The organism is Roseovarius sp. B-10 (genome assembly GCF_056859295.1).
Genome location: NZ_JBSXOE010000041.1, coordinates 1 through 44,070, shown reverse-complemented (window position 1 = coordinate 44,070; position 44,070 = coordinate 1). Strand labels below are relative to the sequence as shown.

The window sequence follows — 44,070 nt, the reverse complement described above, 5'->3', positions numbered from 1 at the left end:
GCGGATCCGGGCAGCAATGCCAATGACACCTATGGGCACATGATGTGGGGTGGCGGACATGGCTGGTGGGCAGGTTTCGGCATGATCCTTTTCTGGGGGTTGATTATCGCAGTTGCCGTTTTCGCCTTTCGAGCGCTTACCAGTAACCGGGTTGGCGAGACCCGCGATCCGATGGAGATCCTCAAGGAACGCTACGCGCGCGGTGAGATCGACGAAGACGAGTTTCGGCGCCGGAAGCAGGAACTTCAAGGTTGAGCCATCAGGCCCCTGCCTACGTCGCCTCAAACGCCCGAATGCCAGACAGGCGGGGTAAGGTTGCTCTTTCTCTGGTGTATCTCATCAATCCTCTGCCAAGCGCGTATCGGTAGCGCTTTCCAGGGCGTTCAGAACCGCCTGCGTCGTCAACAGCTCTGGCAGAACGATGCCTTCCGGTGTGCTTGGTCCGTAGTCGGCGGCGGTCACAGCCCGAATCTCGGCACTGAGCTGGCCGCCGCGTGTCAGCATATCCAAGTCGTCCTGAGCAAATCGAACCGTGAGCCCTTGATCGATCGCGTCGCCAACCGTTCCACGGCGGTCGGGCCATTGATGGCGCGTTCGATATCGAAGTTCGCGTCGATCCGGGCCACAACCTCCAGCGCGACAGGGGAGATGTCATGGGCGGGCTTGCCTTCCGGGCATTCCCCTTGATGTCGGCGATCTCGAAGAACTTGCGCCGGGCATGGCTCCAGCACAGAGCACTCTCGACCGACCCAGAATCGCGGTCGGCGCGGTAGAGGTCGTTGTAGCCCCCATAGGTATCCGCTTGCAGGATGCCCTGCCATCCGGCGAGATACCGGTTCGGATTGGCCATCCCACGGTCGCGGGAAAAGGGGAACAGCGCCGCAGGAGGGTTTCCGCCGGCAAAGGGACGATCGTCACGGACATAGGTCCAGGGTGTTTAACGTCAGCACCTATGGGACAGATTTGATGTTTTCGTAACGGACGATTTCTGGTTCATCGCAGCCACCAAGGAGCGAATCTATGGACGCCCCTTGCGCAAGGTGTTTTGGGGCGACGGAACCAACGGCATTGGATGCGTGAATCTATCCGGCCTTTTTTCGAAGCTGTTTCGCTTCTGACCTCGATGGGATCCGCTTGTTTTCATTGCCTTCTAAGATGACCGGCCTTTTATGGCCATCGCTCCTTACAGGCTGTGAATAGGCGGCCCGAGCCGTTACACCATCGTCATTCACCTCGCATTCTTGAACGTCTAAACGACCTGCGCTCCGTCTATGCAGTTTTGTAGCTCTCACCGCTGCGCAACACCGCCCAGGCAATGCGTGCTGTCTTGTTGGCAATTGCCACGAGCGTTTTGTTGTGCCCCACGCGTGCAAGCAGGTCTTGCGCCCATTTGGCACGCCGATCATTGCGGCCAGCAATCCTGATCAGCACAGACCTGGCACCGTGGATGAGCTGGCGGCGCAAGTATTGGTTACCTCGTTTACCTATGCCGCCAAGCCGTGGTTTGCCTCCTGTCGTATATTGTCTGGGGACAAGTCCGATCCATGCCGCGAGTGCCCGACCTGACGAGAAGTGCCGGCCATCATCAACTGCAGCGATCAAGGCGGTGGCGATCACCGGCCCAACGCCTGGAAGGGTCGATAAGCGTTTGCACCGATCATCGGTGCGACATATCGCAACGAGCTTTTTGTCGATCTCAGTAATGCGTTTGTCCAGTGCTTCAAATTCAGCGATCAGAGCGTTGAAGTTCTGTTTTGCCAGAAGTGATAGGCTGGCTTCCGCAACGACGTTCCTGACGTCCTTTCGAAACCGAAAGGCACCGGCGGCAATGACAATGCCATATTCTCCCAGTAGGCCCCGAATATGGTTTATCAGTCCGGTTCGTTGTGCAATGAGCCGGTCGCGTGTTCGGTGCAGCATCTGCAAATCCTGTTGCTCCGTCGTCTTCACCGGCACAAACCGCATAGTCGGGCGCAGCGCCGCCTCGTGGACTGCCTCGGCATCGACCGCGTCATTTTTAGAGCCTTTCACGAACGGCGTGACGAAGCGTGGATGAATGAGACGAACCGGATATCCCATAGCCTCGAAACACCGACCCCAATGATGCGCGCTTGCGCAGGCTTCCATGGCGACGGTTTCCGGGGAAAGTTTCTGAACGGCGGCTTCGAGTTTTGATCTGCTCACCTTCTTCGAGATCACCTCGCCTTCATCGGTAATCCCGTGGATGTGGAACGACTGTTTGCCTAAATCGATCGCAAGTAGCTGCATTTTGTGAACTCCTTCTGCTTGCCATGTCTGCCGAAGATTATTGGCTTGGGTGCAAGGGGCGTCCATTCCATAAGATGAACAAGAAACCCGGAACATCGAAGGACGCAGCCGACAAGCTGGTCAAAGGGATCAAGCGCAAGACGCGCAAGCAGTATTCTGTGGAAGAGAAGATCAGGATCGTGCTGGCGGGCCTGCGCGGCGAGGATAGCATTGCCGCGCTGTGCCGCCGGGAAGGCATCAGCGAGAGCCTGTATTACACGTGGTCGAAGGAATTCCTCGAAGCGGGCAAGCAACGCTTCGCCGGGGATACGGCCCGCCAGGCGACATCGCCTGAGGTCAAGGAGCTGCGCTCGGAATCGGCTGCACTCAAGGAGGTCGTTGCCGACCTGACTCTGGAAAACCGTTTGCTCAAAAAAAGCATGATCGGGGATGGGGAGTGCGAGGCATGAGGTATCCTGCATCGGAAAAGCTGGAGATCATCCGCACCGTCGAAGCCTCGCATCTGCCCGCTCGTCAGACGCTGGCCATGCTCGACATCCCACGCACGACCTATTACCGCTGGTATGATCGCTGGTCCGAGGGTGGGCTTGACGCGCTCAAGGACACGCCGTCCCATCCGGGGTCTGTGTGGAACCGCCTCCCGGATGAGACCCGGGCGGAGATTATCGAGTTCGCGCTCGAGCATGAGGATCTGACGCCCCGTGAGCTAGCGGTGAAATACACAGACGAAAAGCAGTATTTTGTCTCGGAATCATCGGTTTACCGCATCCTGAAGGCGGAAGACCTGGTCACGGCACCGGCGCATATCGTGATGAAGGCGGCCAATGAGTTCCGGGACAAAACCACGCGGCCCAACGAGCTGTGGCAGACCGACTTCACCTATCTGAAGGTGCTGGGTTGGGGGTGGTTCTACCTGTCGACCATTCTCGACGATTACAGCCGTTACATCATCACCTGGAAGCTCTGCGCAACCATGAAGGCCGAGGATGTGACTGCCACGCTCGACCGGGCGCTGGAGGCTTCAGGATGTGACTGCGCGACCGTTGTCGCCAAGCCAAGACTTCTCAGCGACAACGGCTCGTCTTACATCGCGGGGGACTTGGCGGATTACCTCGACGAAAAGGGCATGGATCATGTCCGAGGCGCGCCATACCACCCCCAAACACAGGGCAAGATCGAGCGGTGGCATCAGACCATGAAGAACCGTGTCCTGCTGGAGCATTACTTCCTGCCCGGTGATCTCGAGCGCCAGATCGGGGCCTTCGTCGAATACTACAACAACCAACGCTACCACGAGAGCCTTGGAAACCTGACACCGGCCGATGTCTACTTCGGCCGCGCTGAACGGATCCTGAAACAGCGAGAGGAGATCAAACGGAAAACCATGATCAAGCGGCGCTTGCGCCACCAAACTGAAAACGCATAAACTCAATCGAGGATGAGCCAGAGCCTCCAAACGGAAAACCGCTCAGCTGTCCCAAATTATCTGACGACGGACACCACCATGGCCGCGCGGTTTGCGTGCCGCCCTTTGCCGGCAGTTGCACCGTCGTGTCACTGCTCGAAAAGGGCGGCGAGCAACCGAAGAGTAAAACCGTAAAGAGGATCGCCCAAGCCAAACTCTATTACTCGGCTAGGCCGTTCTCTTTAGCTGCTCTTCGTCGTGTTGTTTCGTTGCCAAATCGGCGAGGATCGGACAATCTGGGCGGTGATCCCCGGCACAGGCGTCCACCAGGTGAGCCAGCGTCGCACGCATTTCCTTTAGTTCCGCGATTTTCTCGTCGATCCGTTCGAGATGTTGCTCGGCAATCTCCTTGACCTCGGCGCTAGCGCGTTCTTCGTCCTCATAAAGAGCAAGGAGATTGCGACAGTCCTCTATGCTGAAGCCAAGCGCACGGGAACGTCCGAGGAAGGCAAGCTTGTGTGCGTCGCTTTCACGAAATATGCGATAGCCGTTCGTGCTGCGAAGAGGCTTCACAAGCCCAATATCCTCGTAATATCGGATCGTTTTGGCTGGCAGGCCAGAAAGGGCGGCGACATCTCCAATATTCATGATCAGGTTCTCCTTATTCAGCGGCGACAGGGGTAGGAGATAGCGAAGCGGACGCATCACGATCTGGCACCTTGGCTTCATCCATGACGGGACGGACCCGGCGCAACCGCAGGGCATTCGTCAGCACAAAGACGGAACTGAGCGCCATGGCGCCCGCGGCCAGCACCGGCGACAGCAACAGCCCTAAGGCCGGAAAGAGTACGCCTGCCGCCACCGGGATCAACGCGACGTTATAACCAAAGGCCCAGAACAGGTTCTGGCGGATATTGCGCATGGTCCGGCGGGATACTTCGAAGGCGTTGACCACGCCGCGCAGATCGCCGGACATCAGCACGACATCGGCGGATTCGATGGCAACGTCGGTGCCGGTGCCGATCGCAATGCCCACATCGGCATGGGCGAGCGCCGGCGCGTCGTTAATGCCGTCGCCGACAAAGGCGACCTGTTCGCGGTTATCGCGCAGAGCGTCCAGCGCGGCCACCTTGCCGTCGGGCAGGACGCCCGCGATCACGTGGTCAATGCCGGTTTCCTGCGCAATCGCCTCAGCCGTTTCGCGCTTGTCCCCGGTGATCATCGCGACCTTCAGGCCGAGGCCGTGCAGCGCAGCGATGGCGGCAGCGCTGGCGGGCTTGACCGGATCGGCCACGCCGATGACCGCCGTTACCTTCCTGTCCACAGCCGCAAACAGCGCCGTGCGACCCTGCTGCGCAAGGTGCCGCTCGGAGTCTGCCAGTTCCTCGATGCTCAGCCCTTCGCGGACCATCAGGCGGTCCGCGCCGACCAGCACCTCGCGTCCTGAGACCGTGGCCTGCACTCCGTAGCCGGTGTATGACGTGAATGCCTCGACATCGAGGCGTGCAGCACCCTCGGCCTCGCCCGCCCGCACGATCGCTTCGGCAATGGGATGTTCGGACTGCGCTTCGACTGCGGCGATCAACGCCAGCACCTCCGCCCGCTCGAATCCGTCGGCCAGAACGAGGTCGGTCAGTTCGGGGCGGCCTTGGGTCACGGTGCCGGTCTTGTCGAGCGCGACGACATCCACCGAAGTCAGTTGTTGCAGCGCGTCGCCCTTGCGGAAGAGGACTCCCATCTCGGCCGCGCGACCGGTGCCCACCATGATCGAGGTTGGCGTGGCAAGGCCCATGGCACAGGGGCAGGCGATGATCAGCACCGACACGCCGGCCACCAGTGCGTAGGATAGGGTAGGGGAGGGGCCGAAAAGTAGCCAGACCAGAACAGTCACGGCGGCCAGTGCCATAACCGCCGGCACAAACCAAAGCGTGATCCGGTCCACCAGGCCCTGGATGGGCAGCTTTGCGCCCTGCGCCTGTTCCACCATGCGGATGATCTGCGCCAGCGTCGTGTCGGCACCAACACGTGTAGCCCGGAACTGGAAGCTGCCGGTTCCGTTTACGGTGCCGCCGGTCACGGGATCGCCTTGCGCCTTGGCTACGGGAATCGGTTCCCCGGTAATCATGCTCTCGTCCACATGCGCGGTGCCCTCCGTCACCTCGCCGTCCACCGCGATGCGCTCGCCCGGTCGGACAAGCAGAATATCGCCCGCGCGGATCCGCTCGATGGCAACGCCCTGTGGCTCGCCATCGACCAGAACCCGCGCGGTGCGGGCCTGGAGGCCGAGCAGTTTCTGAATCGCGGCACCGGTGCGGCCCTTGGCGCGCGCCTCCATCCAGCGGCCCAGAAGGATCAGCACGACGATCACCGCCGCCGCCTCGAAATAGACGGCGCGTGACGCCTCGGGCAGCAGCGCAGGCGCGAAGAGCGCGGTCACGGAATAGAGATAGGCCGCGCCAGTGCCGACGGCCACGAGGCTGTTCATATCCGGCGCGCCCTTCAAGAGCGCGGAAAACCCTTTGGTATAAAAGTGGCGCCCGGGCCAGAACAGCACGATCGTCGTCAGCACGAACTGGATCGTCCAGCTTGTCTGGTGCCCGATCGTGCGGCCGATCATCTCGTGCATCCCCGGCACCAGATGCGCCCCCATCTCGAGCAGGAAGACAGGCAAAGCCAGGCTCGCCGCGAACGCTGTCTTTCGTCCCAGATCGCGCGCTTCGCCTTCCTTGCGTGCGCCACGATCCTCTGCGGATGTATCGGCGGCGGCCTCTGCCGGGTAGCCGGCCTCTCCGGCGGCGGTTAGCAGCTCAGAGAGCTCCACCGCGCCCTCGACATAGGTCACGGTTGCGGTCTCGGAGGCAAGATTGACGTCGACCTCCAGAACCCCGGGCACCGCCGTCAGCGCCTTGCCGACACGGCCGACGCAGGAGGCGCAGGACATGGACGAGACGTTCAGGCGGACTGTCTGCGTGCGGGCCGGGTAGCCAGTCCGCTCCAGCGCCTCAATCACCTCGGGTATCCGGGTTGACGAATCGATCCGGGCCTGTACCGTCTCGGCCGCGAGGTTCACGCTTACCTCCTCAACGCTAGGCAGCGCCGAAAGCGCGCGTTCGACCCGTCCGACGCAGGATGCGCAGGACATGTTCTGAACAGAGACCCGCAGGTCTTGGGTAGTTTGCATGAAGGTCTCCTTTGTCTCTCGGGAAGACATCTAGGGCTTCCCCTTGCTGGAAGGTCAAGCTTCTCGGCGCACTTTTTTCGCGCTTGACCTTACCACGCTGGAAGCACTCACCTGACGATGAGAATGAAGGAGACGGATATGAACAGCTTCACTATTCCGGAAATGAGTTGCGGGCATTGCACCGCGGCAATCGAAAAGGCGATCAAGGCAATCGATCCGACCGCGACCGTTTCGTGCGACCTTGGAACGCGAACCGTTGCGGTCGAGAGCTTTCTCAGCGACCGGGCAGTGTCCGAAGCGATCCGCGATGCGGGTTACGATTTGGCGGCGCCAGCCGCGACCTGAGACGCGATCGGCGCCGGAATAACCGGCGCCGATTCCGCTCGAATATGCTATTCGGCCGTCTCGCGCGTCTCTTCCACCAATGCCCTGAGCTGGTCTACTTCAACGAATCCGGGCACAAGGTTGTCCCCGATCACGAAGGACGGGGTGCCGCTAAATCCAAGCGCCTGTGTCAGGCGCATGGAGGTCGCGATATGCTCCTGGATCTCGGGGGCCACCATGTCTTCACGCAGCCGTTCGACATCGAGTCCAACTTCCTCCGCAATTCTCATGACGGAAGCTTCCTCGGCGCGCCCTTGCATACCCATCAGAGCCCAGTGGAACTCCTCGTACTTGCCTTGTTCCCGCGAGGCCAAGGCAGCCTTGGCGGCGAAGACTGATCCGTCGCCAAGGATGGGCCATTCCCGATAGACCAGCCTGACGTTGTCATCGCCGTCCAGCAGCCCTTGAACTTCGGCCATGGCACGTTTGCAATAGGGGCAATTGTAGTCGAAGAATTCGACTACGGTGACATCCCCGTCCGGGTTTCCAAGAACCGGCGCATTCGAATCCCGGTCGAGCAATCGGCGCTCGTTGTTCAGAACTTCGGCCTGCGCCTGAGACTGGGCGGCGGCCTGCTCGGCCTCCAGGATTTGCACCGCTTCCATGATGATCTGCGGATTCTCCCGAATGGCTTGCAAGGCAAGCTCCTTGATCCGCTCGTCTGTCAGATCTTGAGCGATTGACGCGAAGGGGGCAATCGCCAGTCCAATTGCCATTACCATTGTCGGAAAACGACGCATTTCAGTTTCCTTCCTGCTGTCGCGGGGCAGCACTGCGTGTGGCTTGGATGGCGCGCTGTCGCTCCGGCCACGTCGATTTGATATAGGCGATGATGTTCCAGATCTCGGCATCAGACAGCTGGTCGCCGAATCCAGGCATGCCGCTTTCAAACTCGACGCCCTGGAGAGCGAGCGCGGCCTTGCCGCCCAGCCTGGTGTAGTCGAACAGCACACTATCGGAGTGATGCCAGGTATGCCCCGTCTCGTCATGCGGGGGGGCAGGCAGAATGCCATCGGGTCCGGGTGACCGCCAGTCCGGCTGGCCTTCCAAGTCCGCCCCGTGGCAGGAGGCGCAGAATTCACCATAGAGCTTTTCGCCCTGAACAATATCGGCATCTTCCGGCATGGCTTCGGTCTGCGCACCGGCCGTGCTCTCAAACCAGCCAACGGCTCCGGCTGCACCCAGAACAATCACCGATAATGTCAGGTACTTTCGCATCACGTCACCCTTATCCAGGTCATCATGCCGGAGGCGGCATGACTCAACATGTGGCAGTGAAACAGCCAATCGCCCGGATTATCGGCCACGAAGCCGATTGTCCGCGTCTCACTGCCGAACATCAGAAGCGTGTCACGGAGAGGGCCAAGGGCACCGTCTTTCTCGATCTCGCGGAAATGCATTCCATGCAGGTGCATCGCGTGCGGAAAGGAAGTGTCGTTGTAGATCTCGAGCTTCACCGCCTGTCCGGCCTCCACATCGGCAAGCGGTGTTTCGGTCATTCCGATCGTACCGTTGAATGCCCAGAATTCGTTGGCCTCGACAAGTTCTCGGAACGTCTTGCGCTCGCCGTTCAGGGTCGCGGCATCCAGCGTTCCCATCGCGCCACCCTGCATGTTCAGCCGCACGGAAACGGCCCTTTCGAGACCCGGCACTTCCATTTTCGGATTTCGGGGCAGAGGGGCAGGGGGGTCACGACGAGAGGCCAATGCCAGACTGCTGACAGGGAAGGCCACTTGTGACATGCCTTCCTGGTCTTCAATCCGCACCAGATGCGCCGTCTCTCCAAGCTCGGCGGTGACGTCGACGATAAGGTCAGCGCGCTGACCAGGCCCGAGAATGAGTACGTCGTCCAACGGCTTCGCCGAGTCCAATGGCATCCCGTCAAGGGCAATTGTCCAGCCCTCCATTCCGGCGAGCGACAGGAGGAAGATCCGCGCATTGGCGGCATTGATCAGTCGAAGGCGCAGGCGTTCGTTCTGCCGCACATCGAGCGCCAAATCATGTTTCCCATTCGTCGCGATGAAGTTGCCGCGTCGGCCCGCGTGACTGCGATCGTGTCGCGACGTGAAATCGGAATCGATCTGCGCGGTCTCGGAATCGAGAAGCCAATCGTCCAAGATCAGAACTTCGTCGCGATCCACATCGGGAGCGTCCGTCTCCTCAACGATCAGCGCGCCGTAAAGTCCGCGAGCGACCTGCTCAACCGATCTATTGTGCGCGTGATACCAATAGGTCCCGGCATCGGGTGCGACAAAGTTGTAATCGAAGCTCTCGCCCGGTTCGACGCCTGCTTGGGTCAGCCCTGCGACGCCGTCCATCGCGTTGTCGATCCGCATACCGTGCCAGTGGACAGAGCTTGCCTGCGGCAATTCGTTCAGGAACCTTCGCTGAACCCGTGCGCCCTGCGAGATCCGCAACTCCGGGCCGGGCATCAGGCCATCATATCCCCAGATTTCCGTCTTCGGATAGGTTGGTGGCGCCAGCTGGACTGCAGCCGATCGAGCCTTCAATTCGTTAAACTGCGGCGTCACGGCGCGCGCGGTTTTCGGCAACCCAACGGCTACGGCCGCTGCCGCGCTGTGCGAAAGGAAATCCCGCCGAGTCTTCATCGTGTCCTTTCCTTCCCTGTTACCGGCCAGCTCGGCGAGAATGTGTCCGCGGCCTGCGGCGGATTGCGCGCCGCGGGGCATCGAGTGCGGCGTCAGGAATGGTCGCCAGTGAAGACAATGCCGGCTTCCATGCCCCCGGCGCGGTGGCCGGGCACGTTGCACGCGATCAGGACATCCTCGGCATCGCCGCTGAAGGTCCAGACCAACTCGGTTGCTTCACCGGGTTCCAGAAGCCGGGCATTCGCGTCGGTATGCATCATGCCCTGGCTGCGCATCTTGTCATGGTCGAGGCGTCGCGTCGTCATCATCCCGCCCTTCATCATCGCCCGCATTTCGTTGGCATGCGCATCGTGCATGTCATCAGTGGCGATTGCGAATTCATGGACCACGCGCCCTACGTTCTTGAGCACGAATTTCACCGTTTCGCCCTTCTCGATTTCGAAGTCGTCGGGGTCGAAATACATCTCCCCCAATTCGACTTCGATCTCCCTGTCGATGTGCGAAATATCACCTGTCTGGCCAATATCCGCATCCTCACCGTGGCCAGGGGACGCGTTTGCCGCGCCCGCTCCCGCAAGCAACCCCACAACCGCCAGGGTGGTCCAGTTTCCAAATTGCGCGCAAGTCATGTGCTTCGTACCTCCGAGAAGATTTCCGTGGACCCAACGATACTTGAATACGTGGTAACTCGAAACGTTTTTGGCAATCTCGTAGCCGGCCTGCACGTCACGACCGTGTTCGTGCCACCTTGCCCTTCTTTCCTCCGCAACTGGGCGGAACGGCCAATAGACCGTTCCGCCGCTGCGGTCAGCCGCTGACTCCGTCGTCACCGAATTTGAATGTACCGACCATCCCCGCCTCGCGATGTCCCGGGACGTTGCAGGCGAAGCCGACCTCTTCTTCACCGCTGAAGGTCCAGATGATCTCGGCGGTTTCACCCGGCTCCAGCAGGACGCTGTTGGCATCGTCATGCATCATCCCGGCCTCCATCATCTTGTCGTGGCGCAATTTGCGCATGGTCATCAGGCCCTTCTTCATCATCTCGCGCATCTCGCCCCTGTGGTTGTCCCACATGGATTCGGTGCCGAGATTGAACTCATGCACGGCGCGCCCATCATTCGTCACGATGAATTTGACGGTTGTACCTTTCTCGATCTCGATCTCTTCGGGGTCGAACGCCATCTCGGTCATACCGACTTCGATCACCTGGTCGATTTTCGAAACGTCACCGACCTGGCCGATATCGGGCTTTTCGCCGTGACCGGGACTCGCTAGGGCGAACGACGAGGATACCGCAAGCGCGCAAGCGGCCAGTGCGGTGCTAAGGGTGGTTTTGTACTGCATCTTTCTACTCCATAGTTTCACGTTCCATTTGCCTGCTTTCAGGCCTCTGCGGACGGTCGCGGAGGCGGCGTTCGAGGCGAAAACGTGATGGAGCCAGGCCTTTCCTCAGGCCAGACTTTTCGGGCCCGCTGGACAAGCTGGGACATCCGGAACATCGGATCGGGCGCCAGTATGGCGATCAAGAAACAATCAAGCCCCGAGTGGCAATGGCTCTCCGGCAGATCGTGTCCGGACGTCGTGGCAAGAGCGGAACCATCGAGGTAATCGGCCGTGGCGTGGTCCTGATGAACACCAGGTACAGCCTCGGTCCCGGCAGTCGCCATGGCGGAGAACGTGACATAAATCACAAGCAAAACCGCGCCGGAAAAATCCCGCCAGGGCCGTTCTGTCAGTGCCGCGCGCATCAGTTGATCCCGTTTTCCCGCTGCAATTCGCGCACATAGCGTGCGATCATTTTCACATCGGCATCGGTAAGGCCCTCTACCGGTGGCATGTTCCCGAATTCCCAATGATGGGTCCTGACCCCGTTCTTCGCGGCGAGCACGAAGGCCATGTCGGAATGATGCGAAGGTTCATAGATCTTGTGTACGAGCGGCGGTGCAACACCATTCTGACCCGCCGCGTTGGCACCGTGGCAATCCGCGCATTTCGCCTCGAAGGCGCGCTTGCCGATTTGCGCTTCGGGCGACAGCTCCGCGGGCAGCGAGACCTCTACGATGGGCGCACCTTGCGCAACACCGCTTGTATCCGGCGGCACCATCGAGTGACCGGCGGACTCTTGAGCGGATTGGGTCGCGTTCCAATAAACGGCAAAGCCACCGACCAATAGAAAGGCGACAATGGCCAAAAGCGTCTTGTTCATTCTTTACAGTCCCTCGCGAGCATCTACTCGACTCAAATCAACTTCACCTGCGTTCCCACCGGCGTTCTGTCGAAGACCTCCTCGATATGTTCGTTGTAGAGGCCGATACAACCGTTCGACGACCTGCGCCCAATCTTTCGCGTATCCTGGGTGCCGTGGATCCGGTAGTACTGCCAAGTCAGGTAGAGCGCGCGGGTGCCCAGCGGATTGGTGGGGTCTCCGCCCGCAATACGCGCTGGCCATTCGGGGTTTCGCTCGCGCATCGACGGCGTCGGCGCCCAGCTGGGGTCCTTTCGTTTCTCGACAACCTCGGTATAGCCCCGCTTCGTCAATTCATCCGTTAGCGGAACCGATGTCGGGTAGATGCGCATCTCGCCGTCGGCGGTCCAGTGCTGAAGCACCCTCGTGGTCGTGTCCGAAATGATGACGCCCTTGCCCAGGTTATCAAAGTGGTCCCGCCACTCGTGCGTTCGAAACGACGATATGTTGCGACGCGTCGGGGCAGCGTCCTGTGCCCGAAGAATCGACGGCGCGGCCAAGGCGATAGTGACGCCGGTGACGGCCACGAGAAAACGCCGACGATCAATCGAAATTGATGCCTGCTCGGACATTGCCTGAGTGCTCCTAGTTTCTTGCCTGTTGACGAGCGTAGACCACCTTCCAGTGCTGGAGGGTCAAGCAGGTTCTCTCTGACATAACGGTGATTTTTGTATCGGTTTGTAATGTTGACCTTCCCGTGCTGGAAGCCGGTAGCCACGCCATACATATTACCAGAGAAGCGAGCGGAGATATCATGGAAGACAAGAAGGCTGCCCAACCGGGATCGGAAAAGCTTATGAAATACGGGATGTGGGCCTGCTGCGCGGTAATGATCCTGCCGATCATTGCCTTTCTCGCGGCGGGGCGGGTTTCCGGCGTGTCCAGCAGCCTCATCACATTCGCGCCGCTCCTCCTCTGTGTCGGGGTCCATTTGGTCATGCATCGCTACATGGGAAAATCCTGTCATGGAAAGTCGCGTGTTGATGACAACAAGCACGAGGCGCCCGAAGACCGAGCGGGCACAAGAATTGCGGCCGAATAGACGCCGCGCGTTGCTGTTCCGAGGCACTCCCGTCCTTCTCCTTGCTGTGCTGGGCGGTTGTTCTACGACACCGAAGGAGTGCTTCGCGAATGACACGACACGCCTATCAACCAGTGGAAGCGAAGCGCTGATCCCGCAGGGTTGTGTGGTAACCGAAACCAGAGCGAACGGACTGGCGGTTCTCGACTGTGGAGGCGGCCGCGTCGGCTTCATGGTTCGTGCAAAGCCAGACTAGAAAATGATGCAATACGGAATGAAGGCTGACCCAAAGAAATGACATCTCAGAGACGAAGGACATTTCTGGTCGTTTCCGGGCTGGCCATTTTGTATGCCGGCTTTCGAATTGTTCCCGGTTTAGGGCGCGAATATCTCGTCTTTGAAGAGATTGACGATCCGGTTGAATTCCGTCGGTTGACAGCCGGAAAAAGCTCGGTGGGTTTCGATCCATTCTTCGGCTTGGAGGATCCAACAGAAAACAATCAAGCGAATGCCGAGAGCAGGGTGAGGAATATCATCTGCGCCTCACTGTACGGCGATGCACTCGGTGCTGGGGAAGACGTCCCGGTAGCGTCCTTTTCAGACTCTTATTGCCTGTATTGCCGGGTGCAGACCAAGCGGCTCGCCGACATGGAAGCGCGTCCGGCCAGCGGGATCCGCGTTGCCTGGCACGAGTTGCCGCTATTGGGAGAGACGTCGACACTTGCCGCGAAGGCAGCTCTGGCGGCAAGAAACCAGGGGTCGTATCCCGCTTTCAACGAACGTCTTATGAAATCGCCATTTCAGGCGACACCCGAATACCTCCAGGCACTCGCGGATGATATTGGCATCGATCATTCACAATTGACTGCCGACATGAACGGTGAACGTATTCTTCTCGAATTGGAGAACAGCGCGGCAGTTGCGCGTATCTTTACGTTCATCGGCACGCCGGCGATGGTGATCGGTCGGATCGTGATCCAAGGAGAAATCAGCGAGCGAACGATCCAGGACGTGGTCGCGAGGGAACGAGAGGAAGGCTGGGTATCGGTATGTCAGCAGATTTGAGAGAAAGGATTTTGGTCCATCTTGACTGGGTTTTCATCTACCTGGTTTCTGCAATCTTCGCAAGCCTCGTTGCCGCAACGTCAGTCGTGGCTGCCGGATCGGAGAGTTTCAGGAATCCTGCGGTCGATGCCCGCCTGATCACAGCGGAAAACGGCATCAATCCGGACGCGACGTCGATCTCAGCTGGTCTCCATCTGCAACTCGGCGAGGGTTGGAAGACCTACTGGCGCTCGCCGGGTGAGGTCGGTCTGCCACCGTCGATCGTCTGGGCGGGTTCCAAGAACATCGAGGAGGCCGAGTTTCTTTGGCCGGCACCCGAGCGGTTCACTGCCTTCGGGATCGAGAATTTCGGCTATCATGACGAGGTCGTCTTTCCGATCCGGATTGTGCTTTCGGACCCCGGTATGCCCGTCGCGCTGCGCGCGCGCGTGAGCCTGCTGACCTGCTCGACGGTTTGCGTTCCGCAAGAGTTCAATCTCTCGCTGGACCTGCCGAGGGCCAGCGGGATCGACAACGAGGCGGCAGGGCTGATTTCGGCCTATTCTGCGCGCGTACCGGATGATGGCACGGAAAGCGGAATCAGGATCACCTCCGCCCATCTGGATGACGAAGAGACGGTCCTGACCCTGACCGCAAGAAGCGATGAGCCATTCGAAGCTCCCGATGTCTTCCCCGAACTGGGCGAAGGGACCGCGTTCGGCAAGCCTGACATTAGGTTGGGGAAAGGGGGGCAGTTGCTCTGGGCGCGGCTGCCGATCCTGACCGCTGCATCTGACCCGCCCGAATTGCAGGTAACGGTCACCGATGGCACCCGCGCAGCCACGCTGAACCCCGTGTTGTCCGAGGATGCGCCCGCACCGCCTTTCAGCGTCGCCGCGGTAGTGCCAGGTCTGGGCGAACTGGCGTGGATCGCCGCCCTCGCCTTTCTCGGTGGGCTGATCCTGAACGTGATGCCGTGTGTGTTGCCGGTGCTGTCCATCAAGCTTTCGTCCGCCGTCAAGTCCGGCGGCCTGTCCCCGGCACGCATCCGCACCGGATTTGCGGTCTCCGCCCTCGGCGTCCTGGCATTCATGTGGGTTCTCGCCGGTGCGACGATTGCCGCGCGGGGTTTCGGGCTGACGGTCGGATGGGGCATGCAGTTCCAGAACCCGGTCTTCCTGGCGGTGATGCTGGTCGTGCTCGTTATCTTTTCGGCCAACCTCTTTGGCCTTTTCGAGATCGCGCTGCCATCCTCATGGCAGACCCGTCTCTCGCGCGCAGGCGGGGGTGCGGGTTATGGCGGCGACTTCGCGACCGGCGCCTTCGCTGCCATTCTGGCCACGCCATGTTCGGCACCCTTCCTCGGCACGGCGATTGCCTTTGCGCTTGCCGGGCGTGCCGTCGACATCGCGGTGATCTTCACTGCACTGGGGGTCGGCTTATCCCTTCCATACCTCGTCGTCGCCGCGGTTCCGCAACTTGTGCGGCGCCTGCCCAGGCCGGGTCGCTGGATGATAGTGATCAAGATCATTCTGGGACTGGCGCTCGCGGCCACAGCGGCTTGGCTCTTCTGGGTTCTGAGCGGCGTGGCAGGCCAAAAGGCCGCCCTCTGGGTCGGAGTGACCAGCATCGGTGCCGTGGCGCTGCTGTCGCTTCGCCGGATACCGATCATCGCGAGAATTCCAGGTGCTGCGGTCTTGGCCGTGGTAGCGCTGGCCCTGGCCGGATATCTGCCGGAGACAGGCACGTCGGTGACAACGGCAGCAACCGATTGGGCCAAATTCGACCGGTCCGAGATCGCCCGCCATGTCTCGACCGGACAGGTCGTCTTTGTGGACGTGACGGCTGACTGGTGTCTGACCTGCAAGGCAAACAAGGCGCTGGTTCTTGACCGGGAGCCTGTCGCTTCGCGATTGCGTGAACCCGGGATCGTTGCCATGCAGGCGGATTGGACGCGTCCTGACGAGACCATCTCGCGCTATCTGGAGAGCTTCGGGCGCTACGGGATCCCGTTCAACGTAGTTTATGGTCCCGGAGCCCCGGATGGGGTCGTCTTGCCGGAACTGTTATCGACGGCAGCTGTGCTCGAGGTATTGACTAAGGCTGGATCGGGGCCGGATAATCGCGAAATAGTATTGGATCAGAGCTCCCTGGAATAGGTCCTCCACCCTCTGGCCCGGTCCAGGAAGGAACTTTCGATGAGGATGGCCGAATAGAAATCAGCCAACACAGCGGCTTGACCTTCCAGCGGTGGAAGGATGCATCAGTTAGAAAAAATGGAGCAGAGCATGCGATTCAGTCGAGGGTTAGTCGTTGCCCGTGCGCTGGCTGCGCTTTTCCAGATAGGTCGGCCGGCCGTTGCTTCGCAAGACGAGAACGTCTTCATCCGCAACAATATTTCCTCCTTCAGAGTTTACGACTGGCGGGATCGCTTCGACTCGCTCGGTCCTGGGGCCACCATTTCGGATCCGGCGTCAGTATCGTTGACGAACGAGCCAGTGTGCATGGGCCACATGGAAGTCGATGAAAAACGGATCGACCATCTGACATGATTGCGCCTACTGGCACCGTCGCATTCCGAAAAGACGCCACACCTCCGCGTGTGGTGCAGCGGTGTCTGTCTGCGCTGTTGCTAACACTTGCTCTCCTTCTTGGCTTGCTTGCTGGTCAGTTCGCCGATGTGGGATCGGTCGCGGATCACCACTCTGAAACCTCCATCATCAGCCCCACTGAGGCTCCGGACGCGGTTCCATCCTGTCATCCGGCCCTCATTTGCTCGGCCTTTGTGATCCCGTCGGGTCCGCTGACACCTGTCGTCTCTGAGCTTGGGCTCTACCAGGTTCCAGACCTTACACGTTCTCAGCTACGATTTGATGGCCCTCCCATCGATTTGCCGCCCCCCCGACGCCTGACCTGAATTGTCGGACCGGGGGGCGTCGCCCAATGCTGCCAAGCATTGCCTTACTGGCCATGCCTGTGCGTCGTTTCAGCTTTCCCTGATGTGCGTTCCGAGCAGGTGAGCAGCCCGCAATCGGCCTTCAGAGTCGTTTGGGGCGTTGGGCACAATACAAAAACAATAGGCAGGCAACAAAATGGCAATTCGAGCAACAGTCACAATTACGGTTACCGCTTCTGCAATGGCGGCGTCGGCAATGGCGCACACGGGTGCGACCGGGGTCGTCCTGGACCGCATGAACGGGATGACAGCGATACGCGACATCGTCGCGGAACTCGCCCCGATGATGCAAGGGACTGTGCCGTACGACGCCTTCACAGTCTCGGAAGGCGCGCGCATAATCTCCAGCCACGCGGGCGACAAGATGTTATCGTTCTTCCCGGAGGACAGCCTTGAAGGTGTTACCTACGCCAGGTCGGAGATTTGGGAAAGTTGGCAGGATTTCGCATCTCTGGCCAAAGACCTTGAAATCTATGCCGACGCGTTGTCAGCGGCTGCATCGAACGGCCTACAACCTGCGGAGAACATGGCCGCAATGGACTACTCCGCAATGGCGGCGCAACCTGCGCCACCAGCGGAAAAGGTGTTCACAATCGCCGAATTGATGGGATTTGCAGAGAAACCGAGGGAGATCGCGGCATCCCGTGCTGTTGCCGACCCCACTGAACCCGCCCTCGACCTCACAACGCTTGCGGCGGACGACCTCTTCAATCGGATCAGCGGCACCTGCTCATCCTGTCATGCGCAATTTCGTGCGGGCCGGAGCTGACGATGCGCGGTCTGATCCGGCTTAGCCTGGTCTTCCCCGCCCTGTCCGCAAGCCTTGGGGCAGGGGCGCTTTCGCTATGGCCTATAGGCAATGCGGAACCCGCCGCATTTCCGACGGGCGATGCCGCGCGCGGAGCCTACCTCGCCCGCGCGAGTGGTTGCGTATCTTGCCACACCAATACTGCCGCCGAGGGACAGGCCCTGGCCGGGGGCGCGCCGCTTAACACGCCTTTCGGCACCTTCGTTCCCCCCAACATCACACCGCATCCAGACGGAGGGATCGGGCATTGGACAATTCAGGACTTTGCGAAAGCCATCCGCCAAGGTGTCTCCCCGGAAGGTGATCCCTACTATCCGGTGTTCACATACTCGTTCTATGCCGGATTCAACGATCAGGAAATCGCCGACCTGTGGGAGGCGTTCCGTTCCGTTCCGCCGGTCGCCGAAGCGGCAGCGCCCCATGATATGCGTTTTCCCTTCAGCTTCAGCTCGGGCCTGAAGCTGTGGCGGGCCGCATACTTTGAGGCCCCGGAAACCGATGCGCTCATGGGCACATCTTCTCCCTGGAATCGCGGCCGCATGCTGGTGGAAGGCGCGGCCCATTGCGCGGCCTGCCATACCGGACGGAATCTGGCGGGGGGATTGAAAGACAGCGAACGCTTTGCCGGAAACGCCAGCTTGCCTGGTGGCAGCAAGGCCCCATCCATCCTGGTCAACGATCTGCTGGCAAGGAGCTGGACGGTCCCCAATCTGGCCTATGCGCTCGAATCCGGGCTGCTTCCGAATGGAGATGCCTTTGGCGGCAGCATGGCCGAGGTGGTCGCCGAAGGGACTTCCTACTTTACCGATGCCGACCGCGAGGCCATCGCCACTTACCTGCTCGATCCGGAGGGCAATGGCACTGTGCCAGCACCTGCGCCGCTGACAGACGGAACCCCCATGGCCGCGGGCATGGATCATTCACAGATGGAAATGTCCAATGAAAACTAAACTAGTCACGATCCTTATCGCCTTTGGCGTCATTGCGATAACTGGACTATTCGTCTGGGGAGCACTGAGGACACCGACGCCGGTGGCGTCATCCGGCAACCTGGAAATGCCAACTGCGGCGATCTCGGAAACCCTCTCGGACGGCCGCCTTGATGTCCAAGTCTATGCGACAGGCAACCGTGACGTCCGTCTGGAGATCACGTTCTTGCCTGACGCTAACGCGCTTGAGTTGGCCGGCATGCGTCCAGAAGTCAACTTTGCGATGGTCTACCTGCATAGGGACGGTTTCGATTCACCTCTGGAAACGGTCGAAGCCGGCAGATGGCGGGCGAAAGTCAAATTACCAATGGCCGGACGCTGGGTGGTTAGCGTCGGTTTCGGTGAGGAATTTGCGGAGGTCGAATTCGATGCACTATGAGACCACTTCAACACGTGCGAAGCAAGCAGAGGATTTGCGCAGAGTCTTTCGTGGCTTAGCTGTCGGACTGTTGATGTTTATCAGTCTTGGCACTGTCACAGCAGTGTGGGCAAACCCCCTTTTCGTCCGGATGATACCAATCGGACCCTGGGAGTTCGGGGCGACTGTTCTGACGGCGTTGCTCGCAGGTGTGACAGCCGCGCTCTGGGTCCCACAATGCCGTCTGCGCACATCGGGGACCGGAGGGATGGCGAGCTTTCTCGGGATTGCCTGCCCGATCTGCAACAAGGTTCTGATGCTGGCTTTCGGCGGCCCTGCCCTGCTCGCCTGGTTCGATCCGCTTCGGCCATATCTTGCGACAGCAGGCATGGTCATCATGGCATTTGCCGCCATCAGTGCCTTGCGTGCGTATCGACTTACTGGTGTCGCGAATGGTCTCCCTCTAAACTCGCGAAGCATGGAGCAGGAGGCGCGTGAATGAGTGTGGCCGTTCTTCAGGACCTTTGGACGGCTATCGGTTTCACGGCCAAGCGGGCGTTGGCTCGTCACGTGATCGTGGCGATTCTGGTGGCCGGGCTGGTGTTTGGCTTCGCTGCCGTTCACGCGGAATGGAGCCCGATGCACCGCTGGAATCGGGCTTTCGGGGATGCCTCACTTATCCTCATCGCTCTGGCCATAAGCCTGGGGCCGCTGACCCGGTTCCTGCGGTCGGTCACCCGGCTGCTCCCGTTCCGCCGTGAGCTTGGCATCCAGGCCTGCTTGTTGGTCATCGTCCATGCCGCTATCATTCTGGTGGTCTGGGTCGAATTGGACCTCATGCGGCTCTTCGGATTTGAATGGCATCCCGACCTTCTGATCTATGTGATGTTCCAGCACGGGTTCGGGCTTGGTAACGCCGTTGGGCTTGCCGCCTTCGCCCTTGCGATCCTGCTCGCAGCAACGTCAAGCGACCACGCAATGCGTCGACTTGGCGTATCGGCCTGGAAATTCCTTCAAATGGGCGTCCTTCCGCTTTGGTGGCTGACGGTTGCACATGTCTTTTACTTCCTCTTCATGCATTTCCTGAGCTTCCATCGCGCGATCCCGGAGCCAAACCCGCTCAGGCCATGGTTCTTGGGTCTTGTGCTATTCGTGATCATTCTTCGAGCGGCTGCTTTCCTACGAACCGCCGGACGAACGCGAGAAACCCCATCCACCAGGGAGGGTTATGTTCGTGCGCCGAGCTGAGCGTGACCTCGCCAAGCTGTCCAAGACGACGCGACGGGCGCTCCTGACGGGTGGCGCCATGACGACGGTCGTCGGCGCTCTGGGCCTGCGGATGTGGCAATTTAGTGTCCGCGACGCCGCGCAATACTACCTGTTGGCGGAGAAAAACAGGATCAATCTGAAGCTCGTCCGTCCTGACCGGGGGCGCATCTACGACCGGTCCGGCAAAATCGTAGCTGATAACCAGAAAGCCTACCGCATCACGCTGGTGCCGGAGGAAGTAAACGATGTTGAGGATGTGCTTGCGAAACTGCGACGCCTTCTTGGTCTTGATGACGAAACCGTCTTGAAACTTCGAGATACGATCAGTCGTGCATCGGGCTTTGTACCCGTCACAGTGAAAGATCGGGTGAGTTGGAAGGAATTGTCAATTGTCGCGGTGAACTCACCGGTTCTGCCGGGAATCCATCCGGAAGCAATCCTATCACGAGTCTATCCGTTTGGTCCAGATTTTGCCCACCAGGTTGGTTATGTGGGTCCGGTCAGCGAGAGCGATTTGAAGAATGGCCAGGACGGAGATGAAGCACTCCTTCGTCTGCCGGATTTTGAAGTCGGCAAGACTGGCATCGAACGCAGTCATGAGCGCGCACTGCGCGGTCTTCCAGGCGTCCGGCGCGTCGAAGTCAACGCATCCGGTCGCACGATGCGGGAATTGGCTCTTGATCCCTCTACCCCTGGGCCGGACCTGCAGATCACGCTTGACCATCATCTGCAAAACTTCATGCGGGTGCGGCTGGAGGGGCAGAGTGCCGCCGCGATAGTCATGGATGTGACAAACGGTGATCTGCTCGGTTGCACGTCGGCGCCATCCTTTGATCCGAACCTGTTTGTCCGCGGAATCTCGAGCCGTAACTATGGTGCCCTTCGTGACAGCCAATTCCGCCCGCTGTCTAACAAGACCGTTCAAGGCGCCTATCCGCCGGGCTCCACCGTCAAGATGTCGAATGCGCTTGCCGCGCTCGAAAGTGGTGCCATGGACCCAAATGAGACCGTCACCTGCAACGGATATGTCGAAATCTCTGGCCGCAGGTTCCATTGCTGGAAGCGCGGCGGCCACGGTCGCGTGGATATGGTGCGTGGACTTCGCGAGTCCTGCGACGTCTATTTCTATGAGGTCGCGCAGCGGATCGGCATCGACGGCATCTTTGCCATGAATGACCGGCTCGGCCTTGGTCAGAAGTATGATTTGCCGCTTTCCGGAATGGCGCATGGCAACAACCCTTCGCGCGCGTGGAAGCAGGAGCGGTATGGCCAGGACTGGTTGATTGGCGACACGATCAACGCCTCGATTGGCCAAGGCTTCACGCTCGCCTCACCAATCCAGCTTGCGACAATGGTGGCGCGGCTGGCATCGGGTAGGGCCGTGCTTCCCCGGCTGGTGCTGCCGTTCGGTAGTCCGAGCCGCGACAAACCTGTTCGGGCCCCGCTCGGTCTGTCGGACGAGGCACTGGCCATCGTCCGGCGGGGCATGTTCGAGGTCTCGAACCACCAACGTGGGACGGCGTATCGATCGCGCATAGCCGATACTGCCAAGGCGATGGCCGGAAAGACGGGATCGAGCCAGGTCTTTTCGATTACTGCGGCAGAGCGGGCTGCCGGAGTCCGTTCTCAGGATGATCTGCCCTGGAACAGACGCGACCACGCACTTTTCGTGGCATTCGCACCCTTTGATGCACCTCGATATGCGGTGACCGTCGTCGTCGAGCACGGAGGTGGTGGATCGACCGCCGCAGCGCCGATCGCGCGCGACATCATGCTTTTTGCACAGCATGGGGGCTTGCCTCCCGAATACCTCTATCCGGCAGAACAACGCGCCCGGATATCCGAGTATCTTGCGGTCATATCCGACCAGATTCTTCCTCCCGATCTTTCGGGTACGGGAGTCAACCGTATATGATTCGCCTCAATCCCACATAAAGAGAGTTGTGGACTCGCAGCCCCGGATGGCATCGTCTTGCCGGAATTGCGTTAACGGAGGCAGTGCTCAAAGAGTTGGCGGAGAAGGAGTCGGGACCAACCGCCGCGAAACAGCCGCAGAGCAAATTGGAAGCGGCCATGTCTGAGACGTGTCGAGCAGATGCGCCGCGACGGTTGTTCCGGACCCCAGTGCCACGACCGTGAGTGAACCGCGAACAAACTGTCGTCTTTTCACATTTCTTTCCTCCTCCTAGTCCGAATATTCCGACAACACGTCCCGGATCGCAACCCTTCGCGGGTCATCGCTGGCCAGGTTCGAAGCGAGCTTCTCTGCCGACAGGAATGCCTCGCGGGCCTTGTCCATCTCGCCCAGCACGCGATACGCATTTCCAAGGCGCAGCCACCCGTCCAGATCATCCGGGTCTTCGGCCAGACGATCAGCCAGCCGACCCACCATCGACCGGATGAATTCGGCCCTGTCGGCTTCGCGCATCTCGGATGCTGCCGCGACATCATCCTGGGTCGGTCCGGATGTGCCTCCAGCCAAGGGGGTGAATGCGTCAAAGTTCACCGGCTCGCGTCCGATCGCCTCACCGATCCGGTTGGCCTGCGCGATGAATACTTCCATCCAGGGCGCCGGACCGGCGGCCTGTTCCAAGCGAGAAACCAGCAAGTCGTGCGCCTCCTCACTGTCTCCGGCCTGATCGAGCGCGATAGCCTCGTAGTAGGCGGCTGCGGGGTTTGACGGGTCCATTTCCCGCGCACGTCTGATGGCATTGCGCGCCTGCAGGGTCACAATACCATCCTCGGCCGAGATAAGCGCTTCGGCATATTGCGACAGCATCGCCGACGATGCGTCGTCACGTTCGATCACGGTTTCCATGGCCGAGGCGGCGGCGGCATATCTGCCCATGCGCATGTAGGTCTGCCCGAGCAGCATCCAGCCTTCCGTCGGGCCACCTTCGGGATCGCTTTCAAGGCGTTCCAGCAATCGTCCGGTCAATTCGGCAATTTGCGCCTGTTCCGCCCGTTCATCTTGCCGATCGGCGAAGGGCACGGCAGGAACTTCGGGCGAACCGAGCTGTGTATAGAGAAGCCCCGCCACCAGAGGAACAACAAGGGCTGATACCCACAACGCAGCATGCCCTCCTGCGTCGGTGCGCTGCCGTGCAGAGTGCCCGCGACCGAGCTTCAGCAGCCGCCGCTTGATCTCGATCTTGGCGGCCTCGGCCTCGTCATTCGAAATCAAACCGCGTTCGGCATCCCTGTCGACCTCCTGCAACTGGTCGGCAAGGACAGCAACCGCACCCGCCTGCCGGTCGGTCCTGACGGCGTCGGACCTCAGCAATGGATAGAGCAGCATGGAGACAGCAGACACAGAGAGGACCGCAAAAAAGACCCAAAGCATCAGGATTTGTCCCCCTTTTCGGTGGCCAGAATTTCCGCGACCATCCTTTCGTCTTCGTCACTCAGCTTTGCCGCGACTAACCGCTTCCGATTGTTTCGCAAAACGACGATTGCAGTGCCCGCACCAAACAGGAAAAGAACCGCCGGAGCCAGCCAGAGCGCGTAGGTTCCCGGTTTGAACGGCGGCTTCAAGAGGACGAAGTCGCCATAACGCGCCCGAACGAACTCGATGACCTCGGCATCGGTATCGCCCGCCACAAGCCGCTCGCGGACGAGCAGCCGCAGATCGCGCGCAACCCCGGCGTTCGAGCTGTCGATGTCCTGGTTCTGACAGACGACGCAGCGCAAATCCTTTGATATTTCACGCGCCCGCGCCTCCAATCCAGGGTCGTCCAGGATCTCGTCGGGTTCGACGGCGTGGGCGGTGAAGGGCAGGGCGGCCAACATAATCGCCGCTGCCAGACTTATCCACTTCATGGATTGCCTCCCTTCCACGTCCTGGCCTGTGCCAATGCCGTGGCGAATTTCTCCTCGGCCTCGGCCCCCACAACCGGGCCGACATAGCGGTAGAGAACCGTTCCATCGCCCGCGACGATGAAAGTCTCGGGCACACCCGATATACCCCATTCGATGCCGGCACGACCGTTCAGGTCCGAGCCGATCCGCTCGTAGGGGTTTCCGAGGTTTTCCAGCCAGGCGCGCGCGTCTTCCGGCTTGTCCTTGTAGTTGATGCCAAAGAGCCGGACACCGTCGCGTTCGACCATGCGGGTCAGAACGGCGTGCTCGGCGCGACACGGCACACACCAGGAGGCAAAGACGTTGACCAACACCGGTTCAGCGCTTCCTGTCAGATCCCGACGCGACAGGCCCGGAACGTCGACCCCCTCGATGGCCGGCAAGTCGAAGTCCGGTGCCGACTGCGTAATCAGGACCGACGGGATCGCGTTCGGATCGCGATCTGGATTCAGCCCCCAAAGGAAGAATGCCCCGAATACGAGGGCGATCAGAATGGGAAGGGCCGCGACTGCGCGTTTCATGTCGTCTTACTCCGCCGGTGTTGCAACGGGTTCGCTCCGCGACGCCCGACGCGGGGCACCGACGCGCAGGCGCCTGTCGGAGAGGGACAGGCCGCCCCCGAGAAACAGCATCGCAGCGCCGATCCAGATGAGATTCACGAGTGGCTCGTAGAGGATGCGAAGCGTCCATGCGCCTTGGTCGGCGGCTGTCTCGGAAGACGGTTCGGCCAAGGACGCATAGAGATCGCCCGCAAGCGTGGACCTTATTGCCGACTCGGTTGTCGTGCTTTGCGCAACAGGGTACGAGCGCCGTTCGGGGTAAAGCGTTGTTACGAATTCACCCTCCCGGCTGATCGTCAGCGCCCCCCGATCGGCAATGTAGTTGGGTCCGCGCACGCGTTCGACACCATCGAAGCGCGCATCAAAACCCGCGATCTTGATGACGGAGCCCGGTTGCACGAATACGATCTCCTCCGATTTCCAGGCGCTGGAGCCGATAAAGCCCAGCATCGCAATCGCCAGTCCCGCGTGAGCCAGCGTCATCCCATGGGCGGCTCGGGGCAGATTTCTCGCACGTCGCATCGCTTCGAGCAGAGGCACGTCGAGAAGCCTGATCCGAACGAACCATTCGCGCAACGAGGCAATGAGCAGCCACACGGCGATCGCGACTGATAGGTAAGCGAGGACGGGTCCGCCTCGCGCGACGTACCAAGTTGCAAGTCCGGCCAGTCCTGCGAGCACCGCGACGAAACGAAGGCGTTGAAACACGCCCTTCAGATCGGCGCGCTTCCACGACAGGAACGGCCCGATGCCCATCATCACAACCAACGGAAGCATCATCGGGATGAAGGTCGCGTTGAAAAACGGCGATCCGACCGAGACCTTGTCGCCAGAGAGTGCCTCCATGAACAGCGGATAGAGCGTTCCGAACAACACGGTTCCGGTTGCCGTTGCCAGAAGCAGATTATTGATGAGCAATCCGGCCTCGCGGCTAACGGGCGTAAACAGGCCTCCGCCATCCATCGCCGGTGCGCGCCAAGCATATAGCGTGAGCGAGCCTCCAATCGAGACCCCGAGCAGCCCGAGGATGTAGAGGCCCCGTTCCGGGTCGACGGCGAAGGCATGAACGGATGTCAGAAGACCCGACCGCACGATGAAGGTGCCCAGAAGGGAGAGCGAAAAGGTGAGGATCGCCAAAAGTATCGTCCAGCTCTTGAAGGCATCGCGCTTCTCGATGACGATCGCCGAATGCAGAAGCGCCGTGCCGAGAAGCCAGGGCATGAAACTTACGTTCTCGACGGGATCCCAGAACCACCAGCCGCCCCAGCCCAGTTCATAGTAAGCCCACCACGACCCGAGCGCGATCCCGGCCGTCAGGCTCATCCACGCCGCCAGTGTCCATGGCCGGACCCACCGCGCCCATGCGGCGTCGATCCGCCCCTCGATCAGCGCGGCCACGGCAAAGGAGAACACGATCGAAAAGCCGACATATCCAAAATAGAGCAGCGGCGGATGCATCGCGAGGCCGACATCCTGCAAGAGCGGGTTGAGATCGTTACCGTCGAAAGGCGGCGGAAACACCCGCTCGAACGGGTTGGATGTCAGCAACAGAAACGACAGGAAGCCGGTGCTGATCCAGGCCTGAACTGACAAAGTTCGGGCTTTCAGTGCATCCGGTATGTTGGACCCGAAGAGCGCGACACCTGCGCCGAAGGCCGCCAGGATCAGCACCCAGAGCAGAAGGGAACCCTCATGGCTGCCCCAGGTGCCCGCGATCTTGTAGAGCATCGGTTTGAGCGAATGCGAGTTCTCGACAACGTTCGCCACAGTGAAATCACTGACCACGAAGGCGTGCATCAACGCCGCGAAGGCGATGCCTATGAAAACTAGTTGCGTGATCGATGAACTCCGCGCGCTACGCATCCACAGAGCATTCCCGCGGGCAGCACCGAGCATGGGGAGCACGCTCTGAACCAATGCGGTGCCGAGCGCGAGGGCGAGGGCAAATTGTCCGATTTCGGGTATCATCGGGGTTTCCTAGTCATTAGGCAGTCACCTTGAGAGGCAGTCACCTTGAGCGGGTGCAGCCTTCCCAACCGGGAAGGTCAATAGTTGATGCTCACAATTCGGTGGGGATCGGAACACCAGCCTCGACGTCACAACCCGAGCTTCGCCTTGCGACGCTCGTACTCCTCGTCGTCGATTTCCCCTTTGGCATAGCGTTCGCGCAGAATCTCGGCCGCGTCCGATTTGCTGGCTAAACCCGATCCGGCGGCAAAGCCGCGGACGGCAAAGACGATCAATGCGATGATCGCCCCCCAAAATACCAGCATCATCAAACCGCCAGCCATGCCGAACCCACCTCCCCACATCATGTGACCGAAACCCTCGCCCCAACCATCCGACGGAGCAGCAAACGCGGACCCGGCGGACAAGACCAGGGCTGACGGGGTGGCAACGGAGATACCTATTTTCATGACATGTTCCTTTCTTCCTGTTCTGTTTCTGTTTCGAGCGGCAGCGTGACGGTCACAAGCAGACCGCCTTCGATGCGGTTCGACAAAGTTACTTCGCCGCCGTGGGCTCTGATAATTGTTCGTGCGATCGACAGGCCAAGGCCGGTACCGCCGGTTTCGCGCGAGCGGGATTTTTCGAGCCGGAAAAACGGCTCGAACACCTGCTCGAGTTCAGCTTCAGGGATCCCGGGACCGTTGTCGGCAACGTGTATCTGGACATGTTCGGCGTCATGCCGGATGGTGACCTCGGCCCCTCCGCCGTAGCGCTGCGCGTTATCGATGATATTGCGCAGGGCGCGACGTACCGATTGCGGGCGCAGCCGTACCCACAAGCTGTCGATTGCATCCAGGGTGAAGCCGTCTATCATGTCGGTCCGCAGCTGCTTCAGGTAGGCGCTCAGTTCCACCGTCTCGTAGGCTTCGGCGCTGGCCATGCCCCGCGCGAAGGCGAGCGTGGCATCGACCATCTCCTGCATTTCCTCGACCGAGGCGACCAAGCTTTCGCGTGTTTCGTCCTCCTCGACCATCTCGGCCCGTACCCGCATGGCGGTCAGCGGAGAGCGTAGGTCATGACCCAATGCCGCAAGAAGCCGCGTTCGGTCTGCGACGAAACGTGTCAGCCTCGCCTGCATCCGATTGAATGCCCGCGTGAGGCCGCGCACCTCGCTGGGGCCGATCAGCGGCAACGGATCCACGGTTTCGCCTCGCCCGAGCCTGTCGGCTGCGCGCGAAACGCGCAGAAGCGGACCCGTCAGGCGGGTCAGCAGAAACCAGAAAGCCGTGACCAGTATGATTGCCGCCGTGATGCCGAAACCGACGAATGACGCCCAAGGCCATTGCAATGGCGGCCGTTCGAACCGTGTTCCGACATTCAGCCACTGTCCGTTCGCGACGGCGATCGACAGCTGCATTTCGATCGCGGACAGCTCGCCCCGCATCATAGCGAGATGCATTTCGGCCATCTCCGGCGCGAGATGTGGCATCGGCGGAATGCCGTGCTCGACCTCATGCAATTCCACGCGGATTTCTCGGTCTTTCGCACCACCCAGTAATCCGCGAACGCGCGCCTCCACTGCGCCGCCGTCGGTATGGCTCTCATGGTCTACGGCGGGAATGTCCGAAAGATCGAAACGCACCAAAGGGGAATTTGCCGCTCTCAGGATCGCCTGCTGCAAGGACTGCGGCGCCTCTTCTAACAACAGCGCGACGTTCGCGGCCCGACCTGCCGCCTCGAAGCCCAGAGCCGCGCGCACGGCGAGACCGCGCTCGTCCACGAACAGCCACAGGCTGATCGTCTGGGCTACCGCAAGCGCCGCGATGATCAGCAGGACCAGCTGTCCCCGAAGACTGTCGATGGCGCGCGGCATCAGCTCAACTCGCGGACATCGGCAGCCAGGCAATAACCGCCGCCGCGCACGGTCGTGACGATGCGGGGGCGCGAAGCATCAAGCTCGATCTTTCGGCGCAGCCGGCTTATCTGGTTGTCTATGGTTCGGTCAAAGACTGACGCTGCCCGACCTGCCGTCAGATCGAGCAGCTGATCGCGGCTCAGGACAAAACGAGGACGCTCCAGCAGGACGGTCAGAAGCTTGAATTCCGCGCTGGTCAGATCGATTTGCGCACCGTCCTCGTTCGACAGTACCCGACTGTCCGTGTCCAGGATCCAATGGGCAAACGCGATGCGTCTGCCCGAAAGTTTACCTGCGTAGGGCTCGGCTTTCGTCGAACGGCGCAGAATGGCTTTGATCCGTGCGACCAGTTCGCGCGGGTTGAAGGGTTTCGCCAGATAGTCATCCGCACCAATTTCGAGGCCAACGATCCGATCAGTTTCCTCTCCGAGCGCAGTCAACATCAGAATCGGAACGGTTCCGGTAGCGGACAGCCGCCGGCACACGGACAGACCGTCTTCTCCCGGCATCATGACGTCGAGAACGATCAGGTCGAATTGGCCGTTCGCGAGCTTCGCATCCATTTCGACCGCATCGCGCGCCGAGGTCGCACGCATCCCGTTCTTCTCGAGATAACGGGTCACGGCATCGCGGATTTCGCGGTGGTCATCGACAACAAGAATGTGCGGCGGTTCGCTCATAACCCTTCCTTTAGACGAATGCGGGGTGCTTTCCCGAAGAGATTTGTCACGAAATGTAACAGGCACCGCGGTTGTGACCCGCCGATACAAAACACCGATGTGCCCGGCATTCCGTCGCGACAATCACCTGCCATATGTTGCCTATCGCAACACTGACACGAGGTGACCTGAATGAAACGCAATACTTTCTTCGCTGCAATGACCCTGACTGCGACCGTCCTTGGCGGTGCCGCTTTCGCGGATTCCAATCACGGACACGGCGGGCAACCCGGCGCCAAGCCCGGACCCGGCATGATGCAGGGCAGTGGCCCCGGCATGATGGGAATGATGGGGGGCATGGATGGAATGATGGACATGATGCAGCGCATGCACGGTAACATGATGGGCGGCAGCATCAGGGGCGCCATGGGTCCGATGGGTGGCATGGGTCCGATGGGCGGGGGCATGATGCAGATGTTCGACGCAGACGGCGATGGCACGGTCACGCCCGAAGAGATGCGTTCGCGGCTGCAGGCCAAGCTCGCCGAATACGACAACGACGGCGACGGCTCCCTCTCGATTGCCGAGTTCGAAACCCTTCACAGCGCGATGATCCGCGAGATGATGGTGGATCGCTTCCAGCACCTCGATGCGGACGGAGATGGTTCGGTGACGGCGGAAGAGATGACGGCACCCGCCGAGATGATGGAACGGATCCAGATGATGCGGTCGAACATGGCACAGCCTCCGGTTCAGCCCGGCAATGGCCAGGGCATGGGCGACAGAACCATGATGAACGACAATTGAGCGGTCCGGCGCCGGCTCTGGCTGGCGCCGATTTCCAAAACGACTGACCCGCGAAACATCCGGACGCCAACGCCAGACCGCATTTGGATTTGGCACGTCCAGACAATGACCACCACGAATCCAAAAGGGGGAAGATCGAAATGGCTTATACCTATGATCGCGTTTTGAAAGATGTCGCCATAGACGCCGCCGAATTGCTTGTTCGTGACGCACTGGCTGAAAAAGGCTTCAGTGTACTGACCGAGATTGACCTGAAAGCGACGATGAAAAAGAAGCTGGGCGCGGAGATGCCGCCCTTTCGCATCCTAGGCGCCTGCAATCCGGGCATGGCCCGCAAGGCCATCGAGATCGAGCCGCGCATCGGCGCGATGCTGCCCTGTAACGTCATCCTGCGCCAATTAGACGCAGACACCGAAATCAGTGCCATTGACCCAGTGGCGTCGATGCAAGCGGTAGAAAACGCTGACCTGGATGCGGTCGCAGGCCAAGTCCGCGACTTTCTTCGGGCGGCTCTGGACGCAGTCTGATTTTCCTCGAGATACTCTTGACCTTCCAGTTAGTGGAATCGGCATATTTAGTTTTCAAGAGGAACCCGAGCAACCAGGATCGAGGCAATTCGCAAATGTCGGGCGAGCACATTCAAGATCGACAAGCCAACGAGATAGTTGGCCCATTCGGCTTTGCGGCCGGGGTGTTTCTGGTTTTGCTGCCCGTTTTTAGGGTTGTTCTGGCATCCGCTCGCCTTGCCAGCAGGGCTCGCGGCGCATGCGATGTAGGCCTTCTTGCACCACAATGGCCTCCACGGCGCGTGGGTACCGCGATTGTATTTCCCGTTCTGTGTCGTGTTCGAGCTTCTGACAGCGGCGTACCTGTTCGTCCCTCACCTGACATGACGCGCAGATGAACCGCGACCTGGCCATCACACCTGCCGTCAAGGCGACCGTTGCAGTCGGCTTCGCGGCTGTCCTGCTCGCCCTTGTCTTTGGCCCCCTGTCAGAGGCCCTCACCCGCCTAAATGGCGACAGAATATCTGGATGGGTCGCGGCTGCTGGCATCTGGGGACCAGTTGTCATCATTGGGCTGATGACGGCCGCGATCATAGCCACGCCAATCCCAAGCGCGCCCATTGCGTTGGCCGCGGGCGCGGCATACGGCCACACACTCGGAACGGTCTACATCGTCCTCGGCGCCGAACTCGGCGCTCTTGCAGCCTTCGGGCTCGCCCGGTTCTTGGGTCGAGACGCGCTACGGCGGTGGTTCGGCGACAAGGTGGATACCGGCTGGCTCGGCTCTCAAGACGCGCTGACGTTCACGGTATTTATTAGTCGCCTGTTGCCATTCGTATCATTTGACATCGTTAGCTATGCCGCAGGGCTAAGCCGACTGCATTTCTGGCGTTTCGGACTGGCCACCCTGGCCGGGATCATTCCCGCTAGTTTTGTGCTCGCGCATTTCGGCAACAAAGTCGTCAGCGGAGACACCTCCCGTGCTGTTTGGGCTGCAATCGGACTGGGCGCACTAACCTTGACCCCGCTTGTGGTCATCGGCGTCAGAGATTGGCAGAGACGTGGATTGCGCCATGACTGATCGCGACGCAGTTCATCGGCAGACGCCGCCGCCATTCAACGAGCACCATGGACATTTCAACTTTCAGTTCCAACGCAAGAAACGGGGACCCCGCCCATGTTGACCGAAGCGATACCATTTCCGGATATCGGAACCGACCTGTTCTCGATCGAGATCGGGAGTTTCACATTCGCGCTGCGTTGGTATGCGCTTGCCTATATCGTCGGCATCCTCATCGGATGGCGCATCTGCTTAGGGGCTGTCCGTCGCCCGGCACTCTGGCCCCAGGCCGGGCCGCCACTTGATCGCCAGCAGATTGAGAACCTTCTGACATGGATCATCCTGGGCGTGATCGTTGGCGGACGCTTGGGCTTCGTGCTATTTTATCAGCCCGACTACTACCTGGCCAACCCTCTGGAAATCCTCAAGGTATGGCAGGGCGGCATGTCGTTCCACGGCGGTTTTTCGGGTGTCGCTGTTGCAACGCTGGTGTTCTCTCTTCGGCAGAACACATCCCTGCTCAGCACCGCCGACTTGCTTGCGCTGGCAACTCCACCGGGGCTGTTTCTGGGGCGGCTGGCGAATTTCACCAACAACGAGCTTTGGGGGCGGCCAACTGATGTTCCATGGGCGGTGATCTTTCCGGGCGAGGCGGCGCAGGCCTGTGAAGGCATCACTGGGCTCTGCGCCCGCCATCCCTCGCAGCTGTACGAGGCGCTTCTGGAAGGGCTTCTGCTGGGGACGCTCCTGCTCCACCTCGCCTGGCGCCGCGGCTGGCTGAGGATGCCGGGCGCCCTGACAGGCGTGTTCCTGACTGGCTACGGCCTCGGCCGGAGCTTCGTGGAGCTGTTCCGGCAGCCGGACATGCAGTTCGCGACCGCCGAAAATCCGATCGGACATGCACTTCATTTCGGTGACTGGGGGCTAACGATGGGTCAGCTGCTGTCCGCGCCGATGATTCTGGCCGGACTGGCTTTGGTTTTGTACTCGTTCAGACGCTCCGGAAGCCCAGGCAACCAGAGGCAAAATACCGTCGCGTGATCCGGAGGGAACTCGATTAGGAGGAATTCGAATGAGCAACAACGTAGAAGCACAGAACTATGAAACATTGACCGAGACCGCACTGATCGAGGGCCGACGAGCTTTTCTTGGCTTCCTCGCGAAACGGCTGGGCAACCGGGCCGATGCCGAGGATGTGTTGCAAGAGTTCTGCTTACGGGTGCTGGCGCGGAAGGATCAGTTGCGCAACGTTGAGCGGATGGATGCTTGGCTATATGCAGTCCTGCGGTCCGCGCTGAACGACCACTACCGCAAGAGGATCCGGCGAACTCGACTGGCCGGCGCCGTGACGCGCGAACCCGAAGAATGGGTCGCCGATGCGCCGACACAGATGGCGCGGCCGTGCACATGCCCTAGCAGGCTGCTCACCGAGCTTCGTTCCGTTGACGCCATGTTGATCCGGCGCATTGATTTCTGTGAAGAGGACCGGGGAATCGTGGCCGCCGATATGGGGTTGAACCGCAACGCCCTTGGCGTACGGCTGCACCGGGCGCGCGCTGCTCTGCGCGAGGCGATCCAACACTACTGTGGCGCCTGCTGCCTGGACGATCCCGATGATTGCTACTGCTCTACCTCGCGACGAAGTGATCCCACACGTCTGTCAAACTGCACCGATGTAAGTATGCGACGGGATCAGGCGAACAGTTCAGGGCATTCCCGGGCGCATTTGTTGGTAAGGATGATGTAAACCAGATGCAGCGTTGCGAGTCCCGCCAACAGACAGAAGAATGATATGTAGGCAAATTGCAGGAAAGCAATGTCAATCACTACGACCGCCGCAAGCGTCAGGGCGAAATGGCGCACGTGTTTGTAGCGCGACAGCGTAGGCGGAAGAATGATGAGGGCGACATAGATCGTGTTGGTCAACCAGCGCGGCATCATGAAATCAAGCCACATGGATTTTTCATAGGCCAGCGATTGATTGTTGATCTCAACCACGACCATGCTGCTGTTGAGCCCGTGCGGGATATAGAGCAACAACCCGAATCCCAGCCCGATCACAGCCAAGATGAGGAACAGCCTCTTGCGGGAACTCTCACGCGGCTCGAGCACGTAGACCGAGAACGGCACCCAAATCGGCCACATAAACCAAGTGAAAAAGATAAACCCCATTGCCCCCCACAAGACCGTCAGCGGATCATTTCCATTCATGCCGACCCAGACAAACCCCTCCATGAATTGCTGAAGGCCGGCGAAAAGCGGCATCAAGGCAAGCGGCAGATAGCGTTTGTTACGCCGCCATGCCTCGATTGAAATCGCGGTGCCACCGCCAACAAGGAAAACACTGGCGGCAAAGCTGACCTGGGCGGATAAGCACATGGAATTCACTCCGATCAGAATTTTTGGGACGGCCCAAAGCCTAAACCTAAGGCACACACTCGACGTTGAAAAGCATTCGGTTCATGACGGAAGCCCTCTCCTGCTCCGCTGGCCAACCCATCAGAATACCGACGAGCGCAAACTCAGCTTAATCGCGGTGACTTCAGTGAGCGCACGACCACAGCGGAGACCTCACACATCTAGGTCCGTCGGAACAGCAGCAAGTTCCTAGAACCATGCGGAGCAGCAGACTTCGTAAACGGCCGGCAAGGCATACGGGCTCCTCGAGTAAGCGGAGATGAGGAATGCGCCCGTCGCTTGTTTCCCAATCAGAGCCGTCCAGAAAAAACTGTAAGGTTTGATGCCTGACAGCGTCTGTCAACATAATGGTCGTTCACGATCACAAGGAAGAGAGACATCCACAGAAATCTCATTGAAAGAGGGAGTAACACAGATGTCCGACACATCATCGACCAAGACGCCGAACGGGCAGGGCAGGGCGGCCCGGTTTCCCACTGCCTATTCCATCCTGTTCGTGCTGATCATCATAGTCGCGGCCCTGACCTGGATCATACCGGCGGGCCAATACGATCGCGCAATGAGCGAGGAGGTCGGCCGCGAGATCGCCGTGCCGGGAACCTATCAGACGGTCGAACCGAACCCGCAGGGTTTCGTCGATGTGATGCTGGCGCCGGTCGCAGGGTTCTACGATCCGGACAGCTATGCCGCCAATGCCATCGACGTGGCGCTCTTCGTCCTGCTTCTGGGCGGCTTCTTGGGCGTGGTGAATGCCACGAATGCGATCAATACGGGTATTCAAACAGCGATGGTTCGCCTGAAGGGACGGGAAATTTGGATGATCCCGATCCTGATGTCGCTCTTTGCCTTGGGCGGCACCACCTACGGCATGGCCGAAGAGACGCTGGCCTTCTATGCGCTTCTGATCCCGGTGGTGATCGCGGCCGGCTACGATTCCGTGACCGGCGTGGCGATCATCCTGATCGGTGCCGGGATCGGAACCCTGGGATCGACGATCAACCCCTTCGCCACGGTGATCGCTTCGAACGCAGCGGGCATCCCCTTCACAGATGGTATGGCGCTGCGGCTAGTCATCCTGTTGGGCGGCCTCGCGATCTGCATCGCGTATGTGATGCGCTACGCATCGAGGGTCAAGGCAGACCCAACCCGGTCCGTCGTTGCCGCACAACGCGACAGCGACCGGCAGTTTTTCCTGAACGAGACGGATGCGGAATTTGACGAGCCGAAGCTGAGCGGCACTCAGAAGCTGGTTCTGATTCTGTTTTTTGTGACCTTCGCCGTGATGATCTGGGGCGTTTCGAGCCAGGGATGGTGGATGGCCCGGATGGGCGCACTGTTCTTCGGCATGGCCATCGTCGTCGGGCTGGTCGCGCGGATGGGCGAAAAGAAGCTGACGTCGTCCTTTGTGGATGGTGCCAAGGATCTGCTGGGGGTCGCGCTGGTGATCGGTCTGGCGCGTGGCATCGTCGTGATCATGGAACAGGGCCTGATCGCCGATACGATCCTGAACAGTGCGGCCGATACCCTCGGCGGACTGCCGGAGATTGCGTTCATCAACCTCATGCTCTGGATCGAGATCGGGATGAGCTTTCTGGTGCCGTCCTCGTCCGGCCTTGCCGTCCTGTCAATGCCGATCCTCGCGCCCCTGGGGGATTTCGCAGGCGTCGGTCGCGACCTTGTGGTTACGGCCTATCAATCGGCCAGCGGGCTGGTGAACCTGATCACGCCCACCTCTGCGGTTGTGATCGGCGGTCTGGCCATAGGGCGCGTGTCGTTCGACCGCTGGGTCGTCTTCGTCTGGCCCTTGTTGCTGATCCTCGTCGTCTTCATCTCGGCCGGGATCAGCCTGGCCGCCGTTCTCTGATCGAAACAAAAGGAGGCATCCAAGATGTCTGAACCGAAACTGGGCGTTCATTCCGAAACCGGCAAGCTGCGTCAGGTGATCGTATCGCGACCCGGCCTGGCGCATCGCCGCCTGACGCCGGACAACCGCGAGGATCTGCTGTTCGACGACGTGTTCTGGGTCAAACAGGCGATCAAGGATCACGCCATCTTTGCCGATATCATGCGCGCCGAACGGGTCGAGGTTCTGGACGCCATGGCGCTGCTGGGCGAAACGCTCGACCTGTCGGACGCACGCGCCTGGGTTCTCGACCACCGCATCACCCGCAATGACGTCGGCGTGGGGATGCGGGACGAGCTACGTGCCTGGATGGAGTCTCTCTCCGGTGCCGATCTTGCGAGATTTCTTGTCGGCGGTATCAGGGTGGACGATCTGCCCTTCACGCCTTCCGGCATGTTCGGCAGCTACCTTGGCCTGCATGGTTTCGTGCTGCCGCCGCTGCCGAATTTCATCTTTACCCGCGACAATTCGGCCTGGGTCTATGGCGGCGTCAGCCTGAACCCGATGCATTTCGCGGCGCGGCGGCCCGAAACCCTGCTGATGGCCGCCGTCTACCGGTTCCACCCGACATTCGCGGGTCAGGCGCGGGTCTGGTTCGGCGATCCGACGCGCGAGTTCGGGACGGCCACGCTGGAAGGCGGCGACATCATGCCGATCGGGCACGGCGTCGTCATGGTCGGCATGGGCGAACGATCGACCCCACAGGCGGTGGGCCAACTGGCCGAAGCGCTGTTCGAGGGTGGCGACGTGCACCGTCTGATCGCCTGCCAGATGCCGCGGTCGCGCGAGGCGATGCATCTGGACACCGTTTTCACCCATTGCGGCGGCGATGTCGTGACCACGTTCAAGGAAGTAGCGGATGCCATCACCTGCTACGATTTGCGCCCCGGCGCGGGCAAAGCGGCGCTCGATATCCGCCGCGATGCCCGCCACCTGTTCGAGATCACGGCCGAGATCCTCGGCCACAAGAAACTACATCTAGTGCCCACCGGCGGTTCCGATGCCGCCGAGCAATCGCGCGAACAGTGGAATGACGGCAACAACGTGCTGGCGCTGCGCCCCGGCGTCGTCATCGGCTACGACCGCAACGACGACACCAACGCCGCCCTCAAGGAGGCCGGGATCGAGGTGCTGGCCATCCCCGGTGCCGAACTGGGCCGGGGCAGGGGCGGCAGCCACTGCATGAGCTGCCCGACGATCCGCGACGCAATCTGAACCACCCGACGACAAGGAAATCCCATGTCCTACAACCTGAGAAACCGCCATTTCCTGGCATTGCGCGACTTCACGCCACAAGAAATCGGCTTCTTGCTGAAACTCTCGGCCGATCTGAAGACGGCGAAATACGCAGGCACCGAAGTGCCGCGCTTGGCCGGCAAGGAAATTGCGCTCATCTTCGAGAAGGACAGCACCCGCACCCGCGTCGGTTTTGAGGTGGCGGCGCACGATCAGGGCGCGCATGTCACCTATCTTGGCCCCTCGGGGTCGCATCTGGGCAAGAAGGAAACCGTGAAGGACACCGCCCGCGTGCTGGGCCGGGTCTATGACGCGATCGAATATCGCGGTTTCGGTCATCCCATTGTCGAAACGCTGGCGCAATACGCGGGCGTGCCGGTCTATAACGGGCTGACGGACGAGTTTCACCCGACCCAGATCCTTGCCGATTTCCTGACCATGCAGGAACATTCCGACAAGCCGCTGTGCGAGATCGCCTATTGCTTCATGGGCGATGCGGGCAACAACATGGGTGACAGCCTGCTGATCGGCGGGGCCAAGATGGGCATGGATGTGCGCTTGTGTGCGCCTGAAAACCTCTGGCCCGAGAAGGCGATCCGTGACGAGGCTCAGGCGATCGCGGACGAAACAGGCGCGCGAATGATGATCACCGCGGATATCGACGCAGCCGTCAAAGGGGTGGATTTCATCTACTCCGACGTGTGGTTGTCGATGGGCGAATCCAAGGACAAGTGGGAAGAGCGCATCCGTTTGCTTCTGCCCTATCAAGTCAATGCCGACGTGATGGCAAAGACCGGCAGTCCACGCACGAAGTTCATGCATTGCCTTCCGGCGTTTCACAATGCTGACACTGGGACCGGGGCGGAGATTGCCGAGCATTTCGATATCACGGCGATGGAGGTGACCGAGGACATATTCGAAAGCCCGGCCTCCATCGTCTTTGACCAGGCCGAGAACCGACTGCACACCATCAAGGCGGTGCTCGTCGCGACGCTGGGCAACTAGCCCATGCTGGTCGTTGCAGCCCTTGGGGGAAATGCGCTGTTGCAGCGCGGCGAACCTTTGACGGCAGAGAACCAGCGCGCGAACGTCGCCACCGCGGCCGCCGCGCTGGTGCGGATCATCGAGGTCGGCCACCGACTGGTTGTCACCCACGGCAATGGACCACAAATCGGCCTGCTCGCCTTGCAGGGTGCCGCCTACAAACCCGACGAGTTGTTCCCGCTGGATGTTCTTGGCGCTGAAACCGATGGCATGATCGGCTACATGATCGAGCAGGAGCTTGAGAACGCCCTGGGCCATGACCGCCCGGTCGCGACACTGCTGACCCAGGTCGAGGTTGACCCCAAGGACCCGGCCTTCGCCAGCCCCAGCAAATTCATCGGCCCGGTTTATGACAAGGCGGAGGCTGAACGGCTGGCTGAGGCGCGGGGGTGGAGCATCGCCGCGGATGGGTCGCACTGGCGGCGGGTCGTTCCCTCGCCCATGCCGATGGACATTCCGGACTTGCGGGTGCTCCAGCTCCTGCTTGAGCAGGACGTGACCCTGATCTGCGCAGGCGGCGGCGGCATTCCGGTCGTCCGGCGTGCCGACGGTTCGCTGATCGGGGTCCAGGCGGTGATCGACAAGGATCACGCGACAGCACTTCTGGCCCACAAGCTGAACGCCGACGCCCTGCTGTTGCTGACGGACGTCGAGGCCGTGTTCCGCGATTTCGGGACCGAAACGCAATCGGCTATTAAGCAGGTGTCGCCGGAGGACGCAGTGCGCCTGGACCTGCCGGACGGGTCGATGGCACCGAAGGTGGCAGCCGCCGCGAGCTTCGTCTCGGGGCGCGACCGTTTCGCCTGCGTGGGTCGGCTGGAGGATGCGCTTGCCATGCTTGAGGGCCGCGCAGGGACGATGATCGCAAACAACTGAAACCAAGGAGGACGATCCATGAAACGTCTGAAAGATGAAATCGCCCTGATCACCGGGGGCGCGGCGGGTATCGGTCTGGAAACCGCGCGTCTCTTCCTGAGCGAAGGGGCTAGGCTCGCGCTTGTGGACCTCGACGATGACGACCTGTCGGATGCTGCGCGGGATCTGGGCAGTCCGGACGACCTGCTGACAATCGCAGCCGACGTCTCCTCGGTCGAGGATTGCAAAAGATACGTCGCGCAGACCGTCGAGACGTTCGGCCGCATCGACGTGTTCTTCAACAATGCCGGGATCGAGGGCAAGGTCGCGCCGCTGGTCGACCAGGAGATCGAGGATTTCGACCGGGTAATGGCGGTCAATGTGCGCGGCGCGTTCCTTGGGTTGCAGCATGTCCTGCCGGTGATGATGGGGCAGAAATCCGGCAGCGTCATCAACATGTCGTCGATTGCGGGCCTCAAGGGCAGCCTGAATGTCGCGCCCTATATCACCTCGAAACATGCCGTTGTCGGTTTGACCCGCGCCGCCGCGATAGAGGCCGCAGGCCACAACGTGCGCGTCAACTCCGTGCATCCCTCGCCGGTCAACACGCGGATGATGCGGTCGCTGGAGGACGGGTTCAATCCCGGCCACGGCGACGAGGTGAAGCAACAGCTTGCCGAAACGATCCCGCTGGGTCGATACGGCGAAAGCCTCGATATCGCCAATCTGGTCCTGTTCCTCGCCACCGACGAGTCCGCCTTCATCACCGGAGCGCAATATCCCGTCGATGGCGGCATGGCGGCGGGCTGATCGGTTCTTTGCCCATATGGGGTTGGCACCCACCGCCGGGAGCCGTCAGGTCGTCGTGAATGCCCCGACCCCAATTGCTGCGTTCGTGCGCGCAATCGACGCCGAACCGTCGTGCTCGGCTCCGGTCAGGGCGCGGATCGCGTCGATGGTTTCGGGGATCACGATGGCCTGGTTGTCGACCATGTAGGCATAGAACAGCTCGTCGCCCTCGACCTTCAGCATGTCTTCCCACAGGGCCACCTCGTAGAGGCTGTCGTTCGGGCGTCCGAAATCGGCCATCATTTCCTTGACCGCGTTGAGCGCGCCCAGCCCGTCCGACATCTTGATCAACGCGATGCGGGAGGAGGCGCGGAACGCTTCCAGCACCTCGTCCCTGGAGGCCATGCGCGGCATCCTTACCGACCAATAGTGCAGATGGGCAAGCGTCTGCGGCACCTTCACGGCCATCGTGATCACGTCGAGATCGGGATCGACGCTTTGTGCATCCGGGCCCTGATGACTGGGAATCTCGGGTTCGGGGACAAGCGTGTTCATGATGCCGCCCAGATGGCTTTCCCACGGGTCGGTGGCGCGGCGCAGGAGCGTTCCGCGCGCTGAGCCAAGGAGCCCTGCAACTTTCAGCGTTGTGAGGGTGCGGACGATCGAGGTCGTGTTGCAGGACACCACCCGGGTGCTGTCGCGGCCAATCGCGCTTGTATAGTTCGCTTCGGCGACGAAGGAATGGCCTGTCACCTCGTGCTTCTCGCCGCCATGGACGATGAACCGGATACCCTTTTCGCGATAGGTCTCGACATTGCGCGCGGCGACTTTTTTCGGTGTGCAGTCCACAACGATATCGGCAGAGCCGAGCAGGTCGTCGAGCCCTCGGGTCACTTCGAAACCGGCCGCGCGCATGGCCGGGGCGCCATCCGGATCGGCCGCGTAAAGCGCGAAGCCCTTCGAGGTCGCCATCCGGGCGCGCCAATCGGCGGTGACATCCGCCACGCCGGCCAGTTCCATGTCCTCTTGTAGGGCAACCGCGTCCGCCACCCGTTTGCCGATCACGCCGTATCCGTTCACGGCCACTCTGATCTGCTGTTCGTCTGTCATGATGCTCTCCCAGCGATTGTATCGGAGGATGTATTCTCGGCTATCAGACTTGCCTCGGTTTCGGCGATATAGCCCCGGGTCAGCGGAACGGTGTCACGGCGCTTGGCAAGCTGGATCTGGAAGACCATCAAGCGGCCATTCCGGAACGCCATTTCGCAGGCAGCCAGGTAGAACTCCCACATGCGGCAGAACCGTTCGTCGTAGAGCCTTCGCGCCGTCTCGCGCTCGACGGCGAAGCGTTCGGACCAGTGGCGCAGTGTTTCGGCGTAGTGCAACCGCAGGATCTCGACATCCGTGACCCAAATCCCCGACCGTTCCGCAGCAGCGATGGATTCGGACAGAGTTGGCAGATAGCCACCGGGGAAGATGTATTTCCGGATCCACGGATCACTGCCGCCTTTGGGCGCCTTCGTGCTGATCGCGTGCAACAGGCCCACGCCATCGGGTTTCAGAAGCCACTGGAGCGTGCCGAAAAAATGCGTCGAACCCGCTGCGGCCTACATGTTCGAACATGCCAACCGACACAACGCGGTCGTACTGGCCCCTCTCTTCGCAGTAATCGCGCTGCTCAAACGAGACCCGACCGGACAGGCCCGATTGCGCGGCACGGTCGCGGGCGGCGGCGATCTGTTCGGTCGAGAGGCTGAGGCCGGTGACGCGGGCGCCGTGTTGCCGTGCAAGTTCCATCGCCAGTCCGCCCCAGCCCGAGCCGATATCGAGGACCTCGAGCCCGGGCCGCAGCAGCAATTTTGCCGTTATATGCCGTTTCTTGAGCGTCTGGGCCTCATCCAGGGTCTCCGTCCCGGTCGGAAAATAAGCACAGGAATATTGCCGGTCCGCATCGAGAGAAAGGTCATAGAGTTCGGTCGAGATGTCATAGTGATGTGCCACGTTCGCGTGGGACCGGCTGATCGGATTGTGATGCAGCCTCCGGTTCCGAAACGCATCCAGGCAGCGGTTCAACCGTCTGCCGGGCAATGCGTCGACGGCATCCATCTCCGTCATGCAGATCGACAGCAGGTCGCGCAAACTGCCTGCCTCGATGCGCAGCGTGCCGTCCATGTAAGCCTCGCCAAGCGCCAAGCTGGGGTTCGCAAGCAGTTGCGCAGGCAGCCCCCTGTCGGTCAAGCGGATGGACACGCAAGGGTCGCCGCCGGGGCCGAAACGCCAGGCCTCGCCAAGGGGATCGAAAACGGTGAGGCGTCCGGTGCGAACGAGGCTGCCAAGCGATTTCGCGAGCAACCACATGCCCGCCCGTGCCGGCGCGAGACGTCCGCGTCCAATTCGGCTCCCTTCTTGTTCGAAGCCTTCGTCGGTAGAGGTTTCGCTATTGGACATGCTCGCTTGCTCCATCTCGCTTGTCTTCCAAAGGCGGCATCAACTGCCGCTGTCAGGTGAAACAGACGAAGGACGATAATAATCATTACAGAGCGACGGCCTGCCGGAGCGGCGGATAGCGACGAATGATGGGCGTGGGCTGGTAAAAACCCTTGCAAGACTGATCGGCGTGTCCTCGCTGACGGACCCCGATCCGTGAATTGCGGGCGCGCCCGTGAGAGATGGCCAGCGCATCGGGGCTCAGTCCGTCGTTTTGGCTCCCGCGTCGTCCTTAAGCGCCTGAAACCGCGCGCGGGCCTTTTCCGCTGCGTCGCAATCGCAATCGAGAAAGCCATGAACCGGGCAGGTCAGGCACATCTGTTCCAATCTTGTCTTGAGCGCCTGCCGACCCCGATGAAGTCGGACCGTGAGGTTGTTCAAGGTGATGCCGAGGTCTTTGGCGACAGCCTCGCGCGGCTGCTCCTGAAGATCGACGCGCCAGATTACTTCGGCATATTCCGGTCTGAGCGTCGGCAACAGCTTGTATAGACAATTGCATATCGCCTCGTCGAGTTCTTCGTCGAACCCGTCTTGGACGCTGTCCAAGTCGGTTGGGGCCATCACCATCTCCCTCTGACGCTGGCGCGCTACGTTGCGACCGTAATCCGCGAATGACGACGCCAGGATCTGACCGAGCCAGCCGCGAACGGCGCGCACATCGCGAAGTTGCTCGAAGCGGTCCATGGCCCGCAGCATGAACGTTTGCAGGACATCCTCAGCGGCTTCTGCATCACCCAGCCGCCGACGCAGGAAATTCAGGATATGCTGACGACCTTCCACCAGCGAGCGACGGACAGCGATGTCGGCATCCTTGGCGGCTGTGTCGCGCTGATCTGCTATGGACAACCGATCTTTCGGGTCGTGATTCATGATACACCTCTGAAGAGCAAGACGCCGAAACATCGGAAACGTTACACTTTCCGGGTACTTGGGTTGACCTGAGTGTTTGTGGTTTTTCTGTCGGGGATGCAGGGAGCACGGTCTTTTGGAACCAGGGCCAGGATGCGTAAGGTTCCGGCGGTCGCAGCGTCTTCCTGTTTCGCCCCTGAGTTGGCACATCGGAAAATTTCTGAAATTCCTGCCACTTCTGATCCAAAAAGGAAATTCGATGTCGCCGACTGTCATAACCAAGATCGTTCTGGCCATGCTCCTGTGGGCGGCGTGCTTTCCGCTGATCACGGCAGGGCTACAATACGCGCCGCATATGACCTTTGCGACGATGCGGGCAGTTCTGGCCGGAGCAGCTTTGGTGGGTTTGGCCATGATCTTGCGCAGACCATTTCCGCGCGGCTGGCGCACATGGGTGACACTGGGTGTCGTCGGCCTTGGTGCGACCAGTCTGGGATTTCTGGGCATGTTTCATGCGGCGGAATTCGTGTCTCCCGGCCTCGCCACCGTCATCGCCAACACGCAGCCCCTGCTTGCGGCGATGCTTGGCGTCGCATGGCTTGGCGAGCGCCTGCCGAGGATCGGCTGGATCGGCCTG

Annotated in this window: 48 protein-coding genes and 1 pseudogene; 24 read left to right on the top strand and 25 right to left on the bottom strand. The window is 60.5% G+C overall.

Annotated elements, in window-relative coordinates:
• On the top strand, positions 1–255 hold a 255-nt coding region (locus tag AC13D8_RS17750), incomplete at its 5' end, for an SHOCT domain-containing protein (RefSeq protein WP_482969944.1).
• An 84-nt stretch (positions 256–339) separates the two neighbouring features.
• On the opposite strand, the gene AC13D8_RS17745 is transcribed toward AC13D8_RS17750, so the two are convergent.
• From AC13D8_RS17745 to AC13D8_RS17735, 3 genes and pseudogenes are all read right to left on the bottom strand, one after another.
• The gene (locus AC13D8_RS17745) at positions 340–504 is read right to left on the bottom strand and encodes a hypothetical protein (RefSeq protein ID WP_482969943.1); all 165 of its coding nucleotides are present in this window, start codon (positions 502–504) and stop codon (positions 340–342) included.
• A 44-nt stretch (positions 505–548) separates the two neighbouring features.
• A pseudogene (locus tag AC13D8_RS17740) lies at positions 549–931 on the bottom strand (IS66 family transposase); the annotation flags it as partial.
• Positions 932–1,269: 338 nt separating this feature from the next.
• The gene (locus tag AC13D8_RS17735) at positions 1,270–2,268 is read right to left on the bottom strand and encodes an IS110 family RNA-guided transposase (RefSeq protein WP_482969942.1); all 999 of its coding nucleotides are present in this window, start codon (positions 2,266–2,268) and stop codon (positions 1,270–1,272) included.
• A gap of 74 nt (positions 2,269–2,342) precedes the next feature.
• Between AC13D8_RS17735 and AC13D8_RS17730 the strand changes: the two genes are divergently transcribed.
• Positions 2,343–3,694 (top strand): IS3 family transposase gene (locus tag AC13D8_RS17730; protein ID WP_482969941.1). Its coding sequence is split into 2 segments (ribosomal slippage): positions 2,343–2,679 and positions 2,679–3,694, totalling 1,353 coding nucleotides; the frame shifts between segments, so codons are not numbered across the junction.
• A 207-nt stretch (positions 3,695–3,901) separates the two neighbouring features.
• Here the strand turns inward: AC13D8_RS17730 and cueR are convergent.
• Together cueR and AC13D8_RS17720 are read right to left on the bottom strand one after the other, a co-directional pair.
• Positions 3,902–4,321 carry a Cu(I)-responsive transcriptional regulator gene (gene cueR / locus AC13D8_RS17725; protein ID WP_482969940.1) on the bottom strand — a complete coding sequence of 140 codons (420 nt, stop codon included), beginning with the start codon at positions 4,319–4,321 and terminating at the stop codon, positions 3,902–3,904.
• A 13-nt stretch (positions 4,322–4,334) separates the two neighbouring features.
• Positions 4,335–6,854, bottom strand: coding sequence for a heavy metal translocating P-type ATPase (locus AC13D8_RS17720; protein ID WP_482969939.1), 2,520 nt, complete (start codon positions 6,852–6,854; stop codon positions 4,335–4,337).
• Between the two features lie 123 nt (positions 6,855–6,977).
• Here AC13D8_RS17720 and AC13D8_RS17715 point away from each other — a divergent pair, with 123 nt between their 5' ends.
• Complete coding sequence (locus AC13D8_RS17715) at positions 6,978–7,199, top strand: heavy-metal-associated domain-containing protein (RefSeq protein ID WP_482969938.1); 222 nt, start codon at positions 6,978–6,980, stop codon at positions 7,197–7,199.
• Positions 7,200–7,246: 47 nt separating this feature from the next.
• Here the strand turns inward: AC13D8_RS17715 and AC13D8_RS17710 are convergent, their stop codons facing one another.
• The 8 genes from AC13D8_RS17710 to AC13D8_RS17675 form a co-directional block, all read right to left on the bottom strand.
• Complete coding sequence (locus tag AC13D8_RS17710) at positions 7,247–7,978, bottom strand: DsbA family protein (RefSeq protein ID WP_482969937.1); 732 nt, start codon at positions 7,976–7,978, stop codon at positions 7,247–7,249.
• Position 7,979: 1 nt separating this feature from the next.
• Entirely contained in the window at positions 7,980–8,456 is a 477-nt protein-coding gene (locus AC13D8_RS17705) for a c-type cytochrome (protein WP_482969936.1), read from the bottom strand.
• Positions 8,456–9,847 carry a multicopper oxidase family protein gene (locus tag AC13D8_RS17700; protein ID WP_482969945.1) on the bottom strand — a complete coding sequence of 464 codons (1,392 nt, stop codon included), beginning with the start codon at positions 9,845–9,847 and terminating at the stop codon, positions 8,456–8,458. Before AC13D8_RS17700 ends, AC13D8_RS17705 begins: the two co-directional genes overlap by 1 nt.
• A gap of 92 nt (positions 9,848–9,939) precedes the next feature.
• Entirely contained in the window at positions 9,940–10,572 is a 633-nt protein-coding gene (locus AC13D8_RS17695) for a cupredoxin domain-containing protein (protein ID WP_482969935.1), read from the bottom strand.
• 82 nt (positions 10,573–10,654) lie between these two features.
• Positions 10,655–11,191: a cupredoxin domain-containing protein gene (locus tag AC13D8_RS17690; protein ID WP_482969934.1), complete on the bottom strand. Its 537-nt coding sequence runs from the start codon at positions 11,189–11,191 to the stop codon at positions 10,655–10,657.
• Positions 11,192–11,229: 38 nt separating this feature from the next.
• Positions 11,230–11,595, bottom strand: coding sequence for a hypothetical protein (locus tag AC13D8_RS17685; protein WP_482969933.1), 366 nt, complete (start codon positions 11,593–11,595; stop codon positions 11,230–11,232).
• Entirely contained in the window at positions 11,595–12,053 is a 459-nt protein-coding gene (locus AC13D8_RS17680; protein WP_482969932.1) for a c-type cytochrome, read from the bottom strand. Before AC13D8_RS17680 ends, AC13D8_RS17685 begins: the two co-directional genes overlap by 1 nt.
• Before the next feature lie 32 nt (positions 12,054–12,085).
• On the bottom strand, positions 12,086–12,664 hold the full coding sequence (locus tag AC13D8_RS17675) for a L,D-transpeptidase (RefSeq protein WP_482969931.1): 579 nt from the start codon (positions 12,662–12,664) through the stop codon (positions 12,086–12,088).
• A 182-nt stretch (positions 12,665–12,846) separates the two neighbouring features.
• Here AC13D8_RS17675 and AC13D8_RS17670 point away from each other — a divergent pair, with 182 nt between their 5' ends.
• The 10 genes from AC13D8_RS17670 (at position 12,847) to mrdA (ending at position 22,452) form a co-directional block, all read left to right on the top strand.
• Complete coding sequence (locus AC13D8_RS17670; RefSeq protein ID WP_482969930.1) at positions 12,847–13,134, top strand: DUF2933 domain-containing protein; 288 nt, start codon at positions 12,847–12,849, stop codon at positions 13,132–13,134.
• Positions 13,135–13,407: 273 nt separating this feature from the next.
• A complete protein-coding gene (locus AC13D8_RS17665; RefSeq protein ID WP_482969929.1) occupies positions 13,408–14,178 on the top strand; it encodes a DsbA family protein in 771 nt (256 codons plus the stop codon).
• Between the two features lie 11 nt (positions 14,179–14,189).
• Entirely contained in the window at positions 14,190–16,316 is a 2,127-nt protein-coding gene (locus tag AC13D8_RS17660) for a protein-disulfide reductase DsbD family protein (RefSeq protein WP_482969928.1), read from the top strand.
• A 117-nt stretch (positions 16,317–16,433) separates the two neighbouring features.
• Positions 16,434–16,709: a hypothetical protein gene (locus AC13D8_RS17655; protein WP_482969927.1), complete on the top strand. Its 276-nt coding sequence runs from the start codon at positions 16,434–16,436 to the stop codon at positions 16,707–16,709.
• 540 nt (positions 16,710–17,249) lie between these two features.
• Positions 17,250–17,882 (top strand): c-type cytochrome, encoded by a 633-nt coding sequence (locus AC13D8_RS17650; protein ID WP_482969926.1) that lies wholly within the window; start codon positions 17,250–17,252, stop codon positions 17,880–17,882.
• A 2-nt stretch (positions 17,883–17,884) separates the two neighbouring features.
• On the top strand, positions 17,885–18,871 hold the full coding sequence (locus AC13D8_RS17645) for a cytochrome C (RefSeq protein ID WP_482969925.1): 987 nt from the start codon (positions 17,885–17,887) through the stop codon (positions 18,869–18,871).
• Positions 18,861–19,289 (top strand): hypothetical protein, encoded by a 429-nt coding sequence (locus tag AC13D8_RS17640; RefSeq protein WP_482969924.1) that lies wholly within the window; start codon positions 18,861–18,863, stop codon positions 19,287–19,289. Before AC13D8_RS17645 ends, AC13D8_RS17640 begins: the two co-directional genes overlap by 11 nt.
• Positions 19,290–19,536: 247 nt before the next feature.
• Positions 19,537–19,770: a hypothetical protein gene (locus AC13D8_RS17635; protein WP_482969923.1), complete on the top strand. Its 234-nt coding sequence runs from the start codon at positions 19,537–19,539 to the stop codon at positions 19,768–19,770.
• On the top strand, positions 19,767–20,516 hold the full coding sequence (locus AC13D8_RS17630) for a ferric reductase-like transmembrane domain-containing protein (protein WP_482969922.1): 750 nt from the start codon (positions 19,767–19,769) through the stop codon (positions 20,514–20,516). Before AC13D8_RS17635 ends, AC13D8_RS17630 begins: the two co-directional genes overlap by 4 nt.
• Positions 20,497–22,452 (top strand): penicillin-binding protein 2, encoded by a 1,956-nt coding sequence (mrdA, locus tag AC13D8_RS17625; RefSeq protein WP_482969921.1) that lies wholly within the window; start codon positions 20,497–20,499, stop codon positions 22,450–22,452. Before AC13D8_RS17630 ends, mrdA begins: the two co-directional genes overlap by 20 nt.
• A 270-nt stretch (positions 22,453–22,722) precedes the next feature.
• On the opposite strand, the gene ccmI is transcribed toward mrdA, so the two are convergent.
• From ccmI to AC13D8_RS17590, 7 genes are all read right to left on the bottom strand, one after another.
• Positions 22,723–23,880: a c-type cytochrome biogenesis protein CcmI gene (gene ccmI / locus AC13D8_RS17620; RefSeq protein WP_482969920.1), complete on the bottom strand. Its 1,158-nt coding sequence runs from the start codon at positions 23,878–23,880 to the stop codon at positions 22,723–22,725.
• The gene (locus tag AC13D8_RS17615; protein ID WP_482969919.1) at positions 23,880–24,326 is read right to left on the bottom strand and encodes a cytochrome c-type biogenesis protein; all 447 of its coding nucleotides are present in this window, start codon (positions 24,324–24,326) and stop codon (positions 23,880–23,882) included. The genes ccmI and AC13D8_RS17615 overlap by 1 nt, the downstream gene beginning before the upstream one ends.
• A gap of 26 nt (positions 24,327–24,352) precedes the next feature.
• Positions 24,353–24,916, bottom strand: a complete 564-nt coding sequence (locus AC13D8_RS17610; RefSeq protein WP_482969918.1) for a DsbE family thiol:disulfide interchange protein — start codon at positions 24,914–24,916, stop codon at positions 24,353–24,355.
• A gap of 6 nt (positions 24,917–24,922) precedes the next feature.
• Positions 24,923–26,923, bottom strand: a complete 2,001-nt coding sequence (locus AC13D8_RS17605) for a heme lyase CcmF/NrfE family subunit (RefSeq protein ID WP_482969917.1) — start codon at positions 26,921–26,923, stop codon at positions 24,923–24,925.
• Positions 26,924–27,051: 128 nt separating this feature from the next.
• Positions 27,052–27,372 (bottom strand): SHOCT domain-containing protein, encoded by a 321-nt coding sequence (locus tag AC13D8_RS17600; protein ID WP_482969916.1) that lies wholly within the window; start codon positions 27,370–27,372, stop codon positions 27,052–27,054.
• On the bottom strand, positions 27,369–28,778 hold the full coding sequence (locus AC13D8_RS17595; protein WP_482969915.1) for an ATP-binding protein: 1,410 nt from the start codon (positions 28,776–28,778) through the stop codon (positions 27,369–27,371). The genes AC13D8_RS17600 and AC13D8_RS17595 overlap by 4 nt, the downstream gene beginning before the upstream one ends.
• The gene (locus tag AC13D8_RS17590) at positions 28,778–29,500 is read right to left on the bottom strand and encodes a response regulator (protein WP_482969914.1); all 723 of its coding nucleotides are present in this window, start codon (positions 29,498–29,500) and stop codon (positions 28,778–28,780) included. Before AC13D8_RS17590 ends, AC13D8_RS17595 begins: the two co-directional genes overlap by 1 nt.
• A gap of 171 nt (positions 29,501–29,671) precedes the next feature.
• Here AC13D8_RS17590 and AC13D8_RS17585 point away from each other — a divergent pair, with 171 nt between their 5' ends.
• From AC13D8_RS17585 to AC13D8_RS17565, 5 genes are all read left to right on the top strand, one after another.
• Positions 29,672–30,286 carry an EF-hand domain-containing protein gene (locus AC13D8_RS17585; RefSeq protein WP_482969913.1) on the top strand — a complete coding sequence of 205 codons (615 nt, stop codon included), beginning with the start codon at positions 29,672–29,674 and terminating at the stop codon, positions 30,284–30,286.
• Positions 30,287–30,426: 140 nt separating this feature from the next.
• Entirely contained in the window at positions 30,427–30,813 is a 387-nt protein-coding gene (locus tag AC13D8_RS17580; RefSeq protein ID WP_482969912.1) for a DUF302 domain-containing protein, read from the top strand.
• 373 nt (positions 30,814–31,186) lie between these two features.
• Positions 31,187–31,873 (top strand): TVP38/TMEM64 family protein, encoded by a 687-nt coding sequence (locus tag AC13D8_RS17575; protein WP_482969911.1) that lies wholly within the window; start codon positions 31,187–31,189, stop codon positions 31,871–31,873.
• 96 nt (positions 31,874–31,969) lie between these two features.
• Positions 31,970–32,893 (top strand): prolipoprotein diacylglyceryl transferase, encoded by a 924-nt coding sequence (gene lgt / locus AC13D8_RS17570; protein ID WP_482969910.1) that lies wholly within the window; start codon positions 31,970–31,972, stop codon positions 32,891–32,893.
• 31 nt (positions 32,894–32,924) lie between these two features.
• Positions 32,925–33,599 (top strand): RNA polymerase sigma factor, encoded by a 675-nt coding sequence (locus tag AC13D8_RS17565; protein ID WP_482969909.1) that lies wholly within the window; start codon positions 32,925–32,927, stop codon positions 33,597–33,599.
• On the opposite strand, the gene AC13D8_RS17560 is transcribed toward AC13D8_RS17565, so the two are convergent.
• The gene (locus tag AC13D8_RS17560) at positions 33,545–34,231 is read right to left on the bottom strand and encodes a DUF6629 family protein (protein ID WP_482969908.1); all 687 of its coding nucleotides are present in this window, start codon (positions 34,229–34,231) and stop codon (positions 33,545–33,547) included. The two genes, AC13D8_RS17565 and AC13D8_RS17560, sit on opposite strands and share 55 nt — an antisense overlap.
• A 454-nt stretch (positions 34,232–34,685) precedes the next feature.
• Here AC13D8_RS17560 and AC13D8_RS17555 point away from each other — a divergent pair, with 454 nt between their 5' ends.
• The 5 genes from AC13D8_RS17555 to AC13D8_RS17535 are packed head-to-tail and all read left to right on the top strand — an operon-like array spanning position 34,686 to position 40,118.
• Positions 34,686–36,134 carry a YfcC family protein gene (locus AC13D8_RS17555; protein WP_482969907.1) on the top strand — a complete coding sequence of 483 codons (1,449 nt, stop codon included), beginning with the start codon at positions 34,686–34,688 and terminating at the stop codon, positions 36,132–36,134.
• 24 nt (positions 36,135–36,158) lie between these two features.
• A complete protein-coding gene (locus tag AC13D8_RS17550) occupies positions 36,159–37,388 on the top strand; it encodes an arginine deiminase (protein ID WP_482969906.1) in 1,230 nt (409 codons plus the stop codon).
• A gap of 24 nt (positions 37,389–37,412) precedes the next feature.
• Positions 37,413–38,414, top strand: a complete 1,002-nt coding sequence (gene argF / locus AC13D8_RS17545; RefSeq protein ID WP_482969905.1) for an ornithine carbamoyltransferase — start codon at positions 37,413–37,415, stop codon at positions 38,412–38,414.
• 3 nt (positions 38,415–38,417) lie between these two features.
• On the top strand, positions 38,418–39,329 hold the full coding sequence (arcC, locus tag AC13D8_RS17540; RefSeq protein WP_482969904.1) for a carbamate kinase: 912 nt from the start codon (positions 38,418–38,420) through the stop codon (positions 39,327–39,329).
• An 18-nt stretch (positions 39,330–39,347) separates the two neighbouring features.
• Entirely contained in the window at positions 39,348–40,118 is a 771-nt protein-coding gene (locus AC13D8_RS17535) for an SDR family NAD(P)-dependent oxidoreductase (RefSeq protein ID WP_446238531.1), read from the top strand.
• Positions 40,119–40,163: 45 nt separating this feature from the next.
• Here AC13D8_RS17535 and AC13D8_RS17530 read toward each other — a convergent pair whose 3' ends face one another.
• The 4 genes from AC13D8_RS17530 to AC13D8_RS17515 all read right to left on the bottom strand — a co-directional run bounded on the left by AC13D8_RS17530 (position 40,164) and on the right by AC13D8_RS17515 (position 43,454).
• Positions 40,164–41,207: a type II glyceraldehyde-3-phosphate dehydrogenase gene (locus AC13D8_RS17530; protein ID WP_482969903.1), complete on the bottom strand. Its 1,044-nt coding sequence runs from the start codon at positions 41,205–41,207 to the stop codon at positions 40,164–40,166.
• Positions 41,204–41,635, bottom strand: a complete 432-nt coding sequence (locus AC13D8_RS17525; RefSeq protein WP_482969902.1) for a class I SAM-dependent methyltransferase — start codon at positions 41,633–41,635, stop codon at positions 41,204–41,206. Before AC13D8_RS17525 ends, AC13D8_RS17530 begins: the two co-directional genes overlap by 4 nt.
• Positions 41,595–42,545 carry a class I SAM-dependent methyltransferase gene (locus AC13D8_RS17520; RefSeq protein ID WP_482969901.1) on the bottom strand — a complete coding sequence of 317 codons (951 nt, stop codon included), beginning with the start codon at positions 42,543–42,545 and terminating at the stop codon, positions 41,595–41,597. Before AC13D8_RS17520 ends, AC13D8_RS17525 begins: the two co-directional genes overlap by 41 nt.
• Positions 42,546–42,785: 240 nt before the next feature.
• Complete coding sequence (locus AC13D8_RS17515; RefSeq protein ID WP_482969900.1) at positions 42,786–43,454, bottom strand: RNA polymerase sigma factor; 669 nt, start codon at positions 43,452–43,454, stop codon at positions 42,786–42,788.
• Positions 43,455–43,692: 238 nt separating this feature from the next.
• Between AC13D8_RS17515 and AC13D8_RS17510 the strand changes: the two genes are divergently transcribed.
• Positions 43,693–44,070, top strand: a 378-nt coding sequence (locus tag AC13D8_RS17510) for a DMT family transporter (RefSeq protein WP_482969899.1), incomplete at its 3' end; no start/stop codon positions are given.

What these genes read in the sequence shown, in the direction of transcription:
- AC13D8_RS17745 (WP_482969943.1), bottom strand. Translation starts at nt 504, where the DNA reads ATGCTGACACGCGGCGGCCAGCTCAGTGCCGAGATTCGGGCTGTGACC.
- AC13D8_RS17735 (WP_482969942.1), bottom strand. Translation starts at nt 2,268, where the DNA reads ATGCAGCTACTTGCGATCGATTTAGGCAAACAGTCGTTCCACATCCAC.
- cueR (WP_482969940.1), bottom strand. Translation starts at nt 4,321, where the DNA reads ATGAATATTGGAGATGTCGCCGCCCTTTCTGGCCTGCCAGCCAAAACG.
- AC13D8_RS17720 (WP_482969939.1), bottom strand. Translation starts at nt 6,854, where the DNA reads ATGCAAACTACCCAAGACCTGCGGGTCTCTGTTCAGAACATGTCCTGC.
- AC13D8_RS17715 (WP_482969938.1), top strand. Translation starts at nt 6,978, where the DNA reads ATGAAGGAGACGGATATGAACAGCTTCACTATTCCGGAAATGAGTTGC.
- AC13D8_RS17710 (WP_482969937.1), bottom strand. Translation starts at nt 7,978, where the DNA reads ATGCGTCGTTTTCCGACAATGGTAATGGCAATTGGACTGGCGATTGCC.
- AC13D8_RS17705 (WP_482969936.1), bottom strand. Translation starts at nt 8,456, where the DNA reads ATGCGAAAGTACCTGACATTATCGGTGATTGTTCTGGGTGCAGCCGGA.
- AC13D8_RS17700 (WP_482969945.1), bottom strand. Translation starts at nt 9,847, where the DNA reads ATGAAGACTCGGCGGGATTTCCTTTCGCACAGCGCGGCAGCGGCCGTA.
- AC13D8_RS17690 (WP_482969934.1), bottom strand. Translation starts at nt 11,191, where the DNA reads ATGCAGTACAAAACCACCCTTAGCACCGCACTGGCCGCTTGCGCGCTT.
- AC13D8_RS17685 (WP_482969933.1), bottom strand. Translation starts at nt 11,595, where the DNA reads ATGCGCGCGGCACTGACAGAACGGCCCTGGCGGGATTTTTCCGGCGCG.
- AC13D8_RS17680 (WP_482969932.1), bottom strand. Translation starts at nt 12,053, where the DNA reads ATGAACAAGACGCTTTTGGCCATTGTCGCCTTTCTATTGGTCGGTGGC.
- AC13D8_RS17675 (WP_482969931.1), bottom strand. Translation starts at nt 12,664, where the DNA reads ATGTCCGAGCAGGCATCAATTTCGATTGATCGTCGGCGTTTTCTCGTG.
- AC13D8_RS17670 (WP_482969930.1), top strand. Translation starts at nt 12,847, where the DNA reads ATGGAAGACAAGAAGGCTGCCCAACCGGGATCGGAAAAGCTTATGAAA.
- AC13D8_RS17665 (WP_482969929.1), top strand. Translation starts at nt 13,408, where the DNA reads ATGACATCTCAGAGACGAAGGACATTTCTGGTCGTTTCCGGGCTGGCC.
- AC13D8_RS17655 (WP_482969927.1), top strand. Translation starts at nt 16,434, where the DNA reads ATGGAGCAGAGCATGCGATTCAGTCGAGGGTTAGTCGTTGCCCGTGCG.
- AC13D8_RS17650 (WP_482969926.1), top strand. Translation starts at nt 17,250, where the DNA reads ATGGCAATTCGAGCAACAGTCACAATTACGGTTACCGCTTCTGCAATG.
- AC13D8_RS17645 (WP_482969925.1), top strand. Translation starts at nt 17,885, where the DNA reads ATGCGCGGTCTGATCCGGCTTAGCCTGGTCTTCCCCGCCCTGTCCGCA.
- AC13D8_RS17640 (WP_482969924.1), top strand. Translation starts at nt 18,861, where the DNA reads ATGAAAACTAAACTAGTCACGATCCTTATCGCCTTTGGCGTCATTGCG.
- AC13D8_RS17635 (WP_482969923.1), top strand. Translation starts at nt 19,537, where the DNA reads ATGGCGAGCTTTCTCGGGATTGCCTGCCCGATCTGCAACAAGGTTCTG.
- AC13D8_RS17630 (WP_482969922.1), top strand. Translation starts at nt 19,767, where the DNA reads ATGAGTGTGGCCGTTCTTCAGGACCTTTGGACGGCTATCGGTTTCACG.
- mrdA (WP_482969921.1), top strand. Translation starts at nt 20,497, where the DNA reads ATGTTCGTGCGCCGAGCTGAGCGTGACCTCGCCAAGCTGTCCAAGACG.
- ccmI (WP_482969920.1), bottom strand. Translation starts at nt 23,880, where the DNA reads ATGCTTTGGGTCTTTTTTGCGGTCCTCTCTGTGTCTGCTGTCTCCATG.
- AC13D8_RS17615 (WP_482969919.1), bottom strand. Translation starts at nt 24,326, where the DNA reads ATGTTGGCCGCCCTGCCCTTCACCGCCCACGCCGTCGAACCCGACGAG.
- AC13D8_RS17610 (WP_482969918.1), bottom strand. Translation starts at nt 24,916, where the DNA reads ATGAAACGCGCAGTCGCGGCCCTTCCCATTCTGATCGCCCTCGTATTC.
- AC13D8_RS17605 (WP_482969917.1), bottom strand. Translation starts at nt 26,923, where the DNA reads ATGATACCCGAAATCGGACAATTTGCCCTCGCCCTCGCGCTCGGCACC.
- AC13D8_RS17600 (WP_482969916.1), bottom strand. Translation starts at nt 27,372, where the DNA reads ATGAAAATAGGTATCTCCGTTGCCACCCCGTCAGCCCTGGTCTTGTCC.
- AC13D8_RS17595 (WP_482969915.1), bottom strand. Translation starts at nt 28,778, where the DNA reads ATGCCGCGCGCCATCGACAGTCTTCGGGGACAGCTGGTCCTGCTGATC.
- AC13D8_RS17590 (WP_482969914.1), bottom strand. Translation starts at nt 29,500, where the DNA reads ATGAGCGAACCGCCGCACATTCTTGTTGTCGATGACCACCGCGAAATC.
- AC13D8_RS17585 (WP_482969913.1), top strand. Translation starts at nt 29,672, where the DNA reads ATGAAACGCAATACTTTCTTCGCTGCAATGACCCTGACTGCGACCGTC.
- AC13D8_RS17580 (WP_482969912.1), top strand. Translation starts at nt 30,427, where the DNA reads ATGGCTTATACCTATGATCGCGTTTTGAAAGATGTCGCCATAGACGCC.
- AC13D8_RS17575 (WP_482969911.1), top strand. Translation starts at nt 31,187, where the DNA reads ATGAACCGCGACCTGGCCATCACACCTGCCGTCAAGGCGACCGTTGCA.
- lgt (WP_482969910.1), top strand. Translation starts at nt 31,970, where the DNA reads ATGTTGACCGAAGCGATACCATTTCCGGATATCGGAACCGACCTGTTC.
- AC13D8_RS17565 (WP_482969909.1), top strand. Translation starts at nt 32,925, where the DNA reads ATGAGCAACAACGTAGAAGCACAGAACTATGAAACATTGACCGAGACC.
- AC13D8_RS17560 (WP_482969908.1), bottom strand. Translation starts at nt 34,231, where the DNA reads ATGTGCTTATCCGCCCAGGTCAGCTTTGCCGCCAGTGTTTTCCTTGTT.
- AC13D8_RS17555 (WP_482969907.1), top strand. Translation starts at nt 34,686, where the DNA reads ATGTCCGACACATCATCGACCAAGACGCCGAACGGGCAGGGCAGGGCG.
- AC13D8_RS17550 (WP_482969906.1), top strand. Translation starts at nt 36,159, where the DNA reads ATGTCTGAACCGAAACTGGGCGTTCATTCCGAAACCGGCAAGCTGCGT.
- argF (WP_482969905.1), top strand. Translation starts at nt 37,413, where the DNA reads ATGTCCTACAACCTGAGAAACCGCCATTTCCTGGCATTGCGCGACTTC.
- arcC (WP_482969904.1), top strand. Translation starts at nt 38,418, where the DNA reads ATGCTGGTCGTTGCAGCCCTTGGGGGAAATGCGCTGTTGCAGCGCGGC.
- AC13D8_RS17535 (WP_446238531.1), top strand. Translation starts at nt 39,348, where the DNA reads ATGAAACGTCTGAAAGATGAAATCGCCCTGATCACCGGGGGCGCGGCG.
- AC13D8_RS17530 (WP_482969903.1), bottom strand. Translation starts at nt 41,207, where the DNA reads ATGACAGACGAACAGCAGATCAGAGTGGCCGTGAACGGATACGGCGTG.
- AC13D8_RS17520 (WP_482969901.1), bottom strand. Translation starts at nt 42,545, where the DNA reads ATGTCCAATAGCGAAACCTCTACCGACGAAGGCTTCGAACAAGAAGGG.
- AC13D8_RS17515 (WP_482969900.1), bottom strand. Translation starts at nt 43,454, where the DNA reads ATGAATCACGACCCGAAAGATCGGTTGTCCATAGCAGATCAGCGCGAC.